Source organism: Pseudomonas allokribbensis (genome assembly GCF_014863605.1).
GTDB lineage: Bacteria > Pseudomonadota > Gammaproteobacteria > Pseudomonadales > Pseudomonadaceae > Aquipseudomonas > Aquipseudomonas allokribbensis.
On record NZ_CP062252.1, the window covers coordinates 2289860 to 2346727 of the forward strand.

Annotated in this window: 53 protein-coding genes and 2 pseudogenes (2 of these 55 only partly in view); 36 read left to right on the top strand and 19 right to left on the bottom strand. The window is 61.6% G+C overall.

Going from position 1 to position 56868, the window contains the following annotated elements; all coding sequences use genetic code 11:
- On the top strand, positions 1-167 hold the final stretch of the coding sequence (locus IF199_RS10545) for a hypothetical protein (protein ID WP_192560313.1). The gene continues 349 nt to the left of window position 1, outside the view; 167 of the gene's 516 nt are visible here — the last part of the coding sequence; its start codon lies beyond the left edge, outside the window; its stop codon occupies positions 165-167.
- 99 nt (positions 168-266) lie between these two features.
- Here the strand turns inward: IF199_RS10545 and IF199_RS30340 are convergent, their stop codons facing one another.
- From IF199_RS30340 to IF199_RS10560, 3 genes and pseudogenes are all read right to left on the bottom strand, one after another.
- On the bottom strand, positions 267-467 hold the full coding sequence (locus IF199_RS30340; protein WP_244142454.1) for a hypothetical protein: 201 nt from the start codon (positions 465-467) through the stop codon (positions 267-269).
- 213 nt (positions 468-680) lie between these two features.
- A pseudogene (locus tag IF199_RS10555) lies at positions 681-1213 on the bottom strand (siphovirus Gp157 family protein).
- Positions 1210-1554 (bottom strand): hypothetical protein, encoded by a 345-nt coding sequence (locus IF199_RS10560; protein ID WP_192560314.1) that lies wholly within the window; start codon positions 1552-1554, stop codon positions 1210-1212. Before IF199_RS10560 ends, IF199_RS10555 begins: the two are co-directional and overlap by 4 nt.
- An 80-nt stretch (positions 1555-1634) precedes the next feature.
- Between IF199_RS10560 and IF199_RS30570 the strand changes: the two are divergent.
- A pseudogene (locus tag IF199_RS30570) lies at positions 1635-1932 on the top strand (hypothetical protein); the annotation flags it as partial.
- Positions 1933-2019: 87 nt separating this feature from the next.
- Here IF199_RS30570 and IF199_RS10565 read toward each other — a convergent pair.
- Positions 2020-2349, bottom strand: coding sequence for a hypothetical protein (locus IF199_RS10565; RefSeq protein ID WP_192560315.1), 330 nt, complete (start codon positions 2347-2349; stop codon positions 2020-2022).
- A 337-nt stretch (positions 2350-2686) separates the two neighbouring features.
- Here IF199_RS10565 and IF199_RS10570 point away from each other — a divergent pair, with 337 nt between their 5' ends.
- The gene (locus tag IF199_RS10570) at positions 2687-3076 is read left to right on the top strand and encodes a hypothetical protein (RefSeq protein ID WP_192560316.1); all 390 of its coding nucleotides are present in this window, start codon (positions 2687-2689) and stop codon (positions 3074-3076) included.
- 52 nt (positions 3077-3128) lie between these two features.
- Here IF199_RS10570 and IF199_RS10575 read toward each other — a convergent pair whose 3' ends face one another.
- Positions 3129-3338, bottom strand: a complete 210-nt coding sequence (locus IF199_RS10575) for a hypothetical protein (RefSeq protein WP_192560317.1) — start codon at positions 3336-3338, stop codon at positions 3129-3131.
- The gene (gene rtcR / locus IF199_RS10580) at positions 3313-4932 is read right to left on the bottom strand and encodes an RNA repair transcriptional activator RtcR (RefSeq protein WP_192560318.1); all 1620 of its coding nucleotides are present in this window, start codon (positions 4930-4932) and stop codon (positions 3313-3315) included. Before rtcR ends, IF199_RS10575 begins: the two co-directional genes overlap by 26 nt.
- A gap of 205 nt (positions 4933-5137) precedes the next feature.
- On the opposite strand from rtcR, the gene IF199_RS10585 reads away from it, so the two are divergent.
- The 5 genes from IF199_RS10585 to IF199_RS10605 all read left to right on the top strand — a co-directional run bounded on the left by IF199_RS10585 (position 5138) and on the right by IF199_RS10605 (position 10540).
- On the top strand, positions 5138-6685 hold the full coding sequence (locus IF199_RS10585; protein ID WP_192560319.1) for a vWA domain-containing protein: 1548 nt from the start codon (positions 5138-5140) through the stop codon (positions 6683-6685).
- Positions 6686-7043: 358 nt separating this feature from the next.
- Positions 7044-8270, top strand: coding sequence for an RtcB family protein (locus tag IF199_RS10590; protein ID WP_192560933.1), 1227 nt, complete (start codon positions 7044-7046; stop codon positions 8268-8270).
- A gap of 37 nt (positions 8271-8307) precedes the next feature.
- Positions 8308-9096 (top strand): nucleotidyltransferase domain-containing protein, encoded by a 789-nt coding sequence (locus IF199_RS10595; protein WP_096821284.1) that lies wholly within the window; start codon positions 8308-8310, stop codon positions 9094-9096.
- A gap of 8 nt (positions 9097-9104) precedes the next feature.
- The gene (gene rtcA / locus IF199_RS10600; RefSeq protein WP_192560320.1) at positions 9105-10136 is read left to right on the top strand and encodes an RNA 3'-terminal phosphate cyclase; all 1032 of its coding nucleotides are present in this window, start codon (positions 9105-9107) and stop codon (positions 10134-10136) included.
- A gap of 74 nt (positions 10137-10210) precedes the next feature.
- Positions 10211-10540 (top strand): hypothetical protein, encoded by a 330-nt coding sequence (locus IF199_RS10605; protein WP_096821286.1) that lies wholly within the window; start codon positions 10211-10213, stop codon positions 10538-10540.
- Positions 10541-10596: 56 nt separating this feature from the next.
- Here IF199_RS10605 and IF199_RS10610 read toward each other — a convergent pair whose 3' ends face one another.
- The 4 genes from IF199_RS10610 to IF199_RS10625 form a co-directional block, all read right to left on the bottom strand.
- Entirely contained in the window at positions 10597-11010 is a 414-nt protein-coding gene (locus tag IF199_RS10610; RefSeq protein ID WP_192560321.1) for a VOC family protein, read from the bottom strand.
- A gap of 151 nt (positions 11011-11161) precedes the next feature.
- Positions 11162-12106: an alpha/beta hydrolase gene (locus IF199_RS10615; protein WP_096821288.1), complete on the bottom strand. Its 945-nt coding sequence runs from the start codon at positions 12104-12106 to the stop codon at positions 11162-11164.
- Positions 12107-12218: 112 nt separating this feature from the next.
- Positions 12219-13217, bottom strand: coding sequence for an NAD(P)H-quinone oxidoreductase (locus IF199_RS10620; RefSeq protein ID WP_192560322.1), 999 nt, complete (start codon positions 13215-13217; stop codon positions 12219-12221).
- A 64-nt stretch (positions 13218-13281) separates the two neighbouring features.
- On the bottom strand, positions 13282-14502 hold the full coding sequence (locus tag IF199_RS10625) for a YbfB/YjiJ family MFS transporter (RefSeq protein WP_192560323.1): 1221 nt from the start codon (positions 14500-14502) through the stop codon (positions 13282-13284).
- 111 nt (positions 14503-14613) lie between these two features.
- On the opposite strand from IF199_RS10625, the gene IF199_RS10630 reads away from it, so the two are divergent.
- Both IF199_RS10630 and IF199_RS30345 read left to right on the top strand, forming a co-directional pair.
- Complete coding sequence (locus tag IF199_RS10630; RefSeq protein WP_192560324.1) at positions 14614-15489, top strand: LysR family transcriptional regulator; 876 nt, start codon at positions 14614-14616, stop codon at positions 15487-15489.
- Between the two features lie 249 nt (positions 15490-15738).
- Positions 15739-16710, top strand: coding sequence for a coiled-coil domain-containing protein (locus IF199_RS30345; protein ID WP_244142455.1), 972 nt, complete (start codon positions 15739-15741; stop codon positions 16708-16710).
- A gap of 51 nt (positions 16711-16761) precedes the next feature.
- On the opposite strand, the gene IF199_RS10640 is transcribed toward IF199_RS30345, so the two are convergent.
- Positions 16762-17484 (bottom strand): pirin family protein, encoded by a 723-nt coding sequence (locus IF199_RS10640; RefSeq protein WP_192560325.1) that lies wholly within the window; start codon positions 17482-17484, stop codon positions 16762-16764.
- 213 nt (positions 17485-17697) lie between these two features.
- Here IF199_RS10640 and IF199_RS10645 point away from each other — a divergent pair, with 213 nt between their 5' ends.
- Positions 17698-18648, top strand: coding sequence for a GlxA family transcriptional regulator (locus tag IF199_RS10645; RefSeq protein WP_192560326.1), 951 nt, complete (start codon positions 17698-17700; stop codon positions 18646-18648).
- 90 nt (positions 18649-18738) lie between these two features.
- Positions 18739-20211, top strand: a complete 1473-nt coding sequence (locus IF199_RS10650) for an ATP-binding protein (RefSeq protein WP_192560327.1) — start codon at positions 18739-18741, stop codon at positions 20209-20211.
- Here the strand turns inward: IF199_RS10650 and IF199_RS10655 are convergent.
- A complete protein-coding gene (locus IF199_RS10655) occupies positions 20173-22959 on the bottom strand; it encodes an ATP-binding protein (protein ID WP_192560328.1) in 2787 nt (928 codons plus the stop codon). The two genes, IF199_RS10650 and IF199_RS10655, sit on opposite strands and share 39 nt — an antisense overlap.
- Positions 22960-23293: 334 nt before the next feature.
- Between IF199_RS10655 and IF199_RS10660 the strand changes: the two genes are divergently transcribed.
- The gene (locus IF199_RS10660; protein WP_192560329.1) at positions 23294-23863 is read left to right on the top strand and encodes a flavodoxin family protein; all 570 of its coding nucleotides are present in this window, start codon (positions 23294-23296) and stop codon (positions 23861-23863) included.
- Between the two features lie 7 nt (positions 23864-23870).
- On the opposite strand, the gene IF199_RS10665 is transcribed toward IF199_RS10660, so the two are convergent.
- Complete coding sequence (locus tag IF199_RS10665) at positions 23871-24272, bottom strand: helix-turn-helix domain-containing protein (protein WP_096821297.1); 402 nt, start codon at positions 24270-24272, stop codon at positions 23871-23873.
- Positions 24273-24481: 209 nt separating this feature from the next.
- On the opposite strand from IF199_RS10665, the gene IF199_RS10670 reads away from it, so the two are divergent.
- The 7 genes from IF199_RS10670 to ycaC all read left to right on the top strand — a co-directional run bounded on the left by IF199_RS10670 (position 24482) and on the right by ycaC (position 31296).
- Positions 24482-25405: a LysR family transcriptional regulator gene (locus tag IF199_RS10670; RefSeq protein ID WP_192560330.1), complete on the top strand. Its 924-nt coding sequence runs from the start codon at positions 24482-24484 to the stop codon at positions 25403-25405.
- A 317-nt stretch (positions 25406-25722) separates the two neighbouring features.
- The gene (locus IF199_RS10675) at positions 25723-26094 is read left to right on the top strand and encodes a DUF6124 family protein (RefSeq protein ID WP_192560331.1); all 372 of its coding nucleotides are present in this window, start codon (positions 25723-25725) and stop codon (positions 26092-26094) included.
- Positions 26095-26291: 197 nt separating this feature from the next.
- The gene (locus tag IF199_RS10680) at positions 26292-27587 is read left to right on the top strand and encodes an Ig-like domain-containing protein (protein ID WP_192560332.1); all 1296 of its coding nucleotides are present in this window, start codon (positions 26292-26294) and stop codon (positions 27585-27587) included.
- Between the two features lie 90 nt (positions 27588-27677).
- On the top strand, positions 27678-28094 hold the full coding sequence (locus IF199_RS10685; protein WP_192560333.1) for a DoxX family protein: 417 nt from the start codon (positions 27678-27680) through the stop codon (positions 28092-28094).
- A complete protein-coding gene (locus IF199_RS10690) occupies positions 28087-28713 on the top strand; it encodes an antibiotic biosynthesis monooxygenase (protein ID WP_096821300.1) in 627 nt (208 codons plus the stop codon). Before IF199_RS10685 ends, IF199_RS10690 begins: the two co-directional genes overlap by 8 nt.
- A 45-nt stretch (positions 28714-28758) precedes the next feature.
- Complete coding sequence (locus tag IF199_RS10695; RefSeq protein WP_102621580.1) at positions 28759-30603, top strand: amidohydrolase; 1845 nt, start codon at positions 28759-28761, stop codon at positions 30601-30603.
- 66 nt (positions 30604-30669) lie between these two features.
- Positions 30670-31296 (top strand): isochorismate family cysteine hydrolase YcaC, encoded by a 627-nt coding sequence (gene ycaC / locus IF199_RS10700; protein WP_096821302.1) that lies wholly within the window; start codon positions 30670-30672, stop codon positions 31294-31296.
- A gap of 58 nt (positions 31297-31354) precedes the next feature.
- On the opposite strand, the gene IF199_RS10705 is transcribed toward ycaC, so the two are convergent.
- Positions 31355-32782 (bottom strand): mechanosensitive ion channel family protein, encoded by a 1428-nt coding sequence (locus IF199_RS10705; RefSeq protein WP_192560334.1) that lies wholly within the window; start codon positions 32780-32782, stop codon positions 31355-31357.
- A gap of 63 nt (positions 32783-32845) precedes the next feature.
- Positions 32846-33862, bottom strand: a complete 1017-nt coding sequence (locus IF199_RS10710) for an alpha/beta hydrolase (RefSeq protein ID WP_192560335.1) — start codon at positions 33860-33862, stop codon at positions 32846-32848.
- Positions 33863-34024: 162 nt separating this feature from the next.
- On the opposite strand from IF199_RS10710, the gene IF199_RS10715 reads away from it, so the two are divergent.
- Complete coding sequence (locus tag IF199_RS10715; protein ID WP_102621583.1) at positions 34025-34924, top strand: LysR family transcriptional regulator; 900 nt, start codon at positions 34025-34027, stop codon at positions 34922-34924.
- Between the two features lie 31 nt (positions 34925-34955).
- Here IF199_RS10715 and IF199_RS10720 read toward each other — a convergent pair whose 3' ends face one another.
- From IF199_RS10720 to gspG, 3 genes are all read right to left on the bottom strand, one after another.
- Positions 34956-35594, bottom strand: a complete 639-nt coding sequence (locus IF199_RS10720; RefSeq protein WP_192560336.1) for a hypothetical protein — start codon at positions 35592-35594, stop codon at positions 34956-34958.
- Positions 35595-35670: 76 nt separating this feature from the next.
- On the bottom strand, positions 35671-36858 hold the full coding sequence (locus tag IF199_RS10725; protein ID WP_096821308.1) for a type II secretion system F family protein: 1188 nt from the start codon (positions 36856-36858) through the stop codon (positions 35671-35673).
- Positions 36859-36872: 14 nt separating this feature from the next.
- Complete coding sequence (gene gspG / locus IF199_RS10730; RefSeq protein ID WP_102622369.1) at positions 36873-37301, bottom strand: type II secretion system major pseudopilin GspG; 429 nt, start codon at positions 37299-37301, stop codon at positions 36873-36875.
- Between the two features lie 202 nt (positions 37302-37503).
- On the opposite strand from gspG, the gene IF199_RS10735 reads away from it, so the two are divergent.
- Entirely contained in the window at positions 37504-38115 is a 612-nt protein-coding gene (locus IF199_RS10735; RefSeq protein ID WP_085733246.1) for a lytic transglycosylase domain-containing protein, read from the top strand.
- Positions 38116-38119: 4 nt separating this feature from the next.
- Here IF199_RS10735 and IF199_RS10740 read toward each other — a convergent pair whose 3' ends face one another.
- The gene (locus IF199_RS10740; protein ID WP_192560337.1) at positions 38120-38284 is read right to left on the bottom strand and encodes a hypothetical protein; all 165 of its coding nucleotides are present in this window, start codon (positions 38282-38284) and stop codon (positions 38120-38122) included.
- Positions 38285-38317: 33 nt separating this feature from the next.
- Here IF199_RS10740 and mnxG point away from each other — a divergent pair, with 33 nt between their 5' ends.
- The 14 genes from mnxG to IF199_RS10810 form a co-directional block, all read left to right on the top strand.
- Positions 38318-44137, top strand: coding sequence for a manganese-oxidizing multicopper oxidase MnxG (mnxG, locus tag IF199_RS10745; protein ID WP_192560338.1), 5820 nt, complete (start codon positions 38318-38320; stop codon positions 44135-44137).
- Between the two features lie 27 nt (positions 44138-44164).
- Positions 44165-46087 carry a YncE family protein gene (locus tag IF199_RS10750; protein ID WP_192560339.1) on the top strand — a complete coding sequence of 641 codons (1923 nt, stop codon included), beginning with the start codon at positions 44165-44167 and terminating at the stop codon, positions 46085-46087.
- A 13-nt stretch (positions 46088-46100) separates the two neighbouring features.
- Positions 46101-46751 (top strand): SCO family protein, encoded by a 651-nt coding sequence (locus tag IF199_RS10755; RefSeq protein ID WP_102622373.1) that lies wholly within the window; start codon positions 46101-46103, stop codon positions 46749-46751.
- A complete protein-coding gene (locus IF199_RS10760) occupies positions 46748-47368 on the top strand; it encodes an SCO family protein (protein ID WP_192560340.1) in 621 nt (206 codons plus the stop codon). The genes IF199_RS10755 and IF199_RS10760 overlap by 4 nt, the downstream gene beginning before the upstream one ends.
- 9 nt (positions 47369-47377) lie before the next feature.
- Complete coding sequence (locus tag IF199_RS10765) at positions 47378-48928, top strand: ABC transporter substrate-binding protein (protein WP_192560341.1); 1551 nt, start codon at positions 47378-47380, stop codon at positions 48926-48928.
- A 15-nt stretch (positions 48929-48943) separates the two neighbouring features.
- Positions 48944-49705: a SurA N-terminal domain-containing protein gene (locus IF199_RS10770; RefSeq protein WP_192560342.1), complete on the top strand. Its 762-nt coding sequence runs from the start codon at positions 48944-48946 to the stop codon at positions 49703-49705.
- Positions 49706-49940: 235 nt separating this feature from the next.
- Entirely contained in the window at positions 49941-50474 is a 534-nt protein-coding gene (locus IF199_RS10775; protein ID WP_192560343.1) for a response regulator, read from the top strand.
- 83 nt (positions 50475-50557) lie between these two features.
- The gene (locus IF199_RS10780; protein WP_192560344.1) at positions 50558-52264 is read left to right on the top strand and encodes a GspE/PulE family protein; all 1707 of its coding nucleotides are present in this window, start codon (positions 50558-50560) and stop codon (positions 52262-52264) included.
- Positions 52245-53048: a hypothetical protein gene (locus IF199_RS10785; protein ID WP_192560345.1), complete on the top strand. Its 804-nt coding sequence runs from the start codon at positions 52245-52247 to the stop codon at positions 53046-53048. The genes IF199_RS10780 and IF199_RS10785 overlap by 20 nt, the downstream gene beginning before the upstream one ends.
- Position 53049: 1 nt before the next feature.
- Entirely contained in the window at positions 53050-53595 is a 546-nt protein-coding gene (locus IF199_RS10790) for a PilN domain-containing protein (protein WP_192560346.1), read from the top strand.
- On the top strand, positions 53582-54130 hold the full coding sequence (locus IF199_RS10795) for a GspMb/PilO family protein (protein ID WP_192560347.1): 549 nt from the start codon (positions 53582-53584) through the stop codon (positions 54128-54130). Before IF199_RS10790 ends, IF199_RS10795 begins: the two co-directional genes overlap by 14 nt.
- Positions 54130-54648: a hypothetical protein gene (locus IF199_RS10800; protein WP_192560348.1), complete on the top strand. Its 519-nt coding sequence runs from the start codon at positions 54130-54132 to the stop codon at positions 54646-54648. Before IF199_RS10795 ends, IF199_RS10800 begins: the two co-directional genes overlap by 1 nt.
- Positions 54645-56492, top strand: a complete 1848-nt coding sequence (locus IF199_RS10805) for a secretin N-terminal domain-containing protein (protein ID WP_192560349.1) — start codon at positions 54645-54647, stop codon at positions 56490-56492. Before IF199_RS10800 ends, IF199_RS10805 begins: the two co-directional genes overlap by 4 nt.
- Before the next feature lie 2 nt (positions 56493-56494).
- Positions 56495-56868, top strand: partial view of a type II secretion system protein gene (locus IF199_RS10810; RefSeq protein ID WP_192560350.1) — the 5' portion only. Its footprint extends 100 nt past the window's final position; only the first 374 of its 474 coding nucleotides appear in the window; its start codon is at positions 56495-56497; the stop codon falls past the right edge of the window.

Consider the following 56868-nt stretch of genomic DNA (forward strand, 5'->3'; position numbering starts at 1 on the left):
GCAGTATTGGTGTTGCAAGAGGGAAAGCTATAGATCAGTGCTATATTCTGACCGCCGATGTCTACGGGAGTGGAGCTGCTACAGTAAAAGAAGTAGATGGTTCAATAACTCGTGATGCCATGGTCCCACTCAGGTCTACAATAAAGCTTCCGCCCCTTCAGCAGTAATGGCTGGAAGGTAGTTTTAGTCGGAGTAAATTTGCTGATGGTCAAAATTATTCTTTAGTAGAGAAATCGTGCATCTGAATTTTTGGGCGAATTTTCCATCTAGTGATCATCATCGCCAGGATCTCGTTTCAACTCGGCCACGCTCTTCTTTTGAAACATCCGCGCCACGGTTTCGCTTATTTGTACTTTGTGGCGCGGACTCTGAATCGCTTGGTAAGACAGCGTTGGCCCGAGCGCATGAACATTGAGAATCAGGTTCTGCACGGCTTCGCTCATTTCCTCGATATCGTTCCAGGCCATCAGTTCTTCAAGCTTCTGCCTTGTGCCCAGCCGTAACCGGTGCCCCGAGTTCCTTCTCGTCGTACTTGATCCGCTTCTCGGCGGCCTTCGCTGATCGCTCTTTTCCAGTCTTGGCCATGGCCTACCTGTCCAACTCCGCTGGCCGGCAAGTCCAGCCAGGTCTGTCTGCGGCGCGTGGCCGTTCGGTTGATGGTTCGTCTCACGCTGCTTCCTTCACTTGATCCGGATCGAGCTTTCGCCGCGCTCAAGGTGCGCCCAGGCCGGTTCCTGTAGCAGTTCATGCTCCGCGTCTTCGCCGGCTTCTATGCGGTTGCGCACAGCATCGTTGTGATCGCGGATTTCCTTGAGCCGGACGGCGATAATTTTTTGTCAGGTGTAATCACGCTCTTCAACGAGACAAACTCATCGGGCACGATTTGTTCATTGTCGACGATAACCTTCTCGGGCGAGAGTGCGAGCGTGATGGTGAACAGCGGTCGTTTGATCGACTTGATGTCTGCGGCCTCCATGTTTTGGCGAAGGTAATCACTGAGCTGGCCCACGGTGTTTTTCTTGATGCGTTTGAGCTCGTTCAGGCGGTCGACCTCCTTTTCGATGGCGTCGATGTCACCTTCGATGTTCCGGCGCGGCATGACGATGCTGTCGGCCTTCACTTCGAACTCACCCTTGATGCCATCCATGGTGTCTTGGATAGCCAAGGCCGCGAGTGCAGCTATCTGCTCATTCCGTTTGTAGAGGTCAGTCATGCTGCACCTTCCATAGCGTCTTCAAGGTCTGCTTTGCAGGCTTCCTTGGCGCGGGTGAATTTGAGTTTGTGGGCTGCGAGCTCTGGATCGGTTTTGCGCAAGTCCAGTTTGCGCATAGCCGATTTGTAGAGCTGCTCCAACTCGTTGAGTGACTGTGCGGTGCCGATCAGGCGGAGCGTGTCGGCCAGCCACTCACGGTACTCAACAGCCAGACGCTTTTTCGCTTCGATCTTGTCCTCGGCGCGCTCGATTTCGGCTTCACCCAGCGCTCGTTGACGGAATGAAAGTCGTCGTAAAAACCCAGGCGAACATCGGCGGATAAGCCCAACTGGCTCAGGCACTTGCCGATCGCATCAATAAGGGATTTTTTCGGGGCATCGAAGTCAGTGCTGATGCTTCCGAATTTGTTCTGAGTAATGAAAGGTGTGTGACGTACTGGGCGCAGGGCCAGTTGGTGGTGCAGGCTGACATGCCGCGCGCGCAAGACTTCGATTATGTCTTCACGAGGGCCAGCGTCATCGACGGCAAGTTCTCCTACGGCAGCGCCTCGGCGAAAACCGATACACCCGGGCCCTGGTCAGCGACGACAACCCTGCCAACAACTACGACACTGACGTCATTCCGTTCGCCGACCTGGATCAGCAGCGCCGCTATGGCGACAGGCGACCGAGCTGAGCGCGATTGGCTGTACCCGTGCGTCCGAGGCCCAGCGCCGAGGCTAGTGTCCAATCAGAGCGACCGACTGATCCTGACGGTCAGCCGATCGCGGCTAAGCATTACGACTCAACTGGTTCTATGCGAATCAGTCAGGAGACGTGTCCAATATGCTCAATAAACGCAATGCGTTCCCCTCCGTAGAATATTTCAACCGTTTTGTAGATTGGCGAGCTCGGGGTTATGACCTGATCAAACCTGGCTTGTGTCCAGCTTATTTGTTGAATCCAGTTTCCTGGTCGTTGGGCCAAATGCAAATCCAATATCAGTGCTTCCGCGACAATACCTTGAGGGGATCGTCTGACAAGGAAGGCCTTGACTCCAGGATTGGCAACTTCAACATCGCCAACTACATGGAAGTCATCAGGTTTTGGTGGCATTGTGTTCAGCCATGCGTACCAGTCTTTGCTTTTAATCGTCATTTTCTATTCCTTGAGAAATGAAACTCGAAGCTTGAGGTACTGCTGTTCCGTATGGCGCTTCGTATGCCACCGAATGGAGTGCCTGACGCCGCTCGAATTTCCCATTTCTGAATTAGCGTTGAAGGCATATCTGACAGGTGTAGACGAGGAATAGGATCCGGTTCCTCGGTCAGGACGAACGGTACTCAACGACGCCGCTGGGCTTTACGTTTTCTTTGGGTCACTGCAACAGCTTGTGCTGTTGGCTGGTGATACAGGGGCGGCTCGAATCGGTCGATATCAGGAACTCGGATGATGCCGGCAGTTCGTTGTAGTTAATCTGGAGACGATGAAAGGGATGGAGCACACGAGCAACAGCCTGATTTTCCTAAAGCGTTTCCGCTACTTGATACTAACCTTGATGGTTGCAGGATCTCTGGTAAATGCCTTCGTGCGCTACACGGGAGAATGGAGTCTGTTCTGGCTGTCTCTGGCGATGCAAGCTTGGTTTATGCAGGCCGTCTTCGCTTACCTGCGGGGCGGTTGGGTAGCCATTGGGCCGGGTGGTTTAGCTAAAGATGCCAGCCCGGTTGGCAGGGCGATATTGGCGGCAACAGCGTTTGGATTGTACTTACTGATGTTCGGCTACGACGGCCATAAACGCGAAGACTCTATTTATGAGCGGCGCGCTTCGGACTGGACCATGCCGACTCGCGAGGAAATCGGCCGATCTTCCGAGCGCAAGTGATTCATGCTGTTGTGGATTGTCCCAAGTTCTGTTGACTGTCCTGGTGTTCATCTTAATGGAGCGTCGCAGCCCTGCGACTTTCTCCAATCCTGATTCTGTCGAGTGCCCGATTCAACGCATCCAGCGCATCAAGGAGTGCCTTGGCTTCGGCCTCGCGTCCGTCACCCCAAAGGCGTTCCGCCATTTTGTTCAGGGTCTGGATAGAGCGTTCTATTTCGGCAGCGGTTGCTGCCGTTTTAATTTGCGGCTGATTCTTTGGCATCGGTCACCTGGCTCCATTCAATCCCAAACCGTCCCAGATACTTTCTCAATCGGTCCGCATCATTGGGCTGCGCCTTCGCCTGGCGGGACACGCCGAACAAGCGTCTGCCCGCATCCGACAAGCTATCTGACTCTCTGCACACTGCCAGTACGGCCTTCAATTGCAATCGGTCAAACAGGTCCATGCCTTCGGCGTCTCCCGGCAAATCGTCCGTCACTCCTGCCGGTTGCTTCAGTCCCCAGGCATAACGAAGTCGATCAATTTCTTCCTGCACTTGCGCTTCATCAATTCGGCCGCTGTCGGCCAGTGTTGCCATGCGTGTGATCGAGGCCGAAAGTTCGCGAAAGTTGCCCAGCCACGCCGCTTCGCGTGAACTGGCAAAGGCCAGATAGCGCCTGCGCGCTTCAAGGTTGAAACGTACCAACTGACCGTGCTCCCGTGCGTGGCGCTCGAGCTCGAAATCGATGTTGGGTTCGATGTCTTCTCGACGGCCGGCCAGGCCGGGCAGATCAAATGTCCAAAGATTTATTCGTGCGTACAGGTCTTCCCGGAACAGGCCTTCGGCGACCCGACTGCGCAGGTCGCGGTGAGTGCCGGCAATGATCAGGAAGTCACTGTCGACTTCCTTGTCCGAGCCGAGCGGGAAGAAGCGCTTCTCTTCAATGGCCTTGAGCAGCATGGCTTGTTCGTCTGCGCCCAGTTCGCCGATTTCGTCAAGAAACAACATACCGCCGTCGGCGGCGCGTAGCAGGCCGTCGCGGGCATTTTGCGCGCCGGTGAAGGCGCCTTTGACGTGGCCGAACAGGGCGGACATCGCGCCGTCGCCGCGCAGAGTGGCGCAGTTCACTTCAACGAAGCGTCCTTGCATGTGATGGCGGCCGCGCTTGAGCTCATAGATCCGTCGAGCGAGGAAGGATTTGCCGGCTCCGGTCGGGCCGATCAGCAACATCGGCGCTTTCGAGCGCACGGCGACGCGTTCGATCTGTTCGATGGAGCGGTTGAACGCGGCGTTGCGTGTGGCGATGCCGGATTTGAGAAACTCCAGGCCTTCGAGGCGCTTGTTGGTAAAGCGAGTGGCAATGCGATCATAGCGCGACAGGTCGAGATCGATCAGCGCGTGAGTGCCGGTGGCCGGCTCATCTTCGCTCTTGCGGCGGGCGGGGGAGGTCTGGATCAGTCGTGCCGGCAGGTAGCGCGCCTCGGTCAGCAGGAACCAGCAGATTTGCGCCACATGGGTGCCGGTGGTGATGTGGACCAGATAGTCCTCGCGTTCGGTATCGAAGGTGTATTCGGTGGTGAAGTCGTGCAGCGCGCCATAAACCTCTTCGAAATCCCACGGGTTGCGCAGCGCCATCGGGTGCAGGCAGACCTCGGTTTCAGGCGATACCTGACGAATGTCTTGGCGAACTCGCTCGGCAAGGCTGGCGTCTCGGGCGTCTGTGCCGTGAATCAGTTCCAGTCGATGAATCAACACATCCGGCTGCTGGCACAGGCCCACGCTCGGGCGCCAGTGGTTCCAGCGATTGGCACCTTTGCCCACGCGATCGAGGGTTGCTCCGATAAAACCGATGGCAACAGTGCGCTTGTTTTGCATGGCTATCTCAAAAGATAAAAGACGATATTCAATGATAGTGTTCGGCGAATCGGTTTGTCGTGCTTAACGTTATGAGATCATCGAAATAAAAATAAATATCTATATAAATCAAATATTTAAATTATTTTCTGATGTTTTTTTCAAAGCTGGCACGGCGGCTGCAATACCTCTTGCAACGAACAGGACAACACAGCGAGACGCCACGATGGCCAATTTCAACCTCTTCAACACACAATCGAACAACCTGCCGGCGTGCGATACCGTGAATGCTTCAGGAGCTGCGGCCTATGCCTATACGCCCAAGCATCAATTGGCCCAGTTGGCAGTGACCGGTTGTCTGAACCAGACCTTTTACGCAACGGCTGAAAACCAGCTGGATCAGGTGTTGAAGCTGGTGGCTGAACTGGACAGCCGTTTTGTGGCCAACGCCGCAATATACGCCCGCCAAAAGGGCCATATGAAAGACATGCCGGCCTTGTTGTTGGCGGCGCTGACCGCCCAGCGTTCGGTGCTGGTACCGGAGGTGTTCGGAGGGATCGTCGACAGTGGCAAGATGCTGCGCAACTTCGTACAGATCCTGCGCAGTGGTGCCACGGGGCGCAAATCCCTCGGCTCGCAGCCCAAGCGGCTGGTGCAGAACTGGCTGAACAGCGCGACCGAGCGGCAACTGCTGCAAGCGTCGATCGGCAATCAGCCCTCGTTGGCGGACGTGGTGAAAATGGTTCATCCCAAGCCTTCCGAAGTCTGGCGCGAAGCATTCTTCGCCTGGCTGATCGGCAAACCTGTGGATGTGCAGGCATTGCCGGAACTGACCCGCGATCTGCTGGCGTTCCGCAGTGGTGCAAGTGATCAGGTGCCAGAGGTGCCTTTTCAATTGCTCGGCAATGAAACCCTGAGCAAAGAGCAGTGGGCTGCTCAAGCGCGAAACATGGGCTGGCAGGGGCTTCGCATCAACCTCAACACCCTGGCGCGCCATGGTGCTTTTGAAGTGCCGGGTTGCACCGAATACGTGGCCGCGCGGTTGGCGGATCCCGAAGCAGTCGCCAGGGCGCGGGTGTACCCGTACCAGTTGCTGACGGCGTATCGAATGATCGGTGATGACATTCCGGCGCCGATACGCGAAGCGCTGCAAGATGCACTTGAGTTGTCGTTGAGCAATGTGCCGAAGATTGAAGGCGCGGTGGTGGTCTGCCCGGACGTCTCCGGCTCGATGGGCAGCCCGCTGACCGGATACCGGCAGGGCGCGACCACGGCGGTGCGCTGCATCGATGTGGCGGCGTTGATCGCGGCGGCGGTGTTGCGCAAGCAGCCGGCTGCACGAGTGATGCCGTTCGAGGTCGACGTGGTGGATATCACGCTCAACCCGCGGGACAGTGTGATCAGCAATGCCGAAAAGCTTGCGGGCATTTTCGGTGGTGGAACCTGCTGTTCGGCGCCGCTGAAGAAGCTGGCGGACAGCAAGGCCAAAGTCGATACGCTGATCATGGTGTCGGACAACGAATCCTGGATCGATGCGCGACGTCGAGGGGCGAGTGAAACGATGCTGCAATGGGAGCGGATAAAGCGGCTCAACCCGCAAGCACGCCTGATCTGCATCGACCTTCAGCCGGGTTGGGCGACGCCGGCGGCGGATCGCGACGACATCCTGAATGTCGGCGGTTTCAGTGACGCGGTGTTTGATGTGATCGAGCAATTCACTGCCGGCCGGTACGGCCCGCAGCACTGGGTCGAAGCGATCGAACGTATGGAATGAAGCTGAATAATTGATTTGTCACGGGCACTGAATGCCGATGGGACTACATCCAAGACGTCTCATCAAACCCTTGTCAGTGCGCGTGACGGCACGAATGCCGATGGCTGTACATCTGAGGCCGGTTAACCCCGGTGCGCGGCGACGCGCAACAGTCATCAATCTTTGTCGTGCCACCTTTTTTTGAATTTGCCCGGCGAATGCCGGTGGAACTACAGGACAGCGTGGGCACGGGTTCGAATCCCGTCGGCCGAAAGGTCGTAGCTCAGCGGTAGAGCGCGCTGCATGTTTCACCCAACCTTGTCGCTAAAGGCTGTGTAACAGCGCCGAATCATCGGCCAGACAATAAAGAATCGAGATGATGAAACAACACACTTACCAACTGCTGGAAGTTGCCAACGGCAAGCCGATCAAACTCTGGACCGAAGGCGTCCCGGTGGAAAACGAAGCCCGCGAGCAACTGATGAACACGGCGAAGATGCCCTTCATCTTCAAGCATCTCGCCGTGATGCCGGATGTCCACCTGGGCAAGGGCTCGACCATCGGCAGCGTGATCCCCACTGTAGGCGCGATCATCCCGGCGGCGGTCGGAGTCGATATCGGATGCGGCATGATTGCTGCGCGAACGTCTCTGACTGCTGCTGATTTGCCGGACAACCTGCATGGCCTGCGCAGTGCCATCGAACAGGCGGTGCCCCATGGCCGCAGTTCGACCCGGTCGCGGCGTGACAAGGGCGCCTGGGACGATATTCCGGTGCAGGCCGATCAGGCGTGGGCGGCGCTGCATCCACGGTTCAAGGCAATCACCGACAAGTATCCGAAACTGGCCAACACCAACAACCGTGGGCATCTCGGAACATTGGGCAGCGGCAATCACTTCATCGAAGTGTGTCTGGATGAGGCCAATCGGGTCTGGTTCATGTTGCACAGCGGTTCGCGTGGTGTCGGCAACGCCATCGGCAACCTGTTCATCCAGATGGCACAGGCGGATATGCGTCAGCACATCGCCAACCTGCCGGACCGTGACCTGGCGTACTTCGAAGAAGGCAGCCAGCACTTTGATGATTACGTTGAGGCGGTGGGCTGGGCGCAAGACTTCGCCAGGCAGAATCGCGCGTTGATGATGCAGGCCGTGATTCAGGCCACGCGGCAGATTATCCGCAAGCCATTCGAAGTGGCACTGGAGGCGGTGAACTGCCATCACAACTACGTGCAGAAAGAGCGGCATTTCGGCGAAGACATTCTGGTCACCCGCAAAGGTGCGGTATCGGCGAAGAAGGGTGAGTTGGGGATCATTCCAGGTTCGATGGGTGCCAAGAGCTTCATTGTGCGCGGTCTGGGCAACGAAGAATCGTTTTGCTCCTGCAGCCACGGTGCCGGTCGAACCATGAGCCGTACCAAGGCAAAAAACACCTTCACCGTTGAAGATCAGATTCGTGCCACCGCGCACGTTGAATGCCGCAAGGATGCTGCGGTGATCGATGAAATTCCGATGGCCTACAAGGACATCGACAAAGTCATGCACGCCCAGCGCGAGCTGGTGGAAGTGCTGCACACCTTGCGTCAGGTGGTGTGCGTCAAGGGATAGCGCGTGCCACGGCACGCTGGAACAAGGATTGAAGGACATGAAATTCGAAGAACGTCACCCGCTGTGCAGCGCCATGCGCGCCCGGGTGCTGGAAGAGCTGGCGCGCATAGAGCGCGAGCGTAATGTCACGGTGCTGTATGCCTGCGAGTCGGGTAGCCGGGCCTGGGGATTCGCCTCGACCGACAGCGATTACGATGTGCGCTTTGTTTATGTGGAGAAACCCGAGTGGTTCGTCCAGGTCGACGCGCCTCGGGACGTGATCGAACGGCCGCTGGATGATGAACTCGACGTGAGTGGCTGGGAGCTGCGCAAAACCCTCGGGCTGTTGCGAAAGTCCAATCCGACCTTGCTGGAGTGGCTCGACTCACCGCTGGTGTACCGCAGCGAAACCGCGGCGGTTTCTCAACTGCGGGCGCTTGCCGAGGCGTTTTACAGCCCGCCGGCCGCGCGCAATCACTACCTGTCGATGGCGAAGAAGAACTTCCGTGGTTATTTGCAGGGCGACAGCGTGAGGTTCAAAAAGTACTTCTACGTATTGCGGCCGCTGCTGGCCGTGCGCTGGATCGACCAGGGCCGTGGCCGGCCGCCGATGACATTTGCCGATCTACTGAGCACCGTCGATGACCAGGCGTTGCTCGACGAAGTCGATGAGCTGCTCGCACTCAAGCGCAATGCCGATGAGAGCGCCTATGGTCCTCGTCGCCCGGCGCTGCATCGATTCATCGCCGCTGAATTGGAGCGCGAAGTACCGACATTGGCCAGAACCCGGGAAGACTCCGGTCAGCTCGATCGATACCTCAGAGAAACCGTCGGGTTGTACGCATAAGGAAGAAAATGAAACAGGACGTGATTGAACTGGACGGCGCTATTGGTGGCGGCCAGGTGTTGCGCAGTGCCTTGAGCCTGTCGATGGTGACGGGACGGGCATTTCGCATCGAACGGATTCGTGCCAAACGTAGCCGTCCGGGTTTGTTGCGCCAGCACCTGACCGCCGTGATGGCGGCGGCACAGGTCTGCGGTGCACGGACTCAAGGCGCAGAGTTGGGGTCGCAAGCGTTGAGCTTCGAGCCCGGACCGATTCGCGGCGGCGAATACCGCTTTGCCATTGGTACCGCCGGCAGTTGCACACTGGTGTTGCAGACCTTGCTGCCCGCGTTGTTGCGGGCGCCGCAAGCCAGTCGTGTATGGATCAGTGGTGGTACCCATAATCCGCTGGCGCCACCGACCGATTTCCTCACCCGCAGCTGGTTGCCGTTGTTGCGACGCATGGGGGCCGAGGTTGATCTGAAGCTGCTTCGTCATGGATTCGTTCCTGCGGGTGGTGGCGAAATCGAGGCCACGGTGCAGCCGTCGAAACTGTCGGCGTTGCATGTGTGCGATCGCGGCTCGCCGCTTTCACAAAAGGCGTTTGCGCTGACGGCAGGTCTCGCTTCGGACATCGCCAGACGTGAGCTTGACCGTGTGGCCCGACGTTTGAATATGCCGCCAGCGACGATGAATGCGATCAGCCTTGATCCGGAGTGCGGGCCGGGTAACGTGCTGTTGCTGGAATATGCGTTTGAACACGTCACGGAAGTATTCAGCGCGTTTGGCCAGGCTTCACTGCGCGCAGAGACCGTTGCGGACGTTGCGGTCAATCAGGCAGACGCTTGGTTGCGCAGTGGTGCGGCGGTGGCTGAACATCTGGCCGATCAATTGTTGTTGCCGATGGCGCTGGCCGGATCTGGCTCATTTACGACGCCCGCGATGACCGAGCATCTGCAGAGTAACGTCGCCGTGATCGAGCGCTTTTTGCCAGTCACCATTGAGTGCCGTGAAGAAAGCACCGATCGGTTGAGGATAGAAGTCAGCCCCCGAGACCAATAGGCGGCAAACTGCTGGCCCCCGAATGTTTCCGACACCGGCAAACTCGCCTTTTTTCAAAAGGTTAGGCTGGCCCTATGCGGACGACTGTCATCACCGTTGCAACGCTTTCCCTGGCTCTCTTCGCGCTGGGCGCCCAGGCGAGGGAACTGAGCAAGAGCCATCGTTTTGCTTGTACCTGGGGTTCGGACATCGCAGCCGGCGCGCAGCAATCGAAGCTGTCGGGGATTTCCCTTTATGGCGCCCGCAAGCGCTTGCAGGTGCGCAGGTTTCAGCAACCGTGGATGCGCATGACTGCGATGGGCATCACAGAGCAGACCTACAACAGTACCTCGCGCCTCAAGCCTGCAGCCGTCAAGCAGACCTATTACGAACAATGCGTGAGACATGAACTGGCTCAGCGATAAATACAAAGCCCGACCTGAAGAGGTCGGGCTTTTTCATGTCCGGCGCATTGGCTGCATCACTTGTCGCTTTCGCAATTGACCATCCACGACACGCCAAAACGATCCACCAGCATGCCGAAACGTGCGGCCCAGAAGGTCGCTTCCAGTGGCATGTCCACTCGACCGTCCTTGGCCAGGGCGTTGAAGACTCTTTCAGCCTCGGCGACGGTGTCGACGTTCAAGGACACCGAGCAACCGCTCATGCCCTGGGTCGGACGGTCGGGCGTGGTGTCCGATGCCATCAGCATCTGATCACCGACCTTCAGGCAGGTATGAATGATCAGATCGTGATGCTCTTTCGGAACATGCTCTGCGGCGGGCGTTTCGCCGAAAGTCATCATCGCTTCAAGCTTGCCTTGCAGGCATTGCTCGTAAAACGTGAAGGCCGCACGGCAATCGCCGTTGAAGATCAGGTACGGGTTGATTTTCATGGTGGTGCTCCCGAACAGGCAGTGAAACGCAGCGCGGCCGGGTGTGCCGAAGCTGCGTCATGGATTGACACCATCCAGCAAAGCGTTAGATCGACGGATTGCCAGTCAGTGCTGCAATTATTTACGCCGGGATGACCGATGGTCTCTGTTTTCAGGAATCGCGCGCGCCTTGCAACAACGTTGCGCCTGCGACGCGTGCGGCGGGCTTGGTTTGCATCAATGCATCGATCGCCTTGCGATAGTTTTGTCCGCCAAGTGCCATGCTGTTGTTGTGCGTCCCACCGGGTACCAGCAGCAATCGTTTGGGTTGGCTGGCGGCCGCGAACAGTTGCTCACTGAAGCGTGACGGCACAAACGCATCGGCCAGGCCGTGCACGACCAACAATGGCATATGGATGTCGGCAATCTTGTCGATGGAGTCGAACTTCTGCGACAACAGCCAGCGAACGGGCAGGGATGTGTTGGCCACCGCCGCGGCGACGTCGGCCAGTGAGGTAAAGGTGGACTCAATCACCAGACCCCGGACCGGCAGCGGCGTATGATTTCTGGCGGCGTCCCGGCCTAGCTCGGCAGCCAGGTCGATGGCGACCGCACCACCGAGAGAGTGCCCGTAGATCAGACGTTTGCTCGGGTCCGGTTGCAGTTGCTGGAAGCGTTCCCAGGCCACCCGTGCATCCTCATAAACGGTGCTTTCTGACGGCAAGTCACCATGACTCTGACCAAAGCCTCGGTAATCGATGGCCAATACCGAATACCCCGCCGCGCGCAGCTGTTCGATGCGAAACAACTGCCCGGTCAGGTTCCAGCGCACGCCATGCAGATAAAGAATGGCCGGGGCATTGGCCCGTTCCGCCGGCCACCACCACGCATGAATGTTCTGCCCGGCCTTGAAGCTTTTGGGTTGCAGGTCAAGTTCCTGAACGCTGCCGGGCAAGCCGTGATACCAGCCGGCCGTGCCCGGTTCGATGCGAAACAGCAGCTTGCGTTCGGTGTGTTCCAGTACGGCGCAACTCGCCGGCAGACCGATGATCAGGGCGGCCATGCACGCAAACGCCAGGCGCCGGCGGCGAAGTCGGGTCATGAAGGCAAGGAACATTGAACGTTTCACCAGTGCGTGGACAAAGAAGGCTTTTTACCAGATGCCTTGGTCCGCGCGTGACATTTTCGATCGTCGTCCGCCTGCAATCATTACAAAACGATGCTGTGGCTCAAGCCACGTTCAGCACGATCTTGCCGATGTGATCACCGGCTTCCATGTGCGCATGGGCCTGGGCCGCGTCGGTGAGCGGGTAGACCTTGTCGATGATCGGCAGGCAGCGCCCGGCGGCCAGTACCGGCCAGACGTGCTCGCGCAATTGATCGGCGATGGCAGCCTTTTCCGCAGAAGTGCGTGCGCGCAACAAGGAACCAGTGACCACGGCTCGTTTGCCGAGAATGGTCAACAGATCGACATCGTTGGCACGGGCGCCGCCAAGAAAACCGAGCATCACCACGCGGCCATCCATTGCCAGTGCGTTGAGGTTGGCGTTCAGATACGAGCCGCCCATGATGTCGAGAATCACATTGACGCCCTGGCCGTTGGTTTTCTCGGCGATGACGGCAGCGAAATCCTGCTCGCGATAGTTGATCGGCTCACCGCCCAATTCACGGATGGCCTCACATTTATCGGTACTGCCGGCGGTGGCGAAGGCTTCGATACCAAACTCGCGGCACAGCATCAGCGCGGTGGTGCCGATGCCACTGGTGCCCCCGTGAATCAACACACGCTGCCCTCGAATCGCACCACCGAGACCGAACAGATTGGCCCATACCGTGAAAAAGGTTTCGGGGATTGCCGCAGCCTGAATCCAGTCCATCCCGTCGGGGATCGGCAGGGCCTGGCCCGCGGGAACCGTGCAGTATTCGGCATAACCGCCGCCATTGGTCAGCGCGCAAACCCTGTCGCCCACGGCAAAAGTGCTGACACCTGCACCCAGCGCCACGACTTCACCGGCCACCTCCAGACCGGGGATCGGGTTCATCCCGGGTCTCATCGGGTACTTGCCTGCACGTTGCAAGGCGTCCGGCCGATTGATACCTGCTGCGTGCACGCGGATCAGCAGTTCGCCCTGCGCGACGACCGGCAGCGGGACTCGTCTGGATTGCAGAACCTCGGGCCCGCCCGGTTCAGTGATTTCGATGCGGGTCATTTCAGTGGGCAACGTCATTGTCGATTCCTCTTAATACAAGTGATCAGTAGATGGGAGCGCACTCAGGGCGCAATGATTCCCGTCATTGGGCGCAGCAGCGTTGCTCGACGGAGGAGGGCAGCAGTTTTATGGCGTGCTCAAGTATCAGAGCGATCACAATGGCACCGCCGGCAATCACGAAGAGCAGCACGTGCTGTCCGCCCATGGCGTTGAACAGCGCCGAATAGGCGAATCCGGCCAGCGCCTGAAACGTGGCGAACGACACCGTGGCGCGGCTCCACGCCACCTGTTGGCGATGATGATCCGGCACCAGCTCATGCACCCTTGCCAACGCCAGCGGGACAATGCCCGGCGGAAACGAACCGAGCACCACCGCCAGCAGCGCCAACGCCAGGAACGAATGCGAAATGGCCAGCAAACCAAGGGTGATCGCCTGGACCACCAGCACCAGACGAATGCCGGTTCGTGCGCCGAGATGATCGGCGAGAAAGCCATAACTCACCGGCCCGACGATGGCACCCAGACCGTACATGACCCAGATCAGCGCGCCGACGTGCGCCCCGGCGCCCAGTCCACGGGTGACGTAATCCACCAGAAAGACCATGGCCGGCACCAACCCGGCGGCCATGAATGCGTACTGGGCAAACAGCAGATAAACAGCAGACGGTGTCGGCTCGACCGGCTCCACCTGAGCCGTTGCGGTGGTTACATGGGGCAGCTCCGAGGGCCAGCCGAACCAGCTTAATGCCGTCAGCGCCAGCGACAGCGCGCCCAATCCAAGCCAGGTCGCTTGCAGGCCCAGACTCAACAGCAGCGGAACGATCGTGCCCGAGCCGGCGATGCCCAGACCGATGCCGAGGAAAATCGCCCCACTGGCCAGGCCCTTGCGCGCGGCCGGTACATGGGGCAATACGGTCGAGGCAACCAGCACCATGATCGCGCCTCCCGCGATTCCCGACAGCAGGCGCCAGCCGAAATACCAGCTCACCGACACGGGGTACGCACAGGCGAAAAACGCCACGGTCACCGCCAGCATCATCAGACGCAGAGCGTTTCTCTGGGTAAACCTGCGTGCCAGCGGGCGGCCGAGGAGGGCGCCGATCAGGTAACCGACCAGGTTGGCCGCGCCGAGATAGACCACATCATGAGCGGAAAACCACTGCGCCTGAATCAGCGAAGGGATCAGCGGCGTGTAGGCGAAACGCGCCAGACCGATGCTGACCAGGCTGGCGCAGAGTCCGGCGAAGATCGCCAGCCAGACACTCGTGTCCGGACGCTCGGGCAAAGCAGTTGAAGTGTGCATGACGGCAATCCTGTGAAAGGTTTATGGCGCCCAGCATATCGGCTATCTTTGCTGCGTTAATGCAGCGAGTTTGCGTGATTGTGATGCGTTTATGCATCAATGGAGAACGGTATGAACTGGGATGACGCACGGGTGTTTCTTGCGGTTTGCCGCGAGTCGACATTGCGTGGCGCCGCGCGTGTACTGGGCGTGGATCAGGCGACGGTCGGGCGACGCATCACAGCACTGGAAAAGTCGCTGGGCGCGACCTTGTTTCTGCGCACCTCCGAGGGCTATGCACTGACGGCAGTCGGTGAAGCCGCGCTCAAGTCGGTGGAAAAAATGGAGCATTCGGCGCTGGAGCTGGAGCGGCGTATCCAGGGCCTGGATGATCGCCTGACCGGCAGTGTGCGAATCAGCACCACCGATTCGCTGGCCATCGATTTCCTGATTCCGGCCATTGCGCAGTTACACGAACAGCATCCGGACGTGCGCGTGCACCTGGACGCCTCCACGCAGATCCTCAGCCTGGCCAAACGTGAAGCGGACATCGCGGTGCGCAATACCCGCCCGGACAACCCGGACCTGATCGCCCGGCGCATCGCGCGCTGGCCGGTGGGGCTGTTTGCCTCGCAGAGCTATGTCGACAGCCATGGCGTGCCGGCGCCAGGCAGTGCGTTCGAGGGGCATGATCTGGTGGTGTACCAGCCGTATCTGCAAGGCAACAAAGACTTGACCCTGGTGACCGAACCCGTGACTCGCGGGCGTATCGTCGCCGGTCTGAGCTCCAGTCTGCTGGTACGACGCTCGATTGCCGCCGGACTGGGTGTAGGAGAAATCCCGGTCTACATGGGCGAACGCGACGGTCTGGTCAGGCTGTGGCCGGAGCGCACGCGTCCGTTGCCTTATGAAGTGTGGCTGGTGACCCACGCGGATTTGCGCCATACCGCGCGGGTCAGGGTGGTGATCGAGCACATTGTCGAGGCGTTTGCGCTGGAGAATGAGTAGTCCTTGATGCTGTGTAGGACGGCTACATCAGCTGACGATCTTGCCTACAACAGCGCCAGAATCCGCTGGCTTGTGAGTTTTTTGGCCGGGTCCTATCGTTTCTCACACCCGGAGTGAGCAGGTGAAACCCTCCGAGGTGATCAATCCAGGGAAGTATTGATAAACGTCAGAGGTGCGGAATTGATTGCAAGGGAAGTCAGCCAATTTCAAGCAAGCGACATGGCCGGGCAAACGGATAGAACTGAGTCTATGACCTACATAACGCGAGACGAATTCAGCGCCAGGATCGAAGTCATCGAGACAAGAATCGATGCGCGGATCGAGTCCATGTCCGCCAAGATCGATGGCTTTCTGACCCAGCAGGCCGAGCGGGACCAGGCACGGCTGGAGGTCGAAAAAAGGCAGGAGCAGGCCCGGCTGGAGCAAAAACGATCCATGGAGGAAGCCCGGTTCGAGTGGGAGCGGTCTCAGGAGGCGGCGCGGGTGGAGCGGGAGCAGGCTCGGGAGGCGGCGCGGCTGGAGCGGGAGCGGTCTCAAGAGGTGGCGCGGCTGGAGCAGAAGCGAGAGCAGGAGGCTGCACGGCAGGGATGGGAGAAGGCTCAGGCGGTGGCGCGGCTGGAGCAGAAACGAGAGCAGGAAACTGCGCGGCAGGAGTGGGAACAGTCTCAGGAGAAGTCGCGCCTTGAGCGGGAGGAGGCTCAGAAGAACGTGTGCCTTGAGCGCGAGCAGGCTCAGGAGAAGGTGCGTCAGGAGCGGGAGCTGGCTCTGGAAAAAATTCAGCTGGCGCATGAGCAGAATCTGGAAAACCTTCGGCAGGAGCGCTTGAAGGCTCGACTGGGACATGAAAAGGTCTTGGAGACGGCCCGACAGGAGCGGGAAACCGCTCGGGTCGAGCGAGAGAAAGTCTACGAAAAAGTCAGACTGGAGCAAGAAAAGGCTCACCTGGAACGCGACCAGCGTTACGCGGTCATCTCGGCTCGCATGGACAGGTCTCTGGAGCGAATTGACGAAGCAATCAGGCAGGTCTCGACGATCAAGGCGAATTACTGGGCGGCAACGGCCGTACATTTTCTCGGGATGGTTGCCATACTCGCGGGTTCTTACTACGCGAATCAGGCAAACGTGCTGGTAACGATGCAGACCACCCTGGCCATGATCCAGTCGGTGAAAGAGGCTGGGAGTTCCATACCGGCAACGCTGATCACCCTGCCCACGGAATGAAAAACGGCCTTCAACGAAGGCCGTTTTTTGTGAGCGATGAACACCAGCGACTCATGGCATTTCCGGCAACTCCTGCGGCCGCAGATCAAACACCAGTACTTCGGCATCCTGGCCATTGCTCAGGGTCAGTGCCTGTTCTTCACGAACCCGCACACCGTCGCCTTCCTTCAACTGCACGCCGTTCAGTTCAACGCTGCCGCGAGCAACATGCACATAGGCGTAGCGGTTTGCAGGCAGTTCGAGTGTGGCGCTTTCCTGGCCATCGAACAGCCCGGCATACACGCGTGCATCCTGGCGCACTTTGAGCGAGCCGTGGGTGCCTTCGGGCGAGATGATCAGTTGCAGGCGACCGCGTTTTTTCTGCTCGCTGAAGTGCTCCTGTTGATAGCGCGGTTTGGCACCACTGACGTCCGGCACGATCCAGATCTGCAGGAAGTGCACAGGCTTGCTTGCCGAGTGGTTGAACTCGCTGTGGGCCACGCCGCTGCCAGCGCTCATCAGTTGCACATCGCCCGGGCGGATGACTGAGCCGGTGCCCAGGGTGTCCTTGTGTTCCAGCGCACCTTCGAGCACATAGGAGAAAATCTCCATGTCGCGGTGTGGGTGCTGGCCGAAGCCTTTACCGGCGGCGACGCGGTCATCGTTGATCACCAGCAGGTCGGAGAAACCCTGCTCACGCGGGTCGCGGTAACTGGCGAAAGAAAAGGTGTGGAAGGACTTCAACCAGCCATGATTGGCCAGACCACGGTCGGAAGCTTTGCGAAGGGTCAGCATGATGAAATCTCCTTTCAGGACGTTGATTCGTCCGAGTGAGGAGAAGGTTACTGGTTACTCTTGGGTGCAATAAGTAGATGAAAATTGAAATACTGTCCCCTCAGGGTTGACAGTTATGTGCGTCAGCTCACGCATTCTTCTCCAACGTTTGCGCTGTACTTGGTCATAATGCGCAAACTTATAATCGTTCATTGATTTCAGTGATGTCTGCTCATGAAAACCGTGGCAATGGTGTTGTTTCCCGAGTTTCTTCTGCTCGATATGGCCGGGCCGCTGGAAGTGTTTTCGGTTGCCAACCGATACCTGAAGCCGGACGCTCATTATCAACTGACGCTTCTGGGCACTGAGCGTGGGCCGCTGCGCGCCTCCAACGGCGTGCTGGTGCACACAGACCGGCACATCGACGAAGCCAGTGATCGCTATGACCTGCTGTTGGTGCCGGGCGGTCCCGGGGCCTACAACGAAAAATGCCCGCCGTTGCTGGCCTGGCTCCAAGGTGCGGTCGGCCGTGCCGAGCGCTACGGTTCGATTTGCACGGGGGCCTTTGTGTTGGGTTACGCCGGGTTGCTCGACGGTTATCGCGTGACCACCCACTGGAATTACACCGAACGCTTGATCAAGGGTTTTCCGAACGCGGATGTCGCCACCGACCAGATCTTTGTCGAGGACCGAAACCTGATCACGTCCGGCGGCGTCACGGCCGGCATCGATCTGGCACTGGCAGTGGTGGCCCGCGATCACGGCAAGAAACTCGCCCAGGACGTGGCCAAAGTGCTGTTGGTGGTGATGAAGCGTCAGGGCGGTCAGGCGCAATTCAGTCCGCTGATGGCGGCGGTTTCGCCCCAGGAAACGCCCATCACCCGGGTACAGAATCACGTTCTGGAACACCTTGAAGAAAGCTTCACCATCGAACGCATGGCAAGCCTTGCGAACATGAGCGCTCGTCATTTCGCCCGGGTGTTCGCTCGCGAGGTCAACATGACACCTATGGAGTTCCTGCAAAGTGCGCGCATCGATTGCGCTCGCAATCTGCTGGAAACCAGCGATCTGCCGTTGAAGACGGTGGCCTACAAAAGTGGTTTCGGCAGCGTGCGCCACATGCGTTTTCTGTTCGGCGAAAAGCTCGGGCTGACCCCGGCCCAGTATCGCGAACAGTTCAGCTAGAGCGATTCTGTCCGTTACACGCACCCGGATGTCCGTGCTGCGCCCCGTGTGACGGTTGTACCGTCATCGTGGCCTGCCAAGATAACGGACATGAACAGCCTCAACGAATTGAACTCGGCGTCGGTCCTGCATTTCGGTCCGTACGCGTTCCATTTGCGCCAACGGCTGATCCTCGAAGGGGATCGGCAACTGCGCATGGGCGGTCGTGCGCTGGACATTCTGCAAGTGTTGGTCGAGCGTGCCGGCCGGGTGGTCAGCAAAGAGCAATTGATCGCGCTGGTATGGCCAACGTCGGTGGTCGAGGAGATCAATCTGCGGGTGCACATCGCGGCGTTGCGCCGGGCCCTGGGCGATGGCGAGAACGGACAGCGCTACATCGTCAATGTGCCGCAATGCGGGTACAGCTTCGTTGCACCGGTGCACGGCGACAGCGTCGCCCAGGTGGTGTTCGAAAGCCTGCAAGCTCCGCAGCACAATCTGCCCGCACGGCTGACGCCTGTCACCGGCCGCGATTCATTGGTCGGTGGTCTGGTGCGGCAATTGCCGCTGTCCCGACTGATAACGGTGACGGGACCTGCCGGCGTCGGCAAGAGCACCGTCGCGCTGAGAGCGGCGGAGTTGTTGCTGCAGCATTTTCGCGATGGCGTCTGGCGGGTGGATTTATCCCTGATCGACGAGCAAACCTCACTCGTCGATCATCTTTTGCATACCCTCGATATCGATTTCCCCACCCTGGCAACGCGCCACGCTTTGCTGGTGCTGGATAACTGCGACCCTCTGCACGAAGCCTGCCGGGGCTTGCTGGAGACCTTGCTCGACGCAGCGCCCCGTCTGTCGATCCTGGCCACCAGCCGCGAGCCGTTGCGTCTCGCCCTGGAGGTCCTCCAGCCATTGCCGCCCCTCACCACGCCTAAAACCTCGGCGCTCAACAGCGTCGACGAGGTCATGGATTATTCGGCGGTGCAACTGTTTGTCAGTCGCGCCCGTGCCCGTCAACACGGCTTCTGTCTGCGTGAGCAGGATCTGGAAACGGTGCGCGATATCTGTCGACGACTCGACGGCCTTCCGCTGGCGATTGAACTCGCGGCGGCGCAGATCGACGCACTGGCACTGGTCGGGTTGCAGGCGCAGCTGGATAACGGCCTGCAAGTCTTGAGTCACGGCCGCCGGACCGCCGTGCCACGTCATCAGTCGATGATGGCCGCACTGGACTGGAGCTATCAACGCTTGAGCGAGCACGAACAACGCGTGCTGCAGCGGTTATCGGTTTTCAAAATGGCGTTCACGCTGGATGCCGCCATCGGCGTGATCAGTTGCGTGCAACTGCCACCCTCGACGATGGTGGCTGTCGTTGAACAGTTGGCGGCCAAGTCGTTGCTGACGGTGGATCGATCCAGCGGGACGCTGCGTTACCGAATGCTCAATACCACTCGCCGCTATGCCCGTGAGCAACTGGAGCAGGGCGGCGAGCTGGGTGATGTCGAGCGTCGGCATGCGCGTTACCTGGGACGCACGCGATCGAACTCACGCCCGCAACTGACTGCGCAATTCGTCGAGCAATAAGCGCACCTTGCGCAAATCCGGGGTGGCGTAACCTTCGGTGAAGCGCTGGTAGACCGGTGTCAGTAACTCCAGTGCTTCGCGGTAGCGCGACTGGCGCTGCCACAACTGAGCCAGCGATGTCGCACTGCGCAGTTCCCACGCCAGGGCGCCTTGCGTCTTCGCAATCACAAGCGATTGCTGCAAGGCGCTTTCGACGGTGTGATGGCAGGGCGATTCAGCGGCCAGCAATCGCTCGGCCCGAGCTCGCAGGATTTCCGCGGTGCTCCAGCCAGCCGCGCCGCTTTGTGCTCGTTCGAGCAATGCATCATCAACGAAACCGGTGTCCAGTGTGACCATGATTTCCCTGACCAGGCCGCTATCGGCGGGCGGTATCGCGGGAGCCTTGCCGGCGTCGATCACCTGCGCATAGTGCCGCGCCCACGTGTAGAACAGCAGCACCGAATGCTTTTGCGCCTGTTCGAGCAGCAGTTGCAGCAACGCGCGGGCGTTTTGCCCGTCGCCGTTGTAATGGGCGATCAGGCACGAGGCGAGTGCCAGGGTGTAGCAGATCGAGGTGCCGTGGTTGATCTGTACCGCGATGTCCAGCGCCTGCCGCGCCGTGCGCCAGGCCTGCTCGGGAAATCCTTGCAGCCACAACACCCGTGCGAGAACGGTCAGCGAAGCAACGCTCTGATCGTATTGCACGCCGAAACCGTGGGTGAAGCGGTTGAGGTGGCCGCTGTGGGCCATGCGCTGAATGACTTGTTCGGCATGGATTCGCGCCTGATGCTGATCGCCGGCGTAATGCAGGGCGAGCACCCGCAAACGGTGGGTGCTCAGGGACAACTGCGCATCGCCGTGCAGGCCGAGGCTCTCGAATTGCTCGCTTTGTTCCAGCGCCATCCGGTAATGCCCGCAACTGAGATTGACCGCCATGTGCCCCGACACCGCACGCAATTGCCCGGCCTTGTCGTCATGCCGTTGCGCCAGCAGGCGGGCGCTGACGAAGGCTTCGATGGTTTCCGGTGTGCCGCCCCAGGTGTGATAGCAGGCGCTGCCGAGGGCCAGTTTCAAGGCGATTTCCAGTCGCGGGCAGGGCTCGTCGGATGTCGCCAGCAACGCGAGTGCCCGGCGCACATGAACGCCGTACTCCTTGAGCAGGGACAACTCTTGCCACAACGGCGCCGAAGTCGCCGTCAGGCGCACGCCGAGCGGGCGCGAGCCTTCATCGTTCAGCGTCCACTCCAGCGCCGCCCGCAGGTCTTCCAGGCCACGGGCGTAGCGCTCGATCCACACTTCGGTCGGCGTGTTCTCCCAATCGGCCTGGGCCTGATGCATCAACGCCAGGCAGCGTTCGGCATGACGCTCGCGGGTTTCGCCGAGTTCGGCGGCCTGGTCGAGTTTTTCCAGCGCATAGCGGCGGGTGGTGTCGAGCAGGCGATAGAACACTTCTTCATCGCCGACCTCGACGTTGAGCAACGACTTGGCGACCAGTTGCGTGATCGAGGCGAACACTTCGCCGGGCTCGATGTGCTGGCCGACGATGACCGCCGCCGCAGATTCCAGCGTGAACGCGCCACTGAACACGCCCAGTCGGCGCAGGCTGGTCTGCTCGCAGCCGTTGAGCAGGTTGAAGCTCCAGTCCAGCGTGGCACGCAAGGTTTCATGTCGGCCGAGGTGAGTCTGGTTACCCGCCGGCAAGCTTCCCTGAAGCTGACTCAGCACACCGTCCAGCCCAAGGCTCGCCACCTGCGCGGCCGCCAGCTCCAGCGCCAGCGGGATGCCATCCAGCCGACGGCAGATTTCGACGATCAAGGGCAGGTCGGCATTGCCCGGCTCAAAGTGTTCGTGGGCGGCCATTGCCCGTTCGACGAACAGCTGCAGCGCGGAAAATCCCATCGCCTGATCGCGGTCCAGCACCGCAATCGGTGGCGGGCAGTCGAGTGATTCCAGACGCTGCACGTATTCGCCCTCGGCGCGCAGGCTTTCGCGGCTGGTGGCCAGAATGTGTACCTGCGGCGCGCCACGCAGAATGCTTTCGCTGAGCAGTGCCACGGCGTCGATCAAGTGCTCGCAGTTATCGATCACCAGCAGCATCTGGCGCTCGCGCAGGCTGTTGATCAGGCACGCCATCGGTTCACTGTCATGCAGCGAAAGGTCCAGCAGGGCGGCGAGGTGCGAGCAGATCGAGCCGGAATCGTTGAGCGGTGCCAGATCCAGCAGACGAATACCGTCGCGATAACGGCCGATCAACTGTTCGGCGACGCGCAAGGCCACGGTGGTCTTGCCGATGCCGCCGGGGCCAACGAGGGTGATGCAGCGTTGGCGCGGCAGTTGCGTCATCAGGCTGTCGACCACCGGCTGACGGCCGATCATCCGCGTACGACGCAATGGCAGGTTGTGCCGACCGATGGGGTCGGTTGCGGGGCGTTGTTCGATGGATTGCAGCAGGATCGGCGCGACGAAACTGTAACCGCGCTGCGCCACCGTGACGATGTAGCGCTGCCCGGCCTGACCGTCGCCGAGAGCCTTGCGCAGGGCGGCCATGTGCACTCGCAGGTTGATGTCTTCCACCACGCTGTCCGGCCAGATTTCGGCGATCAATTGCTGCTTGCTCACGACCTCGCCGGCGTTGGCCAGCAGGATCAGCAGAATGTCCATGGCGCGGCGGCCCAGGCGCAAAGGCTGGTCGCCTTCAAGCACCAGCCGCTGGCCGGGGTGGATCCGATAGGGGCCAAATCCGATGGCCTGATTCGGGGAAAGACTCAACCGCCCACTCCTTCGATGTTTTTTATGATCCTGACCCGAACAGGGTGAAAAAACCGTGACGGGGTGGTCGGACAGCGACTCGATGGGCATGCAAGCCGTCTAATCCGCAGTATCCGAGCATATTCTTCAGGAATGGGCGCCAACGCAACTTGCTTGAAGACCTGACATTTGAGCGTCTGTCCGTTTCGGGTGCTGACATCACTGTATTTAAAGGCTGGAACCTGTGCCGGTTCGCCCGACAGCCGGGAAAAATTAACAACGATTAACTCGTCCGCGCCCGTTCTAGAGCCAAAACTCCAAGGCAATGGAGTGCATACGTCCGGAGGACGCTGCGATGAGCAAGGTAGTGGTGGTCTATCACAGTGGCTACGGGCACACCCGCGTCATGGCCCAGGCTGTGGCTCAGGGTGTGGAACGCCACGTGGGCAGCACCTGCCTGTTGCTGGCCGTGGAAGACGTGGAAACCCACTGGGACGACTTGCACCGTGCCGACGCCATCATCTTCGGCGCGCCGACCTACATGGGCAGCGCTTCGGCGGCGTTCAAGCAGTTCATGGAGGCCACGGCCTCGTTCTATCTTGCCCGGCCGTGGCGCAACAAACTCGCGGCGGGCTTCACCAACTCCGGCAGCCTGTGTGGCGACAAACTCAATACCCTGCTGCAACTGGCGGTGTTCGCCGCCCAGCATTCGATGATCTGGGTCGGGCTCGATCTGTTGCCGGCACGTGCACATGCTGGTGCCTTCGATGGTCAATTGAATCGCCTCGGCAGCTCCCTCGGCGCCATGTCCCAATCCTCGGTCGAACAACCGCCCGAACAGGCACCGCCGCTGGAAGACCAGCAGACCGCCGCGCACCTGGGCGAGCGGGTGGCACGGCTGGCTCAGCGGATGGCGCGGGAATGACACCGCCTCAGCGGTTTTTCATGACCTGACAACGCCAGGCAAACGGATTGATCCCTTCGCTGCGCGTGAAGATGTGGCAGAAGTGCGCCTGATCGCAGAAGCCGCATTCCAGGCTGATCTGCGTGAGGCTGTGGTTGGTGTGCTGGATCAACAGTTTGGCCCGGGCAATGCGCTGGGCGCGGATCCAGTCTTGCGGCGAGTACCCGGTGCTGCACTTGAACGCCCGGGAAAAGTGACTGCGCGACAGTGCGCAAGCGTTGGCCAGTTCGGTGACTTCAAGGCTGTCGCCGAGGCGTTCGAGGATCAGTTGTTTCACCAAGCGTTCGCGCTGCGGGCTGAGGCCACCGGTGTTGATCTTGCGGGGTTCGCTGGCAGGGGCGAGGGCGACGGTTTGCTGTGAATGAGCCATGGCCAATGTCCGTGTCGGGGGGGAAGGCACGGTCAGCGCTTTCCCTCAGGTCAATAAAACAACGCTGCGCAGAGGGATTCATTGTTTGGCGAGGGGCGAAGGCTGACGAGTTAAACGTTGTTAATTCCGCTACCAAAGCTGATTTCGAATGGCCGCCGATCAAGTAAAGTGCGTAGCACTTGCGCCTGGCCAAAAAGGAAAACACGCCCATGAACCGAAACGATCTGCGCCGCGTCGACATGAACCTGCTGGTGATTTTCGAAGCGTTGATGTTCGAAAAGAACCTGACCCGCGTCGCCGAAAAACTGTTCATGGGCCAACCGGCGGTGAGCGCAGCACTGGGCCGTTTGCGCGATCTGTTCGACGATCCGCTGCTGCTGCGCAACGGTCGCGGCATGGAGCCGACGGCGCGGGCGCTGGCGATTCTTCAGGAGCTGCAACCGGCGATGGACGTGATTTCCGGCGCGGTCAGCCGGGCCAAGGAATTCGATCCTGCGACCAGTTGCGACGTGTTCCGCATCGGCCTGTCGGATGACGCCGAGTTCGGTCTGTTTCCACCGCTATTGCGCCAGTTGCAGGAAGAGGCGCCGGGGATCGTGGTCGTGGTGCGCCGCGCCAACTACCTGCTGATGCCGACGCTGTTGGCGTCTGGGGAAATCTCCGTCGGCGTGAGCTACACCACCGATCTGCCGGCCAACGCCAAGCGCAAGAAGCTGCGCGACATTCCCTGCAAAGTCCTGCGCGGCGATGATCGCCCGGGCCCGCTGACCCTCGACGAATACTGCGAGCGGCCTCATGCGATGGTGTCGTTCTCGGGGGATTTGAGCGGCAACATTGACGTGGACCTGGCCAAGGTCGGCCGCAGCCGCCGGGTGGTGCTCGGGGTGCCACAGTTCAGTGGCTTGCGCGCGCTGCTGGCGGGCACCGAGATGATCGCGACCGTGCCGGATTACGCGGCGTGTGCATTGGTCGAAGGTTGTGCGTTGCGGGCTGAAGATCCGCCGTTTCCGATTGATGCGGCGCAACTGTCGATGGCGTGGAGCGGGGTACATGACAACGATCCGGCGGAGAAATGGTTGCGGTCGCGGATCAGTCAGTTCATGTCGGTGACGCTGGATATACCGGCGGCTTAGTGTGTTGTTGAAAGGTGTTTAGCGTTACTTCCGGTAAGCCACAACGCCTTGCGCCTTTGCCTACGTGTACGCCAGAATCCGCCGGCTTGTGCGCCTTGGGGCTGGGTCTTATCGTTTCCGGGTCGCTGACGAATCAGTGATCGGGTCTCGCAGCCCGCGATCTCTAGACGCACAACATCCTCCGGTTTTATGGCGGCTGTACGTGGGAGACCCTTGGGTCTGCCGGTTCTAGAGTCCCGGTCTGCGACCCGCGTATGGCTGCCACCCCTTCGTATCGCAGCGAATCGTGGCAGCTCAATGACTCTGGAGATGCAACCATGATCAAACCCACGCCAAACCCACCTGAAACCGATACAACCTCGCCCTACGAAACCCTCGACTCCAGGAAACTCCACGAAGCCGCCGAACGCGCGCTCGATCATTACCTCAATCCGCTCCTCCCGCGAAAACCCGTGCTCAAACCCAACACCATGTACAAGATCGCCCCCGGCATCGAGCGCGAAGAACTGCTGGCCAACGCCTGTGAAACCCTGACCTCGGCCAAAGTCATGGCCAACGACTTCGCCGGAATGCTCGACGGCCCGCAGCGACATGTGTTGTTGGGGATTGCGCAGTTGATCATGTTGGGGGAGCTGGCGGTGAACAGAGTGCTGGATACCCTGGAGCTGCCAGCTGACGCGAGCGTTTGAGCGAGTGCAATCAGAACGGCCCTGCAAAGGGCCGTTTTTTGTGTCCGGGTGAAATGACTGTACTCCCTTCAAGCGACGACCGTTGGTCTTGAAGTTACGCTCACCTGTCAGATCTGACAGGTGACGCATACGTTCTTTCGCGGTGTGATGGGGTCTGTTCCGAAACGGTTCAGGTCCGGCTTCCGAGGGGTTAAATAATGCAGATCAATCCTTATTCTCCGCAGGTCACGGCGGGACTTTTGTTGGTACCCATGTTTATCCCGGGATGGAGAGCGCCTGTTCTTCCCGCCGGAGTCTTCCACGGGGGAATTCCCCAGTCGATCTATCAGCCACCCAGTGGCCTGTACATGGTGATTGACCCGGTCACAACGTTGTCCACCACTCTGGCCGTTGGTGACTCTGTGGAGCTGTGGCACAACGGCCAGCCAACAGGGGTGATCAAGAACATCAAGAAGGGAGAAGAGAACGACCGGATTGAAATGGATTTGCCGCCGGGATGGCTGGTGGACGGTCAGAACGATCTGTTCTATCGGGTAACTCGCCCCAGCGGTAATTACGAAGATTCGACTCCGATACTGAATGTGCTGTATCACGACCCGGCCCCCGGTTATCCGGCGCCGGCCGGCATTACCATCACCCATCCGGCCTTTGTCGGTCCGACGGAAGCGGCGGCGGGGGTGGTGTTTCTCTTCAACGTCAGCTTTGCACGACAGCACGACGAGATTGTTTTGACTGTTGGGGTATGGAAAACCACGATCAAGGTCACTGATCCAACCAAACCCATCACGGTCACCCTGACAGCCGCCGATTTCAAGCTGATAGGTGACAACCCCAACACGCCGGTCAGATGCGTCGTGACCGACCAGTTAGGCAACCGTAACCAGTCGGCGACGACGTTTATGAATATTCAGGCGGCCGGGGCACCTGCGCCTGTGATCGATCCATCACGGATGGCACTCGATCAAATCTCGTTTTTCAATAGTTACGGCTGGCCATACCAGTCTTTCAATGAGAGCAGTACGACTCGCCCAGCGACCGGCGGAATAGCTCCGCATATCTATCGTTCCGGGAATCCAAATATTGCTACCGTCGATGGAAATGGAAAGGTGGTTGCTGTCAGAAACGGCACCACAACCATCACTGCGACTGATGCTACCGGCAGAAGCGGCTCCTATACGGTTCAGGTGGATAACGTTTTCCAGTTGTTGGTCAACAACTCGATGTTAACGGCGGATCAGGCAAGTGCATGGGTACGTAGCGTCGGTGGCAGGGGCGACGGTAACCTCGAGTTTCTGCCTATCAGTCACTTGGCCAATTACGGTCGCGATCTTTTCGAGAATCGAATTTACCCGGATCCACTTGCATATCGGTGGACTCAGATCCAACCGGCAGGAATGGGGTTCAGAATTTGGGAGGGCAACCGGCTGTCAGGTGCCTGGTGGCCTTGGGGAAGTACTGTGCAAATGCGAGCAATCACCGCAGTCCCTTCCTGATCAGGCTCTCCCAAAAAGAGCACACCCATCCAATTTCCCCCCGATCAATCGTTGCACCATTGCCTGCAATGATTGATCAAGGGTGGGCCCATGAACGCTGCACAACGCAATGACCAGGCGCAACACCTCGGCCTGCTGTTCCTGCGGGTCTCCGGCGGGTTGTTTCTGCTGTTCGTCCACGGCTTGCCCAAGCTGCTGGACTTCACCGCGCAACTGCAACTGATCGAAGACCCGTTCCACCTCGGTGCCCACCTCACGCTGATCCTGGCGATCTTCGCCGAAGTCCTCTGTCCGCTGCTGATCGTCGCCGGGGTGCTGGCGCGATTGGCGTGCTTGCCTATTCTGTTTGTGCTGCTGGTGGCGCTGCTGATCGTGCATCCGCAATGGAGTGTGGCCGAAGGGCAGTTCGGCTGGTTGCTGTTGATCCTCTTCACCACTGTTCTGATCGCCGGGCCGGGACGGCTGGCGCTCAATGTTCGTTTGCCCGGAGTGCTCCGTTATGCCTGATTCCCAGACCCTGAAAACCCCGGGACCCGAAGAAACCGTGACGTTGATCGTCAAGCATCGGGTCAAGGCCGGTTTCGAACAACCGTACGAAGCCTGGCTGCGCAATATCGTCAGCGTGGCGGGGCGCGAAGAAGGGCACCTGGGCGTGGATGTAATGCGCAGCAAGCAGGGCGGTCTCGCGCTGTTCACTTGCGTGCTGCGTTATTGCTCGACCGAGGCGATGCAGCGCTGGCTCGATTCACCGCAACGCCAGAAGCTGATCGATGAAGCGGCGCCGATGCTCGCCGACGGTGACCAGACCGAGGTCAATGCGGCCAACGAGTTCTGGTTCACGCCACTGGCCGATGCCGCCTCGCCGCCACCGCGCTGGAAGCAGGCTGTGGTGACACTGTTCGTGATTCTGCCGCACACCTTGCTGGTGCCGCTGATCTGGGGGCCGCTGCTGCAACTCAATGCCTTCCTGTCCAACTACGTGGTCGCCACGTTCCTGATCACCCTGACCATCGTGCTGTCGGTGGTGTACGTCTGCATGCCGGCCGCGACCCGCCTGTTCGCACCGTGGCTGACAGCCAGTCAGCCCCATGAACACCTGGATTCCAACACCAACCCGCCGCGCTGAGCCGGCAGGTCTGGGCTTCGTTTCACTAATATCGAAGGAACTGCGATGAACGCCAACGCTGATCTGATTCTGTTCAATGGCCAATTTCATACCGTAGACCGCACAAAACCCCTCGCCAGTGCCGTGGCGATCAAGGACGGCCGCTTCGCCGTCGTCGGCAATGATGCGCAAGCCATGGCCCTGCGCGGCGCCGGCACCCAGGTCGTCGATCTCAAGGGCCGCTGCGTGATCCCCGGCCTCAACGACTCGCACTTGCACCTGATCCGTGGCGGTTTGAACTACAACCTCGAACTGCGCTGGGAAGGTGTACCGTCGCTGGCCGATGCGCTGCGCATGCTCAAGGATCAGGCCGACCGCACACCGACCCCGCAATGGGTGCGCGTGGTTGGTGGCTGGAACGAGTTCCAGTTCGCCGAAAAACGCATGCCGACCCTCGAAGAAATCAACCAGGCGGCGCCGGACACCCCGGTGTTCATCCTGCACCTGTATGACCGTGCGCTGCTCAACCGCGCTGCGTTGCGCGTGGCCGGCTACACCCGCGACACACCGAACCCGCCGGGCGGCGAGATCGTGCGCGATGCCAACGGCAACCCGACCGGCATGCTGGTGGCGCGGCCGAACGCGATGATTCTGTACTCGACGCTGGCCAAGGGGCCGAAGCTGCCGCTGGAATATCAGGTCAACTCGACCCGCCAGTTCATGCGCGAGCTCAATCGCCTCGGCCTGACCAGCGCCATCGATGCCGGCGGTGGTTTCCAGAACTACCCGGACGATTATCAGGTGATCGAGCAGTTGGCCAAGGATGAGCAACTGACCGTGCGTATCGCCTACAACCTGTTCACCCAGAAACCGAAAGAAGAGCTGACCGATTTCCAGAACTGGACCGGCAGCGTCAAGTTGCATCAGGGCGATGACTTCCTGCGCCACAACGGCGCTGGCGAGATGCTGGTGTTCTCGGCAGCGGACTTCGAAGACTTCCTCGAACCGCGCCCGGACCTGCCGCAGACCATGGAACAGGAGCTGGAGCCGGTGGTGCGCCACTTGGTCGAGCAACGCTGGCCGTTCCGTCTGCACGCCACCTATAACGAATCCATCAGCCGCATGCTCGACGTGTTCGAGAAGGTCAACCGCGACATTCCGTTCAACGGTTTGCCGTGGTTCTTCGACCATGCCGAAACCATCACCCCGCAGAACATCGAGCGAGTGAAAGCGCTGGGCGGCGGCATCGCGATCCAGGATCGCATGGCGTTCCAGGGTGAGTACTTCGTCGACCGTTACGGCAAGCAGGCCGCCGAAGCCACGCCACCGATCAAACGCATGCTCGCCGAAGGCGTACCGGTCGGCGCGGGTACCGATGCCACGCGGGTGTCCAGTTACAACCCGTGGACTTCGCTGTACTGGATGGTCAGCGGTCGCACCGTTGGCGGTCTGGCGCTGTATGAAGAAGGTTTGCCGCGCGCCACCGCGCTGGAACTGTTTACCCACGGCAGCGCCTGGTTCTCGTCCGAGCAGGGCAACAAGGGCCAGATCAAGGTCGGTCAACTGGCGGATCTGGCAGCGCTGAGCGCGGACTTCTTCCATGTCGAGGAAGAGGCGATCAAGTGGATCGAGTCGGTACTGACCGTGGTCGGCGGCAAGATCGTTTATTCCGCCGGCGACTTCGAAGACCTCGGTCCACGTGCATTGCCGGTGCTGCCGGACTGGTCGCCAGTGGTGAAAGTCCCTGGCCACTGGCGCCCGAATTCGCCGTTGCAGGCGCAGGTGCACCAGTGCAGCGGCCCGTGTGCGGTGCATACCCACAGCCATGAAAAAGCCCGGATGTCGAATGCGCCGGTCAGCGATTTCGCCGGTTTCTGGGGTGCGTTCGGCTGCTCCTGCTTCGCTTTCTGAGTCTTGCAATAAAGCGTCGGCCACCGGGGTCGGCGCTTCACCTCACCACCACCCGAGGAGTTTCAAATGAGCAACGTTCCTTACAAGCGCCTGAACAAAGACGATGCCGTGGTCCTGCTGGTCGACCACCAGACCGGCCTGATCTCGCTGGTGCAGGATTTCTCGCCGAACGAGTTCAAGAACAACGTGCTGGCGCTGGGCGACATCGCCAAGTTCTTCAAACTGCCAACCATCCTCACCACCAGTTTCGACGCCGGTCCGAACGGCCCGATCGTGCCTGAACTGCGCGAACAATTCCCGGACGCACCGTTCATTCAGCGTCCAGGCCAGATCAACGCCTGGGACAACGAAGACTTCGTCAAGGCCATCAAGGCCACCGGCCGCAAGCAACTGATCATCGCCGGTGTGGTGACTGACGTGTGCGTGGCGTTCCCGACCCTGTCGGCGCTGGCTGAAGGTTTTGAAGTGTTTGTGGTGACCGACTCGTCCGGCACCTTCAACGAAACCGTGCAGCAAGCAGCGTGGGCGCGCATGTCGGCGGCCGGTGCTCAACTGTTGAACTGGTTCTCCGTGGCTTGCGAGCTGCAGGGCGACTGGCGCAACGACATGGAAGGTTTGGCGAATCTGCTGTCGAATCGCCTGCCGAACTACCGCAACCTGATCAACAGCTACACCAAGTTCACTGCCAAGTAATGGGTTGAGGAAAAATGCCCGCTGAAGAGCGGGCATTTTTTTGTCTGTCGCAAAGGGCTCAGCGCTTTTGCAGCCACCCCAGAAACCCACCCTTGCGAACCGGCAAAGGCTGGGCCATCAACGCCAGCCGACTGTTCTGCTGCCGTACCGCCTGCAACTTGTTCAACGCCTGGCCGACTTCGCCGCGCTGTTCCATGCACTGGCGGGTGAGGTTCTTGTCGAGCCGATAAATGATCGAAGACGTCAATGCCGTAAACGTTGCCTGCGAAGGCGTATCGGCCAGAATGCTCTGCTCGCCCATGACCTCACTCGGCCCCATGCGCCCGGCTTCGGTGAAACCATTGCCGTCCGGCACGCTGGCGCTGACCACGCCGGTGGCAATCACGAACAGGCTGTCCGGCACTTCATTCAGATCCAGCACAACCTGCCCGGCGCTGTACTGCTGCGCGACCATCGATTCGGCGAGGCGATCGCGTTCTTCATGGCTGAGCGAGCGGAAGATTTTCACTTCATCGAGCAAGGCGCGGGCGCGGGTCGAAGGTTCGATCACGCCGTCCGGGTGCCGCGAAATACCGGCCGCTTCGAGATGGCGATGGGCGAGGTCGAACAATTGATTGCGCACTTCAGCCTTTTTGCCCAGCTCGGCGATAAAACCGCTGGCCACGTATTCCGACATCTCTTCGCCGGCCTCTTTGAGCACCGCTTTCGGCGCAGGCGTCAGCAACAGACTGCTGCTGCCTTGCAGCGTGCGGTCGAGGGCGTCGAGTACCCGGCGTGGGCGAATGTGGTTCGGCACCTTGATGCTGATCGACACGCCGTGCAGGTTGTTCGGGCGGCTGAGGTTGACGATCTTGGCCTTGGCCGCCACCGAGTTCGGCACCACGGCCAGGGTGCCGGCGCTGGTCAGCAGGTGCGTGGCGCGCCAGTCGATGTCGAGCACTTTGCCTTCGACGCCGTCGATCACCACGAAATCGTCGACCTGATACGGCTTGGTGGTGTTGAGCACGATGCCCGAGAACACGTCGCTCAAGGTGCTTTGCAGCGCCAGACCGACCACGATGGCGAACACCCCGGAAGTGGCGAGCAGGCCTTTCACCGGCAGCTCCAGCACATAACCGGCGGCCGCGACGATGGCCACCAGAAACACCAGCGCACCGATCACGTCCTGCAACAACCGGCCGCTGTGACCGATGCGGCGCATCAGGATCAGGCCGATCACTTCGGTCAATGCCCGCGCGGCATACAGCCACCAGAAAATTCCCAGCGCCGTCGCGCCCAGTTGCGCTACCTGATCATCGGCAAAGACTGGCGCCTGCAACGGGCTGACGCCGGCATTGATGATCAGCGCGCTGAAGGCCAGAAACAGCACCAGCCGCACACCGACCCGTTGCGCGCGATGCTTGAACGGCGCGAGGTGCCAGAGCAGGGCGTCGAGCACCAGCAGCAGGGCACTCCAGGACAGCAGGTGGGCAGAAAAAACGCTCATGAGGTGAACTCCGGCGGGCACAAAAGAAAACGCCACACCCGAAGGTGTGGCGAGTGGCTGGACTCAGTTCAGATGGGTCTTGAGTTCCGCCGCGGCCTGGCGCACGGCGGCTTTTACTTCCGGAATCTGATTCAGCGGATTGAGCAGGCCGAAGTCATGAATCATCCCGTTGTAGCGCACCGAGGTCACCGGCACACCGGCCGCGTCGAGGTGGCGGGCGTAGCCTTCGCCTTCGTCACGCAGCACGTCGAACTCGGCGGTCTGCACCAGCGCGGCGGGCAGGCCCTTGAGCTGTTCGCTGCTGGCATTGAGCGGCGAGGCATGGATCTGCGCACGCTCGGCCGGGTTGCTGGTGTAGTTGTCCCAGAACCACTGCATCATGCCCTTGGTCAGGAAGTGGCCCTCGGCGAACTGCTGGTACGAGCCGTTATCGAACCCGGCGTTGGTCACAGGCCACATCAGCAACTGGAAGCGCAGGGCCGGGGTTTTCTGTTCCTTGGCCATCAACGCCACGACCGCCGCCATGTTGCCGCCGACGCTGTTGCCGGCCACCGCCAGACGCTTGCCGTCGACACCGATGTCCTTGCCGTGCTCGGCCACCCATTTCGTTGCGGCGTAGGCCTGATTGATCGCGGTCGGGTACTGCGCTTCCGGCGACGGCGTGTAATCGACGTACACCGCAACCGCGCCAGAGCCCACCACCAGATCACGAATCAGCCGTTGGTGCGTCGGGAAGTCGCCCAGCACCCAGCCGCCACCGTGGAAGAACATGAACACCGGCAGTTCGCCCTTGACCTTGGCCGGGCGCACCACTTTCAGGTTGATCGTCTGGCCATCGACCTTGATTGCCTTGTCGCTGACTTCAACGCCCGACAGGTCAACCTTCACCGAAGCCTGGGCGCCGGTCAGCACCGCACGGGCGTCTTTCGGGCTCAGTTGCTCAAGCGGTTTGCCACCGCCAGCGGCGAGGGCGTCGAGGAAGGCCTGGGTGGTGTGTTCGACGCCAGTGCCTTCGGCGGCGAACGCGTTGCTGATGGACAGGGCGAGGAGGGAAGCGGCGAGGGTTTTCTTGATGTTCATGTGCAATTCCTTTTTAAGTCGTTCGAGTTTTTGTATGCCTTGGGATCGGGCTGCTGTGGCGCTGGGCTTCAGGCCTCAGCAACACCGTGAGCACAGATTAATGAGGTGCCGGAAAGTGAAAAAGCGGCTATAAAGCGTTTAACTGTCAACCAGAGAGTGACAATGAACCCGTTCGAAGACATGCGTATTTTTTGCCAGGTGATGGACTCCGGCAGCTTCACGGCGGCGGCCGATCAGTTGGGCCTGTCCAAGCAGTTCGTCAGCCGTCGGTTGATGCAACTGGAGGAGCGCCTCGGCGTGCGTCTGCTCAACCGTTCGACCCGGCGTCTGGACGTGACGCCACTGGGCCAGAGCTATTACGAGTCGGCGCTGCGGCTGTTAAGCGAAGTCGAACAGGTGGAGCAGGGCATTGCCGGGCAGACCGCCGAACCGCGCGGGACGATTCGTGTCAGCGCGCCGCTGTCGTTTGCGGTGGCGCATCTGGGCTGTCTGCTGCCGCTGTTCTTGCAGCGTTATCGCGAAGTCACGGTGGAGGTTGATCTGAGTGACCGCCCGGTGGACTTGCTCGGCGAGGGCTACGACCTAGCGCTGCGCATCGGCGTGCTGGAAGACTCGACCCTGATCGCCCGACGCATCGCCGCCATCGAGCGGGTGTACTGCGCCAGCCCTGCGTATCTGGCCGAGCGCGGCACACCGGTCAAACCAGAGGATCTGCTCAGCCATGACTGCCTGCCTTACGGCCACGGGCGTTCGGTGCAGTGGAGGTTCAACGCGGGGCAGGGCAAGCCGCAGCTGGTGAATGTCACCGGGCGGATGCGGGTCAACAACGGCGAGTTGCTGCGGGATGCGGCGGTGGCGGGGATGGGGATTACCTACTTGCCGACGTTCATTGTCGGGGCCGCGCTGAAGGATGGGCGCCTGGTGCCGGTGCTGGATGATTTGCGTCCGGAGCCGTTAATCCTGTCGGCGGTGTATCCGCAGCATCGTCAGGCATCGCGGCCGGTGCAGGCGTTGATCGAGTTTTTGCGCGAGCGGCTGGATCAGCGTCAGGGGGTGTTGTAGCCCCAGCCGCTCGCACAATCTTCAGCGTTGCTCAGTTGGCGCGCTTGTCATCGCCTGGCTCGCCGCCAACGTGAACCCCGCGATCATCGCCGGGTTCGCCTGCGGCATGTACGCCATGGTCGTCACCGATTTCGCCCGCGCGGTGTACGCCGTGGTCATCACCGATTTCGCCTGCACGATGAACCCCATGGTCATCGCCGATTTCTCCGGCCCGATGAACGCCGTGATCGTCCCCAGCCTCGGCGTGGGTGCCGTTGCGTCCTGAAGAGGCGCTGTCGCCGGAATGGCCCGAACCATGGTCGCTGCCGCTGTGGCCACTGTTTCCACCGCCGCCGCTGCCACTGTTGCCTCCACTGCCGCTGCCACTGTTGCCTCCACTGCCGCTGCCACCGTGGCTACCGCCATTGCCGCCACCGCCACTGCCACCGTTGCCGCCGCCCCCTCCGCCGCTACCGCCCCCTCCGTTGCCACCACCGCCCCCCCCATTTCCGCCTCCACCGCCGCCACTACCTCCGCCGCCCCCACCACCACCACCGCTTCCTCCACCCCCACTGCCACCTTCCTTGGCCTGAACGCTGGACACCCCGGACAGGTTGTCCGGGATCAATACGGTAGACGCCGACAGGACTGCGCCGATGGCCATTGCGAGCATGAGCTTTTGAATGTGCATATCGTTCTCCGTCTTTGTTGTCTTGATTGGGAACCTGGTTGTGCAGTGTTGCGCTTGAGTCGGCCCGTTCCCGGGGTCAGTGAATGCTTGAAGCGAGTTCGAAGATCGGGATGTACATCAGGATCACGATCACCCCGATCAGCAGGCCGATGAAGGTCATGAGCAGCGGTTCGAACAGCCGCACGAACCACTCGATCCAGCGGCTGATTTCCTCGTCATAGAAATCGGCGCTGCGCTCCATCATTTGCCCGAGGTTGCCGGACTGCTCGCCGGCGCGCAGCAGGCGCAGGGACACGGGCGTCACCAGCCGATTGAGCTCCAGCGCGGTGGACAATGACTGTCCTTCGCGCACCCGTTCGCAGGCCTGGTCGAGTCGCGCCCGCGAGGCTACGGTGAGCAGGCCCCGGACCATGCCCATGGCGGTCACCAGCGGAATCCCGCCTTGCAGCAGAATCCCCAGGGATCGGTAAAACCGCGCCAGCTCATACATGAAGATCCGCTGGTGCACGGCGGGGAGTTTTTCCACCAGTCGATCCAGCCCACGGCGAAACGCCGGTTGTTTCTGCAACACGGCGAGGGCGGTGATGATTGCCGCCAGAATCCCGAAAAACTCACCCTGATGCGCGTGCAAAAACATCCCGCTGCTCATCAGAATCTGCGACAGCCACGGCAGGTTCGAGCCCAGTCCTTCGAACACCAGGCTGAAACGCGGCACCACGTAGCCCATCAAAAACAGCACCACGCCACCGCCGACCACCAACAACAACAGCGGGTAGATCGAGGCGCTGACGATCTTCTGCCGCACCTCGTCCATGCGCTGGCGATAGCTGACATAACGACCCAGCGCATCGCCGACCGCGCCGGTCTTCTCGCTGGACTGCACCAGCGCCACGTACAGCGGCGGGAAAACCGCCGACAGCTGGGCCAACGCCTGGGAGAACGATTTGCCTTCGTACAGCAGCCGCACCAGCTCAGTCAGGGTTTTTCGGGCGGCGGGCGCGGTTTCTTTTTCCGCCAGGCTTTCCAGTGCGTCGATCAACGGCAGGCCGGCATTGAGCAACGTGGTCAGCTCCTGGCTGAACAGCACCAGGTTGAAGGTCTCGCGTTGGCTCAGGCGCAGCGAACGCCAGTGCCGTTCGGCGTGCAGGCTGACCACGCGCAAGCCCTGATCTTCGGCGATGCGCCGCGCTTCGCTGTGACCGGGCGCTTCGATGTTCAGCGACACCACGCCGGCCTTGCCCACTGCCTTCAGATGAAAACGCATGCCGTGTGCTCCGCTCATTGCCAGTTGGTGACTTCGGCGTTTTCGCCTTCGCCGCCGGGCTGGCCGTCCTTGCCCATCGACAGCAAGTCGTACTCGGCGTTTTCACCGGGGTAGCGGTAGGTGTAGTTACGGCCCCATGGGTCCTGCGGGAGTTTTTTCTGCAAGTACGGGCCGGTCCATTTCGCCTCGTCACTCGGCGCGGTCACCAGCGCCTGCAAGCCCTGTTCGGTGGACGGGTAGTGGCCGACTTCCAGCCGATACAAGTCCAGTGCCTTGCCCAGGCCTTCGATCTGCGCCTTGGCGACTTTCACTTCGGAGCGCCCCAACTGGGCGAAATATTTGGGCGCGACGATCCCGGCCAACAGGCCGAGCACCACCAGCACCACGAGCAATTCGAGCAGGGTGAAACCCTGTTGGGCGCGCGGACGAACATGCAGCTTCATGATGACCTCCGGTGAGTGGCAGCCGAGTCGCCTGAGGGCTTATGCAATTGCCATGCTCAGCCCCCGATAAATCCTGCGTGCGGGCTGAAGCCCTTGAAATACGGGCTTCTCGAGAGTCGGCACAGTGCTTGCGTACGGCTGATTCACGACAGGTCAGTGGGGCATTTCCCCCAATTTTTCGGGGCCTGTCAGGGGAGGCCCAATGCTCAATCCAATCTGCGCAGGACTGCTTGGCTGCATGCTGTTGACCGGCATCGCCGAGGCCGATGTGTTTGTCTCCGTGGACGCCAAGGGCAGCTATGTGCTGTCCAACGTCCACCGCCCCGGACGCACCTACGAACGGGTGATTCACGAGGCACAAATGCCCGTGGTCAGCCTTGACCGGCAACCGCAATTGATCGCCAACCAGCCCTACGCGGAACTGGTGTCGGCGGCGGCCACGGCCAATCACTTGCCCGAAGCCTTGCTGCACGCGGTGATCAACGCCGAGTCGAACTACAACCCCGGCGCCACCTCGCCCAAAGGCGCCGGCGGGCTGATGCAACTGATGCCGGACACCGCCCGCGAACTGGGGGTGACCGACGTCTATGACCCCAAGGCCAACATCCAGGGCGGGGCCCGGTATCTCAAGCGCCTGATGACCCTGTTCGACAACGATATCGCGCTCGCCGTGGCGGCCTACAACGCCGGCCCCGACGCGGTGCTCAGCCGTGGCCGGGTGATCCCGCCGTTTGCCGAAACCCAGCGTTATGTCCCCAGCGTCCTGCGCCAGTATCGGCGTCTGCAGGGGCTGGCAGCGGACGCGCCGTTGTAAACCTTCAACCCGGTTTTCCCCACTTTCGGGGCAAATCCGCCGGGTCGGAAAAACGGGGAATCGGGTGGGGAATATCCCCCGGATTCTCAAATGATTTCTGTAACTGATTGAACAGCAATACGATTTTTTGTGGCATGCGGATTGCTCCGAGGGCTTTGTCGAGAATCATTCCCTGTGAGCACCCACTACGAGGTTTCCGATCATGGTTGGCATTCACCACGCACCGTCCCTGTTGAACTGGCTGCTGTTGCTGGCCTCGATGCTCAGCGTCGAACTGGCCAGCGCCGCCGTGCGCTGCGAACGTAATCTGGTGGCCAACGTCGTGGCCTTCGATCAGCCGCTGATGTTCAACCGCCTCGGTGCGCAGAACGTCAACGGCATGATGTTCGCCTTGCGCCGCGACGTGGTCGATGACCATGACCGGTCACTGGCACAGGGCGGTTCGGCGGTGCCGGGCAAAGTGTCGCTGCGCCCGGACAAGCGTCCACGGCCGCTGGTGCTGCGCGTGGCGGCGGGGGATTGCCTGACGATCAACCTGCAAAATCTTCTGGCGTATCAGGCCAACCCGAACCATCACTCCGAGCCCGAGGGTGAAGAGGAAAACGCCAACGTCGGCGAAGCCTTCAAGGCCGACGAACAAGTCGCCGACCGGCATGTCGGTTTCCAGGTCAACGGCCTGCAAGCGGTGAACAGCATCGATGACATCGCCTCGTTCACCGGGCGCAACGCCAACAGTCTGGTCGCCCCCGGTGCCAGCCGTTCCTATCTGTTATACGCGGAGCGCGAAGGGGCGTTCGATGTCAGCAGCCGTGGCGCGACGTTCGGCGGGGAGGGCGCGGCCGGCAACAATGCCAATGGTCTGTTTGCCCAAGTGGTGGTCGTGCCCAAGGGCGGCCGCACTTACCGCAACACCCTCACTGAAGAAGACATGCGCCTGGCCAGCACTGGCCGCACCCCCGCCGGACATCCCATCGTCGATTACCAGGCTCGTTACCCGCAGCGCGAGCCGTGGCTGCGCGAAGGCAAGGCCGGCGTGCCAATCATCAGCATGGTCGACGGCAGCGAAATCATCTCCAGCGAAAGCGACGCCATCGTCATGGGCAGCAACCCCGACGGCAGCTTTCCGCCGATCACCTATCCACTGGAATCGGTGGGCAAACGCAACCCGGCGTTGCCCAACCGGCTGGAGCCGTTCCGCGATTTCGCCGCGCAGTTCCAGGACGAAACCGCCGTCACCCAGGCGTTCCCGGCGTACTTTGCCGACCCGGTGATGGGCCATGTGCTGGAGCCGACCCGCGACTCGTTCATGATCAACTACGGTGCCGGCGGCATGGGCGCCGAAGTGATCGCCAACCGTTTGGGCGTGGGGCCGATGCACGATTGCCTGTCCTGCGCCTACGAAGAATTCTTCCTCAGCTCGCACACCGTCGGCGACGTGGCGATGCTGGTGGACGTGCCGGCCAACACCGGGCTTGAGAACATCGCCCCCGGCCAGACGCCACGTGCCGATCAGGTCGGCGTGAAAGCCACCATGGCCCTGTATCCGTCTGAGCCATCGAACGTCGCCCACAGTTACATCGGTGACTTCGTCAAATTCCGCAACACCCATAACGGTTACGAGCACCACATCTTCCACTTGCACGGTCACCAGTGGCTGTTCAATCCCAACGATGACAACTCCGATTACGTCGACGCTCAGGGCATCGGGCCGGGGGCTGGCTACACCTATGAAATCGCCAATGGCGGCTCGGGCAATCGCAACCGCGTGGCCGGCGATGCGATTTACCATTGCCACTTCTATCCGCACTTTGCCCAGGGCATGTGGGCCATGTGGCGGGTGCACGATGTGTTTGAAGAGGGCACCCGACTGGAGGTTTCCCAGCAGGGTGCCGATGGTTTCCACAGCGAACCCTATGCGCTGCGCAGTGGTAAACCCGCCGCCGGTGCCCGCGCCTTGCCCGATGGCGAAATCATTGCCGGCACGCCAATCCCCGCCATCGTGCCGCTGCCGGGCAAAGCCATGGCGCCGATGCCGGGCAAGGTTGTCGTGGTGCCGAAAATCGGCGAAACCCTGGTCGCCGGCAACGATGACGACGATGAGGAAGAAGAGGGCGACGATGATCACCACGGCGGCAACGCTGGCGCTCAGGCTGTTGGTTCTCTAGCCCTGGTGGATCGCAGCGAAGCCAACCGCAACGCCGACGGCAGCCTGAAAAACCCTGGCTATCCGTTCTGGATCGGCGGCATGGAAAGTTCGGTCGGGCAACGTCCGCCGACCCCACCGCTGGACATGCTCGACGCCGCCACCGCGCAATCGCTCAAAGCCAGCGGCAAGGCGCTGTGGGCCAACCTCGACCCGACGCAATCCGGCGGCTGGGACGGTGGTTTGCCGCGTCATGCACTGGACGGAAAGTCTGCTGGCGGCGAAGCGCTCACCGTGACCACGTCGCTGGATTTCTCCAAGGAAGTCACCCGCGCCAAACCGATCTATCTGCCTGAAGAGGGTACTGAAGTCGAACAGGCGGCGATGGCTTTCCACGCGAAAAAGGATCACCCAAGCTTCGCCTTGCTGCCCGGCAATCAAGTGGTGGCCAAGGCCTTCCGCACCAATGGTGCCTTGCCGATTGCCGGCGCGCCGTACTACGAACCGTGCATGGATGACCGTCAGAAACGTTTGACCAGCAGCGCCGGTATAGGCGAATTCAACAGCGGCGAGCGTCTCGATGGCATGTCCTTCGTCGGCGCCTCGACCTTCACCGCCGACCGGCCACGGGTCTACAAAGCCGCCAACATCCAGTTCGACGCGGTGTACAACAAGGTCGGTTATCACTTCCCGCAGGCCCGGATTCTGGCGCTGTGGGAAGACGCCTGGCCGGTGATCACCAAGCAGCGTCCGCCAGAGCCGCTGGTGATGCGCATGAACACTTTTGACTGCGTGCAATACCAGCAAACCAACCTGGTGCCGGCCGTCTACGAGATGGACGACTATCAGGTGCGCACCCCGACCGACGTGATCGGCCAGCACATTCACCTGCCGAAGTGGGACCTGACGGCGGCGGACGGTTCCTCCAACGGCTGGAACTATGAGGACGGCGTGCTTTCCCCCGGCGCTGTGCAAGAGCGTGTGCACGCGATCCGCGAATTCAACCAGTGCGCCGGTACCGATCCACGCGACGGCACCCCGGCCTGCCCGAAAGCCAAGGCGCACCCATTCTTCGGTCAGTACGGACGCAGCGACTGGATGGGGGCGCGTACGGCGATGCAGCGCTGGTTCGTCGATCCGGTGATCAACAGCAAAGGCGTGGATCGCGGCCTGGGCACCATCTTCACCCATGACCATCTCGGCCCATCGACGCACCAACAAATCGGCCTCTACGCCACCGTATTGGCTGAACCGGCCGGTTCCACCTGGTTCCACGCCGAAACCGGCGAGCCTCTGTATAGCGGCGCGCGGCAGGACGGCGGGCCGACGTCGTGGCAAGCGGTGATCAACACCGGCGACCTCGACGGCGATGGTTTGAACGACAGCTTCCGCGAGTTCTTCCTGGAGTACAGCGACTTCCAGCACGCCTATGAAGCCGGGGTGTATGTGGGCGCCGGCCCGAACGGCATCCCGAATGCGCAAGCGTTCCCGGCCACGGCCGACAGCTTCCGCTTTGCGATCAACCCGCCGGTGCGCAACAACGCCGGCAACCTGCTCGAAGCGGTGGTCGAGGCGCGCGGCGGGATCAAACCGGGCTGCCCGAGCCGGCCGTGCCCACAGGCGATTTCCGTGGATGACCCCGGCATGTTCGTCGTCAACTACCGTAACGAACCGCTGGGCCTGCGGGTGTTCGACCCGAACAAGGTCGGCCCGGACGGCAAGCGCGGCATGCAGGCCGACGGCCTCGGTGGTGACCTGGCGTACGCCATGCAGAGCCGCACCGATCGGGCGATCCCGGCGCTGAACCTGGCGCCGAACCAGATCAGTTCGGCCACCGGGCCTACCGGCGGCACCACGCAGTTTCCGCCGCACATCAACAAGGGCGGCGCTGAACCGGGCGATCCGTTCACGCCGATGCTGCGCACTTACACCGGCGACAACGTGCGGCTGCGGGTGCATGCCGGCGGCCACGAGGAAGAGCACAACGTCACCCTGCACGGCGTGAAGTGGCTGCAGAGCGGCTCCGGGTTCGGCAACAGTTCCAACTCCGGGTGGCGCGCTTCGCAGATGGTCGGGATCTCCGAGCAGATGGGCTTCATCGCGCCGGTGTCGATGCTGTCGAGTTCGGTGGCGACCACCGGGGATTATCTGTACTCGATGGACGCCTCGATCGAAGGCTACTGGAACGGCATCTGGGGCGTGATGCGCAACTACACCGCGCAACGCAACGACCTGTTCGCGCTGCCGAACAACCCGAAACCCACCGGCATGCGCAACACCGTGGCATTCGAAGGCAGTTGCCCACGGATCAGCGCCAACCCCAACGGCATCGGCACCCGACCCACCGTGCAGCGCAATTATGAAGTGGTCGCGGCGCTGGCCAACGACATCCTGCGCAACCCGCTGGGGCTGACCATCGGCGACTCGGCCGGGCTCGGCCAGCATGTTGGCGGGCCGTTGAATCCGGCGGGCGGCACGCTGGTGTTCAACTCGCGGCCGGTGAGCATTCCGCAGGTGACGGTGACCGACCCAGAGGATGGCGAAACCATCACCATCGGCGGTCAGAGCGGGCCGATCCATGACCCGACCGCGATCCTTTATGTGCGCAAGGGGGATCTCGATCCAGCCACCGGCAAGCTCAAACCCGGCATTCCGGTCGAGCCGCTGGTGCTGCGCGCTGCTGCCGGGGACTGCATCAACATCACCCTGGAAAACCGTCTGCCGAGCGTGATGCCCGATCTGGCGCAGACCGCCATCCTGCAAGGCCTGGTCAAACGTGATCGCAACGGTGGTGACGGCTCGACCACCTTCAACAACAACCTGCTGCGGCCGTCCAGCCACGTCGGACTCCACGCGCAATTGCTGGCCTACGACATCACCAAATCCGACGGGGTGAACGTCGGTGCCAACCCGATCCAGACCGTGCCACCGCGTGTCGGTAGCACCGGTGCGTACCCGACCCGTACCTATCAGTACTACGCCGGGCACCTGGAGCGCGAAGGCAAACCGATCACCCAACTGGGGCGCAGCGTCGACAACATCAACGCCACCGCCGTGGAATTCGGCGGCCTCAACTTCACCCCGGCGGACGTGATCAAACAACCGCAAAAAGGCCTCGGCGGGGCGATGAGCATCCTGCCGGCGGGCGCCACCTGGGTCGACGATGCACGCAAGGTCAGCGCCACGGTGACGGCGGCGGGGCAAACGGCTTATCGCGATTTTGCGATGGTCTGGCAGCGTGCCCTGAACCTGCGCTGGGCCAATGGTCGGCCGGTGGAGGGCATTGCCTCCGAAGGCATGGGCGTGCCGAACGATCCGAAGGACAACGCCGGCATGGCCATCAACTACAAGGCCGAACCCATGTGGTACCGCTTCGGCCTGGCGCCGGATGCACCGTTCGGCCGCGCCGATGGCCACGGTTACGGCGACGTGCCCAACGCGCACATGGCCTACAGCAACGCGCTGGTCGGCGGTGATCCGCAGACCCCGGTGTTCTACGCCAGGCCAGGGCAGCCGTTCCGCACCCACATCCTGATGCCGACCGGTGGCAGCCGTGGCTCGACCTTCCAGCTCGACGGGCACCTGTGGTCGGTCAATCCGTTCCAGTCGGAGAAGAGCGATGTCGGCGGCTACCCGATGAACACCCCCGGCGTGGGCTCGGTGAAGTTCGGCTACAACCCGATGTCGATGTACATCGGCGCCCGCGAAAGCGTGCTGCCGGCGGCGCACTTCAGCTTCATGTTGCCGAGCGCCGGCGGCGCCAATGCGATAGCGGGGGATTACCTGTTCCGCGACAACGCTTCGTTCGGCAACACGGCGGGGTTATGGGGTTTGCTGCGGGTGACCAATGAGCCCGAGCCGGCACCTCAGGGCCAATAGCGGAAATGCAGTCGAGGGGAGAGCGACATGAACAGGATCATCAACATCATCGGCGTCTGTCTTCTGGCGATGGCCGGGGCGTTGCTCACGCTGAGCGAGATTGCCCTGGCGCAAACCGGCCCCGGGCAGGTGCTGACCCGCGACGGCGTGTCGATTGCATTCAACCTGCAACCGCTGGCTCGCGACGGCAAATTGCGTGAAGGCGAGTTCGCCGACGTGCAGTTTCGCGTCACCGATGGCGCCTCCGGCCAGCCGCTGTCCGGTGTGGCGCCGGGGGCGTGGATCGATCCCGAAACCGTTGCCGCCGACCAGGCCCAGGGCCGCGACAAGAGCTGCAAATCCCGGGTCGGGACGTTCCTCAAATCCAACATCGGCGCGCGGCCGCTACTCGATCTCAACAGCTACTTCCTGCTGGTGATGAACCGCGATGCCAGCGTTTCGGTGATTGATCCGTCGGTGTCGGTCGGCGGCATCACCAGCACGCTTGCGCGGATCGAACTCAAGCAACCGCCGATGGACTGGGTTACGCCCAAAGACAACAAAAAGGTCTTCGTGTCGATGCCGACAGCGGGGGAAGTCGCGGTGATCGACAGCGAGCAATTCAAAGTCCTCGACTCGGTGGCCGCCGGCAGCCAACCGGTGCGCGTTGCGTTGCAACCGGACGAACGTCTGCTGTGGGTCGGCAACAATGCGGCGAAGGCCGAAGAATCCGGCGTCACCGTGATCGACGCCCACAGCCTGAAACCGCTCAAACACTTGGCAACCGGTCGCGGGCACCACGAAATCACCTTCAGCAAGGACAGCCGCTTCGCCTTCGTCAGCAACCGTGACGACGGCACGTTGAGCGTCATCGATATCGCCAGCCTGAGTCTGTTGCAACAGGTCAAAACCGGCTCCAGCCCGTTGTCGGTAGCGTATTCGCCGCTGTCCGGCGCGGTGTACGTGGCTGACGGAAAGGACGGCACTGTCACGGTGATCGACAGCAACAGCCGCGCCGTGCGGCGGGTGATCAAGCTGCAACAGGGCCTTGGCCCGATGGGGTTCAGCGCCGATGGTCGCTTCGGTGTGGTGTTGAACACGGTGGAGAATCGCGCCACCGTCATCGATGCGGCCAATGATTCAGCGATCCATGATCTGGAAGTCTCGGCCGAACCCTATCAAGTGGTGTTCACCAAGGCCTATGCCTACGTGCGCGGCCTGGCCTCGCCGAAAGTCACCATGATCAATCTGGCGTCGCTCGGCGAAGGACGGCAGCCGATCAGTCAGGGTTTCGAGGCCGGGCCGCAGCCACCACGGCTGGCCGGGGATTTGCCGCTGGCGTCGAGCCTTGCCGTGTCGCGGGATGACAATGCGGTGTTCGTGGTCAACCCGGTGGACAACACCACCTATTTCTACGCCGAAGGCATGAACGCGCCGATGTCCGGTTACCCCAATCGTGGGCAAATCGCACGCGCGGCAATGGTTGTCGACCGCAGTCTGCGCGAGGTGTCGCCGGGGCTGTACAGCGCCCGGGTGAAACTGCCGACGGCGGGGCGTTTCGACGTGGCGTTCCTGCTCAATCAACCGAACATCATTCATTGCTTCAGCGCGCAGGTGGAGCCCGACGGCGCGGCTGAAAAACACGTCGGCCCGCCGAAAGTCGAGTTCCTGCCGGGCAAGACCGCCGTGGCGCTGAACGACCCGTACGTGGTGCGGTTCCGCATCGTCGAGGGCAAGCAAAAGGTGCAGCGCAGCGGCGTGAAAGACGTGCAGTTGCGCTACTTCCTCGCGCCGACGTCGCGGCCCCGAGAGGTGGCGGCGCTGGAAGTCGCCGACGGTGTGTACGAAGCCCCGGTGACCCTCGACCGTAGCGGCGCCTGGTACCTGCATGTGCGCGCGGCATCGCTGGGCGCGGGTTTCGACGACAAGACATTTGCCAGTGTCCGGGTGCTGCCCGGCCAGACTCAGTGACGAGGACAACGCCATGAACCGATTCGCATCATCCGGCCTGCTGACCTTGTGTCTGTTGGCCGCCGGCATTCATCAGGCCCGGGCCCATTCGGCGGACGAACACGCGGGGCACAAGGCACCGGCCGCCAGCACCCAGGAACACACCCAGGTCAAATTCGTCGACGTGCCGCTGCTCGACCAGAACGGCAAGACCGTGCGCCTGGAGCAGGATCTGGTGCACAACAAAATCGTCGTCATGAGCTTCATCTACACCAGTTGCACCACGGTTTGCCCGGTGGTCTCGTCGATCATGGGCAAGGTGCAGAAACAGCTGGGTTCGCGGGTCGGCGGCGAAGTGCAACTGGTGTCGATCAGCATCGACCCGCAGCGCGACGACCCGAAACGCCTGCTGGATTACGCCCGCTCTTTCCAGCGTGGGCCGGGCTGGAGCTGGCTGACCGGTTCGCCGCAGTCGATCAACGCCACGCTCAAGGGCCTCGGTAGTTTCAGCGGTGACTTCAAGAACCATCAGCCGCTGATCCTCGTCGGAGACGGCAACAGCCGCCACTGGATGCGCTACTACGGTTTCACCGACCCGGCGTTGCTGGCCAAGGAAGTGGAAAAACTCAGCGGCCTGCGCACCCACGCCAAACACACCGCGATTGCCATGGAGCAACAGCCATGAGAATGCTCGACTGGATCAGCCTGACTGTGTGCTTCTGGATTCTCGGCAACGTGGCCTTTGCCCACGAAGGCCACGCGCCCGAGGCCCCGGCGACGGTGGCCGCTGCGCCGGCCAAAGGTACTCATGACGCGAAAACCTGGTTCACCGACACGCCGTTGCTGGATCAACACGGCGTCACCCAGCGTTTCTACAGTGATGCGCTGCAGAATCGCGTGGTGCTGCTCAACGTCATCTTCACCAGCTGCAACGATGCCTGTCCGCTGATCACCCGCAAGCTCAAGGAAGTCCGCGAGCTGCTGGGCGACAAGGCCGATGGCGTCACTTTCATTTCCCTTACCAGTGATCCGCTGCGCGACACGCCGGCGGTGCTCAAGGCTTACACCTTGAAGCAGGGTGCCGATGACCCTCACTGGCTTTTCCTTACCGGCGACAAGGCGCAGATGGATCTGGTGCTCGGTCGCATCGGCCAGATCGTGCCGACGCCGGAGCAGCACTCGACCCAGTTGATCGTCGGCGATGTCGCCAACAAACGCTGGAGCAAGATCCGTCCCGACGCCTCGGCCGCCGCCATTGCCCAGCGCTTGCAACTGCTGACAATGCCCGTGGCCGGCCGCTGAGTCCGCGCCATGAACCTGCGCCGCGTTCTCGCCTTGATCCTGCTCGCTGGCGCCAGCCTCGGCGCTGCCGCGTTGCCGCTGACCGCTGAAGAAAGCGCCGGCAAGCGCCTGTACCGCGAAGGCCTGTCGGCCAGCGGCGAGGCGATCATGGCACGGGTCGGTGCGGCGGACGTGTTGCTGCCGGCCACTAGCCTGCCGTGCGCCAACTGCCACGGTGCCGATGGTCTCGGCCGACCCGAAGGCGGCGTGCGTCCACCGGAGCTGAACTGGTCGCGGCTGACCAGCCTCCACGGTCAGCAACAGATCAATGGCCGCAACTACCCGGCCTACACCGACAGCAGTCTGGCGCGGGTGATTCAGGAGGGGCGTGACCCCGGCAACAACCGGCTCGACCCGAGCATGCCGCGCTTTCTGCTGTCGACGAAGGACCAGCGCAACCTCACTGCCTATCTCAAACGCCTGGCCGATGATCGCGATCCGGGGCTCGATGACCAGACTTTGCACCTGGGCACTTTGCTGCCGAGCCAGGGGCCGCTGGCCGAGGAGGGCGCTACGGTGGCGGCGGTGCTCAACGGCAGCGTGGCGCGGATCAATCAGGCCGGGGGCATTCATGGCCGGCAGTTGCGCCTGACCGTGGTCGATCCCGGCCCGGACCGCGCCAGCGCCGAACAGGCTCTGCAACGGTTGATCGATGAGGAAAAGGTCTTTGCGCTGATCGCCCCGCTGGCCCCGGCGCTGGATAGCGAACTGGCGCCGCGTCTGGAGCAGGCCGGTCTGCCCCTGATCGGGCCGCTGTCCTTGATGGGCTCGGTGCAGGCCAGTGCGCAGATTTTCGAACCGCTGCCGGGATTGCGCGAGCAGTTGATCGCCCTGGCCGACTACGCCACCGCCAGCCTGAAAGTGCTGCAAGGGCCGACGCTGATCGCCTATCCCGACGACCCGACCCAGGTGCAGGCCGCCCAGGCGCTGGGGCAATACTTGCAGGATCACGGCTGGAAAAATGTCCGAATGCAGGCCTACGACCCGGCGGCGGATACCTTGCCGCTGGGCTCACGCTCAGTGTTCTACCTGGGCAGCGGCAGCGGTTTCAGTCGGCTGGCGACGGGGTTGCAGCATGCCGGGCAGGTGCCGTACCTGTTCGCGACGTCGGGCCAGGTGGCGGGCGACTTGCTGCAAGTGCCCGAGGGCTTTTCCCGGCGCGTATTCCTGGCCTATCCCTTTGTGCCCAGCGACTGGACTCAGGCCGGGCGCATGGCCCTGACCCTGCTGCGCGAACATCAGGGCCTCGGCGCGCAGCATGCGGTGCTGCAAGTCGGCGCCTATGCCTCGATGCTGTTGTTCAGCGAAGCCATGAAGCAGGCCGGGCGCGACGCCAGCCGCGAAAAGATGGTGGCGGCCCTCGAAGGCCTGCACGACTTCGACACCGGCCTGACCCCGCGCCTCAGCTTCGGCCCCGGCCGGCGATCGGGCTTGAGCGGGGCGCATGTGGTCACCGTGGACTTGCCCGATCAGCGTTTCTATCTGGTCGCGCCCTACAAACCGATTCTCGCGAGCCCCTGAACGGAGGCCTGGATCATGAAGCTCAAAAGCGTGTTGTGGCTGCTGGCATGCTGGTTGCCGATCGCGTTCGCCAATACGGAACCGGTGGCGGCGCGGGTCAATGGCGAGGTGATTTCCGAGTTTCGTCTGGAACGGTTTTTCGCCGAATACCTGGAAGACCGGGGCCGCGCCGTCGCGAGCATCCGCAGTCCAAAGGCCTATAAACAGCTGCGCCAGGCCGCGCTGGACACGCTGATCGACAAGGAACTGTTGTGGCAGGAGGCGCAAAAGCGTGGCCTGAAGGTGGACGATCAAGTGGTGCAGCAACAGGTCGAACAGATTCGCGTCGCCATCGGCGGCAGAGACAACTTCCTGTGGCGCTTGCAGGATGCGGGGTTCGACGAGGCCTCGTTCACCGAGTACACCCGACGTGAACTGGCGGCGCAGCAGATGTTCGCCGCGTTGATCCGCGCCAACACCTTGCAGGCTCGGCATCTGCTGGTTCGGGTGGCGCCGGGTGCCGATGCCGCCACAGACGCGGCGGCGCGTCTACGCTTGATGCAGATGCGCGCCTCCGTGGTCGAGGGGGCAACGTTCGCCAGCGATGCCGTTCGCTCGCCATTCGGCTGGCATTTGATCTATTTGCAGAACCACTTGGAGGCAGCCGATGTCCCACAGATGCAGGGGCTTGCAACAGTCCGGGTACAGCGTGCCCGACAGCAACAGGTCCAGGCTCGTCGCCAGGTGCTCGCGCAATTGCGGGCGCAGAACAGGATCGAACGAATTGACGACGATTGAAGGTTCCCCCCCAATAGTGGGGAATGGCTTCGATGTCCATTCAGGTGCTTCCCCGTTTCTGGGGAACGGGGTACCGGGACGAGCGGGCATTGTCATCAAATTCAAGGACATGAAGACATCAATTTACCGGCACTCGGCCTGGCATGAAGTGTGCGTTACCTCTTGTGAGGCGCACTCCAGCAGGATCGGGCAGTTGATTTGAAAAGGCCGGATCTGTCGCTGCAAGGAGTAGACCTTGGTTAACAAAGTACTGGTTGTCGAAGACGAACAGCTGCTTGCACAGAACCTTCAGGATTATCTGTCGGCGCAAGGGCTGGATGTCCGGATTGCACATGACGGCGCAGACGGAATCGGCCAGGCCGAGACCTTCGCTCCCGACGTGCTGGTGTTCGATTACCGCTTGCCCGATATGGAAGGGTTCGAGGTGCTCGGCGCGGTCCGCCAGAACAGGACGTGTCATTTCGTGCTGATAACGGGTCACCCGACCGCTGAAGTCTGTGAGCGGGCGCGGCAACTGGGGGTCAGTCACATCCTGTTCAAACCGTTTCCACTGGCGGAACTGGCCCGAGCTGTCTGCGACCTTCTGGGGATCCAGCGCGAAGCGAAACCCGGTGCGAGCCCGTCCGAAGGGTTCGTCGAACGACGCCAGAGCAGGACCGAGAGCTTCCCGTTGCAGTTGTACGATGGCAGTTGGGTGCTGGCGGACCGCCGACGAAACCGGTCGGAGGCCATGGCACCGGACGACGATCAAATGCTCACCGGGGAGTAATGGCGCGATAGACGTTCCGGCACTCGCCGAACTCGCCTCCCGCGCCGTCAGGGCCTCAAGCCCCGGGTGTTGGAGAGCAAGCCATGGAACGTCTGTCCGTTGTCGTCGAAGCGTTGCAGCCTGCGTGTGCCCCGACACGCTTCTCCAGTGAACAACTGGCCCAGGCCCGGGCGCGGGCCAACACCTCCGGGGAACGGGTGCTCGACGCACTCAACGTCCTTTGCGAACTGGCGCCGATGCCGTTCATTGCCAGCCTCGGCGCCACCCTGCATTACCCGGTGCTCGACACCGACACCCTGTTTCTGGCGACCCCGGTGTTCGACCGGGTCACCCTCGCGCAATGCCTCAAACGTGAATTCATCCTGCTGCGGCACAACGATGAAGTCATCGGTGTGTTCGCTGACCCCTTCGACACTTCGCGCCTGGCCTGGATCGATGAATGCCTGCACGGCGCGCCGCTGTATCTGGTGCACGCCGACGACCTCAAGGCCTATCTGGCCCGTCACGAAGAAAGCTTCCATGCCGTCGAATCGCTCAACGCCCAGGCCGACGCCGGCAGCGAGGTCGACACCCTGCAAAGCCTGTCGCTGACCAGCATCAGCGAAGACTCGAGCGTGGTGGTGAAACTGGTCAACTCGACCCTCTACGATGCGCTGAAAATGCACGCCAGCGACATCCACCTCGGCACCACCGGCAACGGTCTGGTGATCAAGTACCGGATCGACGGCGTGCTCAACAACATCAGCAAGATCCAGGGCAGCGAGTTCGCCGAACAGGTGATTTCCCGGGTCAAGGTCATGGCCGAACTGGACATCGGCGAAAAACGCGTGCCCCAGGACGGTCGCTTCAAGATCGGCATCAGCGGCCGGCAGATCGACTTCCGGGTGTCGATCATGCCGAGCATCTTCGGCGAAGACGCGGTGTTGCGGGTGCTCGACAAACAGGACCTGGCCGACAAGGTCTGCGGTGTGCAGCTGCAAGCGCTGGGCTTCGAAGACGAAACCCTGCGCCAACTGCGCCGCCTCGCTGCCGAACCCTACGGTATGGTGCTGGTGACCGGCCCCACCGGCAGCGGCAAGACCACCACGCTGTACGCGATGATCACCGAGATCAACCACGGCGTGGACAAGATCATCACCATCGAAGACCCGGTGGAATATCAACTACCGGGCGTGCTGCAAATCCCGGTCAACGAGAAAAAAGGCCTGACCTTCGCCCGTGGCCTGCGCTCGATCCTGCGCCACGACCCGGACAAGATCATGGTCGGCGAGATCCGCGACCCGGACACCGCACAGATCGCCGTGCAATCGGCACTCACCGGGCACCTGGTGTTCACCACCATCCACGCCAACAACGTGTTCGACGTAATCGGTCGTTTCACTCAAATGGAAATCGATCCCTACAGCCTGGTCTCGGCGCTCAACGCGATTCTCGCGCAACGCCTGATCCGTCTGGTGTGCAGCAGTTGCAGCGCACCGGCCACCCCGAGCGATGAAGAACTGCGCGCTTCAGGCCTCGACCCGCACAAGGTCGGCCACTACCACTTCGTCCACGGCAAGGGCTGCGGCCACTGCCGGGGCAGCGGCTATCGCGGACGCACGGCGATTGCCGAACTGCTGCACCTGGACGACGAGCTGCGGCAGATGATCGTCGAGCGCCAACCCATCACTCAGATCAAAGCCCTGGCCTGCGCCCGTGGTTTGCGCCTGTTGCGCGAATCGGCGCTGGAGCTGGTAGAGCATGGTCGGACCACGCTGGAGGAGATCAATCGTGTCACTTTTATCGCGTGATCAATTTGTCGCCGTGCTCGGTGCCAGCGGTGTCGGCCTCGGCCAGCGCCGGGGCAGCGACACCCTGTGGCTGGGCAGCGTCGGCTACATCGACGAAGGCTTCCACAGCTACACCGTGGCGCTGGACACCCTCGACCGTCTGCTCGGCGAACACGCTCGCGCAGGTTCGGAGCTGAACGTGGTGATCTCCGGGCACTTCAGCCGTTTCTGCCTGGTGCCGTGGAGCGAGCAGATCAGCACGCCCGAGGAACTGCGCGGCTTTGCCCAACTGTGTTTCGAAGACCTGTTCGGCGCCCCGACCCAACCCTGGAGCTTGGTGCTGTCGGCCGAGCCCGCCGGGCATGACCGGATCGCCAGCGCCTTGCCGCAGGATCTGCTGGAACGCCTGCGCACCCTGGTCAGCGGTCGCAACCTGCGTCTGCGTTCGGTGCAGCCGTACCTGATGAGCGCCTTCAACCGCTTCGACAAAAGCCTCGACGCTGGCGACTTCCTGTTCGTGGTCGCCGAGCCGCAACGCAGCGTGTTGCTGCTGGCAAGGGAAGGGCGCTGGGCATCGGTGCGCTCGGTGGGCGGCAGCGACAGCGATGCGGCACTCAGTGCCTTGATCGGTCGCGAACGGCAACTGCAAGCCTCCACCAGCGAACGCGCCTTCAACGTTTACCTGCACGCCCCGGCGCGCCTCGATGCGCAACCGGATGTGGCGGGGGTGCACTTGCGCACCCTCGAAGACGACTCGATGACCGTGCGTGACGCCTTGTACGTCATGTCCCGGGCGGTGGCCTGAGATGCGCGCCCTGAACCTCGACTTCCAACCCCGTCCGCGTTCCGGCCCGTTGGGCTGGAGCCTGCTCGGCGGCGGTGTGTTCCTTGCGCTGGTGTGCTTCGGCGTGCAGCAGCACCTCGGCGATCAGGCCGAACAACAGCAAGGTCACTTGCAACACACCCAGCGCCAGCTCACCGGCGACAGCGGCAGCAAGACATCGCTAAGCCCGGCGGAAACCCGCGAGCAGGCGCAGAACCTCGCCGAAATGCGCAAGGTCTCGCAGCAACTGCGCCGCCCCTGGGAACGCCTGTTCGCCATGCTCGAAGCCATGCCGCGCGACGACATCGCCTTGCTGACCCTGACCCCGGATGCGCGCAAGGGGCAGGTACGGATCAGCGCCGAGGCGCGGGATCTGCAAGCGATGCTGGATTTCCACAAGCGGCTGGAGGCCAGTGACGAGCTGTCCGACGTGTCGCTGCTGAGCCATGAAATCGTCGTCAAATCGCCGGAGCAACCGGTGCAGTTCAACCTGTCGGCAACCTGGGAGATGGGCGATGCGAATCCCTAGACTGATCGTCCACGAATACCTGCAAGGCCTCGGCGTTCCGGGCCTGGCCGGGCTGGCGCTGCTGGTCGCGACGTTGATCTGGGCACTCGGAGGCTTGCTGCCGGGCTGGCAATCGCTGCAACAGCTCAGCCAGCAAACCCAGGAGGCCACCGAATACCTGGCCAAGGTCGAGGACGGCAGCATTGCCCCGCCGGTGGTGCCGCAGCGTCAGCTCGATGATTTTCGCAACAAGCTGCCGGCCCAGCCGCAAGCCACCGTCGCCATCGACCGCATCTACGCCTTGGCCGCGCAGGAGCACATCACCCTGGCGCGCGGCGAATACGCCCTCGGCGTCGATCCCAAGACCCATCTGGCGCGCTACCAGATCCTGTTGCCGGTGCGCGGCAGCTACCCGCAACTGCGCCGCTTCCTGCATGCCTTGCTTGGCCAGTTGCCGGCAGTGGTGGTGGAAGACGTCGAGTTTCAACGCAAGAAGATCGCCGACACCGACCTCTCCGGGCGGATCCGTATGACCCTTTACCTGTCGAGGTCGTGATGAACACCAAGCGCGTAACAGGGTGGGTGGCGTTCTTCGGCGTGGCGGCGGCGCTGGCCTGGTTGCCCGAATATTTTTCGCCGAGCGACGACGCGGACGCCACTGACGTCGCCGTCTCGACCCCGGCCAAATCCACCGCCCGTGGCGCCTTGCCGGCCAGCAGCGCCAAGGCTGGCGCAGCCCCGATCAAGGACTTGAGCCCGGCCGGCGACCTGTTCGCCGCCAAATCCTGGAAGGCCGCGCCGACTCTGGCCACCGTCACCGAACAACCCGTCAACCTGACCCCGGTGGTGCAAGCCCCGAGCCTGCCACCGGTGCCATTCCAGTTCGTCGGCCGCCTGCATGACCGCAGCGACCTGCAGGTGTTTTTGCAGGACGGCGAAAAAATCTACGTCGTGCGCAACGGGGATGTGATCGACGACACCTGGAAGATCACCGGCATTTCCGATCTGGAATTGAGCCTGGTCTACCTGCCTCTGCATTTGTCGCAGACCTTGTCTGTGGGGAGTACGCAATGAACAGATCCCGTTTGCTGATGAGCCTTGGCCTGTGCGCCGGGCTGGCTGCGTGCAGCACCGCGCAGGTTGCCAATAAGGAAGCCGCTGACCTGATCGAGCAGGGCCAGTACGAGGCGGGCCTGGCCCGGATCCAGGAAGGCTTGCGGGAAAACCCTCGCGACACCGAACTGCACCTGCTGCTCAACAGCGGCCGGGCCAAGGCGATCACCGCGCTGCTGACTTCGGGCGACACCGATCGTGCTCGCCGCGACTTCGCCAACGCACGCCTGGCCTACAGCCGGGTGCTGACCATCGAACCGAACAACCGCCGCGCTCAGGATGCTCTGCGCCAACTCGACTACCTGCGCAGCATGGACGAGAAGCTTGAGCTGGCCCGTGGCGACCTGCGTCGGGGCGATATTTACGGCGCCGACCGGCAGGTCAAACAGATCCTCGAACTCGACCCGAAAAACGACGGAGCGCTGGAGCTGCAAGGCAACATCCGTCTGGTGCAGAGCCGTAACGTCATCCAGTACCCGCAACTGCGCACCCGGCTCGACCGCCCGGTGACCCTGGAATTTCGCGACGCCAATCTCAAGACCATTTTCGAAGTGCTGTCCCAGGTCGCCGGGCTGAATTTCATCTTCGACAAGGACCTGCGCCCGGACATGAAAGCCACGATCTTCGTACGTGACGTGCGTATCGAAGACGCGGTGGCCTTGCTGCTGCAACAGAACCAGCTGCACCAGAAAGTGGTGAATGAAAACACCTTGCTGATCTACCCGGACTCGCCGCAGAAGCTCAAGGACTATCAAGAGCTGGTGATGCGCACCTTCTACCTGACCAGCATCGACGCCAATACCGCGCTGAACATGATCAAGACCATGCTCAAGACCCGCGATGTGTTCGTCGACGAACGCCTGAATACCCTGACCATGCGCGACACCGAAGACGCGATCCGCATGGCCGAGAAACTCCTGCAATCGCAAGACCAGTCCAACCCCGAAGTGGTGCTGGAAGTGGAAGTGATGGAGGTCGCCACCCAGCGCATTCTCGATCTGGGCCTGCAATGGCCGAGCACCTTCGGCGTGCTCAACAGTGACGGTTCGCCCGTCACGCTGCTGGGCCAGCTCAAGGGCATCAACTCCGACCGCATCTCGATCGGGCCATCGCCGCAGGCCAAGATCAACGCACAGGACAACGACATCAACACCCTCGCCAGCCCGGTGATCCGCGTCAGCAACCGTGAGCAGGCGCGTATTCACATCGGTCAGCGCGTGCCGATCATCAGCGCTACGTCGGTGCCGTCCACGCAAGGGCCGGTGATCACCGAAAGCGTCACTTATCTGGATGTCGGTCTGAAGCTCGAAGTGACCCCGACCGTGCACCTGAACAACGAAGTGGCGATCAAGATCGCCCTGGAAGTGAGTAACGCCACACCGCTGGAACCGACCCGTCAGGGCACGATCCCGGTGCAGGTCGATACCCGCAACGCCCAGACCTCGCTGCGCCTGCACGACGGCGAAACCCAGATCCTTGCCGGCCTGGTGCGCAACGACCATGGTGCCACCGGCAACAAGATTCCGGGGCTCGGCGACATTCCGGGGCTGGGCCGGTTGTTCGGCAGCAACAAGGACACCATCGGCAAATCGGAACTGGTGCTGTCGATCACTCCAAGGATCGTGCGCAACCTGCCGTATCAGAGCCCGTCGGACATGGAGTTCCCGACCGGCACCGAAACCAGCATGCACATCCAGGCACCGGATCGCTCGCAGAATTTCGTGATGCCGACGCCTGCCGCGCAGCCTCGGGCCATCGGTGATGCCGCCGTGGCAACCACCCGTGTCACCGTCGAGAAGCCTTGATCATGAACGCCTCCCAGCGCGGTTTTACCTTGATCGAAGTTGTGGTGACGCTGGCCCTGATCGGCCTGCTGGCCGGCATGGCTGCGCCGCTGACCGAGACCCTGGTACGGCGTGGCAAGGAGCAGGAACTGCGCACCGCGCTGTATCAGATTCGCGATGGCATTGACGCCTACAAGCGTGCCTTCGATGCCGGCTACATCGAGAAATCGCTGAACAGCAGCGGTTACCCGCCGAACCTCAAGGTGCTGGTCGAAGGCGTGCGCGACGTGCGCAGCGCCAAGGGTGCCAAGTTCTACTTTCTGCGCCGGATACCCCGCGATCCGCTGGTGCCGGCCAAGCGTGACGACAACGGCGGTTGGGGCCTGCGGGCCTACGA

Bases quoted from the DNA above. Each gene is read 5' to 3' on its own strand.
- IF199_RS10645 (WP_192560326.1), top strand. From the start codon at position 17,698: ATGAAAACCGTGGCAATGGTGTTGTTTCCCGAGTTTCTTCTGCTCGAT.
- IF199_RS10805 (WP_192560349.1), top strand. From the start codon at position 54,645: ATGAACAGATCCCGTTTGCTGATGAGCCTTGGCCTGTGCGCCGGGCTG.
- IF199_RS10695 (WP_102621580.1), top strand. From the start codon at position 28,759: ATGAACGCCAACGCTGATCTGATTCTGTTCAATGGCCAATTTCATACC.
- IF199_RS10590 (WP_192560933.1), top strand. From the start codon at position 7,044: ATGAAACAACACACTTACCAACTGCTGGAAGTTGCCAACGGCAAGCCG.
- IF199_RS10770 (WP_192560342.1), top strand. From the start codon at position 48,944: ATGAAGCTCAAAAGCGTGTTGTGGCTGCTGGCATGCTGGTTGCCGATC.
- IF199_RS10705 (WP_192560334.1), bottom strand. From the start codon at position 32,782: ATGAGCGTTTTTTCTGCCCACCTGCTGTCCTGGAGTGCCCTGCTGCTG.
- IF199_RS10670 (WP_192560330.1), top strand. From the start codon at position 24,482: ATGAACCGAAACGATCTGCGCCGCGTCGACATGAACCTGCTGGTGATT.
- IF199_RS10620 (WP_192560322.1), bottom strand. From the start codon at position 13,217: ATGACGTTGCCCACTGAAATGACCCGCATCGAAATCACTGAACCGGGC.
- IF199_RS10680 (WP_192560332.1), top strand. From the start codon at position 26,292: ATGCAGATCAATCCTTATTCTCCGCAGGTCACGGCGGGACTTTTGTTG.
- rtcA (WP_192560320.1), top strand. From the start codon at position 9,105: ATGAAACAGGACGTGATTGAACTGGACGGCGCTATTGGTGGCGGCCAG.
- IF199_RS10575 (WP_192560317.1), bottom strand. From the start codon at position 3,338: ATGCCAAAGAATCAGCCGCAAATTAAAACGGCAGCAACCGCTGCCGAA.
- IF199_RS10660 (WP_192560329.1), top strand. From the start codon at position 23,294: ATGAGCAAGGTAGTGGTGGTCTATCACAGTGGCTACGGGCACACCCGC.
- IF199_RS10795 (WP_192560347.1), top strand. From the start codon at position 53,582: ATGCGAATCCCTAGACTGATCGTCCACGAATACCTGCAAGGCCTCGGC.
- IF199_RS10740 (WP_192560337.1), bottom strand. From the start codon at position 38,284: ATGATTCTCGACAAAGCCCTCGGAGCAATCCGCATGCCACAAAAAATC.
- IF199_RS10585 (WP_192560319.1), top strand. From the start codon at position 5,138: ATGGCCAATTTCAACCTCTTCAACACACAATCGAACAACCTGCCGGCG.
- IF199_RS10650 (WP_192560327.1), top strand. From the start codon at position 18,739: ATGAACAGCCTCAACGAATTGAACTCGGCGTCGGTCCTGCATTTCGGT.
- IF199_RS10760 (WP_192560340.1), top strand. From the start codon at position 46,748: ATGAGAATGCTCGACTGGATCAGCCTGACTGTGTGCTTCTGGATTCTC.
- IF199_RS10765 (WP_192560341.1), top strand. From the start codon at position 47,378: ATGAACCTGCGCCGCGTTCTCGCCTTGATCCTGCTCGCTGGCGCCAGC.
- IF199_RS10640 (WP_192560325.1), bottom strand. From the start codon at position 17,484: ATGCTGACCCTTCGCAAAGCTTCCGACCGTGGTCTGGCCAATCATGGC.
- IF199_RS10610 (WP_192560321.1), bottom strand. From the start codon at position 11,010: ATGAAAATCAACCCGTACCTGATCTTCAACGGCGATTGCCGTGCGGCC.
- IF199_RS10710 (WP_192560335.1), bottom strand. From the start codon at position 33,862: ATGAACATCAAGAAAACCCTCGCCGCTTCCCTCCTCGCCCTGTCCATC.
- IF199_RS10725 (WP_096821308.1), bottom strand. From the start codon at position 36,858: ATGCGTTTTCATCTGAAGGCAGTGGGCAAGGCCGGCGTGGTGTCGCTG.
- rtcR (WP_192560318.1), bottom strand. From the start codon at position 4,932: ATGCAAAACAAGCGCACTGTTGCCATCGGTTTTATCGGAGCAACCCTC.
- IF199_RS10615 (WP_096821288.1), bottom strand. From the start codon at position 12,106: ATGTTCCTTGCCTTCATGACCCGACTTCGCCGCCGGCGCCTGGCGTTT.
- IF199_RS10565 (WP_192560315.1), bottom strand. From the start codon at position 2,349: ATGACGATTAAAAGCAAAGACTGGTACGCATGGCTGAACACAATGCCA.
- IF199_RS10780 (WP_192560344.1), top strand. From the start codon at position 50,558: ATGGAACGTCTGTCCGTTGTCGTCGAAGCGTTGCAGCCTGCGTGTGCC.
- IF199_RS10625 (WP_192560323.1), bottom strand. From the start codon at position 14,502: ATGCACACTTCAACTGCTTTGCCCGAGCGTCCGGACACGAGTGTCTGG.
- mnxG (WP_192560338.1), top strand. From the start codon at position 38,318: ATGGTTGGCATTCACCACGCACCGTCCCTGTTGAACTGGCTGCTGTTG.
- IF199_RS10735 (WP_085733246.1), top strand. From the start codon at position 37,504: ATGCTCAATCCAATCTGCGCAGGACTGCTTGGCTGCATGCTGTTGACC.
- IF199_RS10720 (WP_192560336.1), bottom strand. From the start codon at position 35,594: ATGCACATTCAAAAGCTCATGCTCGCAATGGCCATCGGCGCAGTCCTG.
- IF199_RS10790 (WP_192560346.1), top strand. From the start codon at position 53,050: ATGCGCGCCCTGAACCTCGACTTCCAACCCCGTCCGCGTTCCGGCCCG.
- IF199_RS10605 (WP_096821286.1), top strand. From the start codon at position 10,211: ATGCGGACGACTGTCATCACCGTTGCAACGCTTTCCCTGGCTCTCTTC.
- gspG (WP_102622369.1), bottom strand. From the start codon at position 37,301: ATGAAGCTGCATGTTCGTCCGCGCGCCCAACAGGGTTTCACCCTGCTC.
- IF199_RS10715 (WP_102621583.1), top strand. From the start codon at position 34,025: ATGAACCCGTTCGAAGACATGCGTATTTTTTGCCAGGTGATGGACTCC.
- IF199_RS10630 (WP_192560324.1), top strand. From the start codon at position 14,614: ATGAACTGGGATGACGCACGGGTGTTTCTTGCGGTTTGCCGCGAGTCG.
- IF199_RS10750 (WP_192560339.1), top strand. From the start codon at position 44,165: ATGAACAGGATCATCAACATCATCGGCGTCTGTCTTCTGGCGATGGCC.
- IF199_RS10800 (WP_192560348.1), top strand. From the start codon at position 54,130: ATGAACACCAAGCGCGTAACAGGGTGGGTGGCGTTCTTCGGCGTGGCG.
- IF199_RS10755 (WP_102622373.1), top strand. From the start codon at position 46,101: ATGAACCGATTCGCATCATCCGGCCTGCTGACCTTGTGTCTGTTGGCC.
- IF199_RS30340 (WP_244142454.1), bottom strand. From the start codon at position 467: ATGGCCTGGAACGATATCGAGGAAATGAGCGAAGCCGTGCAGAACCTG.
- IF199_RS10595 (WP_096821284.1), top strand. From the start codon at position 8,308: ATGAAATTCGAAGAACGTCACCCGCTGTGCAGCGCCATGCGCGCCCGG.
- IF199_RS30345 (WP_244142455.1), top strand. From the start codon at position 15,739: ATGACCTACATAACGCGAGACGAATTCAGCGCCAGGATCGAAGTCATC.
- ycaC (WP_096821302.1), top strand. From the start codon at position 30,670: ATGAGCAACGTTCCTTACAAGCGCCTGAACAAAGACGATGCCGTGGTC.
- IF199_RS10685 (WP_192560333.1), top strand. From the start codon at position 27,678: ATGAACGCTGCACAACGCAATGACCAGGCGCAACACCTCGGCCTGCTG.
- IF199_RS10675 (WP_192560331.1), top strand. From the start codon at position 25,723: ATGATCAAACCCACGCCAAACCCACCTGAAACCGATACAACCTCGCCC.
- IF199_RS10665 (WP_096821297.1), bottom strand. From the start codon at position 24,272: ATGGCTCATTCACAGCAAACCGTCGCCCTCGCCCCTGCCAGCGAACCC.
- IF199_RS10570 (WP_192560316.1), top strand. From the start codon at position 2,687: ATGGAGCACACGAGCAACAGCCTGATTTTCCTAAAGCGTTTCCGCTAC.
- IF199_RS10690 (WP_096821300.1), top strand. From the start codon at position 28,087: ATGCCTGATTCCCAGACCCTGAAAACCCCGGGACCCGAAGAAACCGTG.